This is a genomic window from Mycobacterium sp. 236(2023), assembly GCF_029623955.1.
Taxonomy (GTDB): domain Bacteria; phylum Actinomycetota; class Actinomycetes; order Mycobacteriales; family Mycobacteriaceae; genus Mycobacterium.
In genome coordinates this window covers 519045-576715 of sequence record NZ_JARSBP010000004.1, presented here as the reverse complement: position 1 = coordinate 576715, position 57671 = coordinate 519045, and the positions used below count along the sequence as shown (strand labels likewise).

General features: G+C 65.3%; 41 protein-coding genes (3 of these 41 running past the window's edge). 22 read left to right on the top strand and 19 right to left on the bottom strand.

Annotated features, from left to right (window positions below):
- A protein-coding gene (locus tag P9A17_RS19620) for a nuclear transport factor 2 family protein (protein WP_278040365.1) crosses the window boundary here: on the bottom strand, positions 1 to 9 show its start. It extends 462 nt beyond the left edge of the window; 9 of the gene's 471 nt are visible here — the first part of the coding sequence; the start codon lies at positions 7 to 9; the stop codon falls past the left edge of the window.
- A protein-coding gene (locus tag P9A17_RS19615; protein ID WP_278040364.1) for an amidohydrolase family protein crosses the window boundary here: on the bottom strand, positions 1 to 1798 show its 5' portion. It extends 2 nt beyond the left edge of the window; only the first 1798 of its 1800 coding nucleotides appear in the window; the start codon lies at positions 1796 to 1798; its stop codon straddles the left edge of the window (only 1 of its three bases is visible, at position 1). Before P9A17_RS19615 ends, P9A17_RS19620 begins: the two co-directional genes overlap by 11 nt.
- Positions 1799 to 1895: 97 nt before the next feature.
- Here P9A17_RS19615 and P9A17_RS19610 point away from each other — a divergent pair, with 97 nt between their 5' ends.
- The 4 genes from P9A17_RS19610 (at position 1896) to P9A17_RS19595 (ending at position 5009) form a co-directional block, all read left to right on the top strand.
- Positions 1896 to 2798 (top strand): dienelactone hydrolase family protein, encoded by a 903-nt coding sequence (locus P9A17_RS19610; protein WP_278040363.1) that lies wholly within the window; start codon positions 1896 to 1898, stop codon positions 2796 to 2798.
- Between the two features lie 83 nt (positions 2799 to 2881).
- The gene (locus P9A17_RS19605) at positions 2882 to 3988 is read left to right on the top strand and encodes a glycosyltransferase (protein WP_278040362.1); all 1107 of its coding nucleotides are present in this window, start codon (positions 2882 to 2884) and stop codon (positions 3986 to 3988) included.
- 57 nt (positions 3989 to 4045) lie between these two features.
- Positions 4046 to 4444 carry a hypothetical protein gene (locus P9A17_RS19600; RefSeq protein WP_278040361.1) on the top strand — a complete coding sequence of 133 codons (399 nt, stop codon included), beginning with the start codon at positions 4046 to 4048 and terminating at the stop codon, positions 4442 to 4444.
- 103 nt (positions 4445 to 4547) lie between these two features.
- A complete protein-coding gene (locus P9A17_RS19595; protein ID WP_278040360.1) occupies positions 4548 to 5009 on the top strand; it encodes a hypothetical protein in 462 nt (153 codons plus the stop codon).
- On the opposite strand, the gene P9A17_RS19590 is transcribed toward P9A17_RS19595, so the two are convergent.
- The 4 genes from P9A17_RS19590 to P9A17_RS19575 are packed head-to-tail and all read right to left on the bottom strand — an operon-like array spanning position 5006 to position 8440.
- A complete protein-coding gene (locus tag P9A17_RS19590; protein ID WP_278040359.1) occupies positions 5006 to 6319 on the bottom strand; it encodes a cytochrome P450 in 1314 nt (437 codons plus the stop codon). The two genes, P9A17_RS19595 and P9A17_RS19590, sit on opposite strands and share 4 nt — an antisense overlap.
- Before the next feature lie 18 nt (positions 6320 to 6337).
- Positions 6338 to 6733 (bottom strand): hypothetical protein, encoded by a 396-nt coding sequence (locus P9A17_RS19585; protein ID WP_278040358.1) that lies wholly within the window; start codon positions 6731 to 6733, stop codon positions 6338 to 6340.
- Entirely contained in the window at positions 6730 to 7191 is a 462-nt protein-coding gene (locus P9A17_RS19580) for an SRPBCC family protein (RefSeq protein ID WP_278040592.1), read from the bottom strand. Before P9A17_RS19580 ends, P9A17_RS19585 begins: the two co-directional genes overlap by 4 nt.
- A gap of 37 nt (positions 7192 to 7228) precedes the next feature.
- Complete coding sequence (locus P9A17_RS19575) at positions 7229 to 8440, bottom strand: serine hydrolase domain-containing protein (protein ID WP_278040357.1); 1212 nt, start codon at positions 8438 to 8440, stop codon at positions 7229 to 7231.
- Positions 8441 to 8665: 225 nt separating this feature from the next.
- On the opposite strand from P9A17_RS19575, the gene P9A17_RS19570 reads away from it, so the two are divergent.
- On the top strand, positions 8666 to 9547 hold the full coding sequence (locus P9A17_RS19570) for a cyclopropane mycolic acid synthase family methyltransferase (protein WP_278040356.1): 882 nt from the start codon (positions 8666 to 8668) through the stop codon (positions 9545 to 9547).
- Here P9A17_RS19570 and speB read toward each other — a convergent pair.
- The gene (speB, locus tag P9A17_RS19565; RefSeq protein WP_278040355.1) at positions 9540 to 10595 is read right to left on the bottom strand and encodes an agmatinase; all 1056 of its coding nucleotides are present in this window, start codon (positions 10593 to 10595) and stop codon (positions 9540 to 9542) included. The two genes, P9A17_RS19570 and speB, sit on opposite strands and share 8 nt — an antisense overlap.
- An 18-nt stretch (positions 10596 to 10613) precedes the next feature.
- Positions 10614 to 11048, bottom strand: a complete 435-nt coding sequence (locus tag P9A17_RS19560) for a thioesterase family protein (RefSeq protein ID WP_278040354.1) — start codon at positions 11046 to 11048, stop codon at positions 10614 to 10616.
- A gap of 62 nt (positions 11049 to 11110) precedes the next feature.
- Here P9A17_RS19560 and P9A17_RS19555 point away from each other — a divergent pair, with 62 nt between their 5' ends.
- The 4 genes from P9A17_RS19555 to P9A17_RS19540 all read left to right on the top strand — a co-directional run bounded on the left by P9A17_RS19555 (position 11111) and on the right by P9A17_RS19540 (position 14993).
- Positions 11111 to 12058, top strand: a complete 948-nt coding sequence (locus P9A17_RS19555; RefSeq protein WP_278040353.1) for a threonine/serine dehydratase — start codon at positions 11111 to 11113, stop codon at positions 12056 to 12058.
- A gap of 97 nt (positions 12059 to 12155) precedes the next feature.
- Positions 12156 to 13448: a hypothetical protein gene (locus P9A17_RS19550; protein ID WP_278040352.1), complete on the top strand. Its 1293-nt coding sequence runs from the start codon at positions 12156 to 12158 to the stop codon at positions 13446 to 13448.
- Positions 13449 to 13500: 52 nt separating this feature from the next.
- The gene (locus P9A17_RS19545) at positions 13501 to 14124 is read left to right on the top strand and encodes a Pr6Pr family membrane protein (protein WP_278040351.1); all 624 of its coding nucleotides are present in this window, start codon (positions 13501 to 13503) and stop codon (positions 14122 to 14124) included.
- A gap of 104 nt (positions 14125 to 14228) precedes the next feature.
- Positions 14229 to 14993, top strand: a complete 765-nt coding sequence (locus P9A17_RS19540) for a L,D-transpeptidase (protein ID WP_278040350.1) — start codon at positions 14229 to 14231, stop codon at positions 14991 to 14993.
- 3 nt (positions 14994 to 14996) lie between these two features.
- Here the strand turns inward: P9A17_RS19540 and P9A17_RS19535 are convergent, their stop codons facing one another.
- Genes P9A17_RS19535 through P9A17_RS19520 form a run of 4 tightly spaced genes read right to left on the bottom strand, consistent with a single transcriptional unit; the run spans position 14997 to position 19988 of the window.
- Positions 14997 to 16439, bottom strand: a complete 1443-nt coding sequence (locus P9A17_RS19535; RefSeq protein WP_278040349.1) for a bifunctional dTDP-4-dehydrorhamnose 3,5-epimerase family protein/NAD(P)-dependent oxidoreductase — start codon at positions 16437 to 16439, stop codon at positions 14997 to 14999.
- A 16-nt stretch (positions 16440 to 16455) separates the two neighbouring features.
- Positions 16456 to 17454 (bottom strand): dTDP-glucose 4,6-dehydratase, encoded by a 999-nt coding sequence (rfbB, locus tag P9A17_RS19530; protein ID WP_278040348.1) that lies wholly within the window; start codon positions 17452 to 17454, stop codon positions 16456 to 16458.
- Positions 17451 to 18323, bottom strand: a complete 873-nt coding sequence (gene rfbA, locus P9A17_RS19525) for a glucose-1-phosphate thymidylyltransferase RfbA (RefSeq protein ID WP_278040347.1) — start codon at positions 18321 to 18323, stop codon at positions 17451 to 17453. The genes rfbB and rfbA overlap by 4 nt, the downstream gene beginning before the upstream one ends.
- Positions 18324 to 18341: 18 nt before the next feature.
- A complete protein-coding gene (locus tag P9A17_RS19520; protein WP_278040346.1) occupies positions 18342 to 19988 on the bottom strand; it encodes a hypothetical protein in 1647 nt (548 codons plus the stop codon).
- A gap of 277 nt (positions 19989 to 20265) precedes the next feature.
- Between P9A17_RS19520 and P9A17_RS19515 the strand changes: the two genes are divergently transcribed.
- The 4 genes from P9A17_RS19515 to P9A17_RS19500 all read left to right on the top strand — a co-directional run bounded on the left by P9A17_RS19515 (position 20266) and on the right by P9A17_RS19500 (position 35728).
- A complete protein-coding gene (locus P9A17_RS19515) occupies positions 20266 to 20625 on the top strand; it encodes a hemophore-related protein (protein ID WP_278040345.1) in 360 nt (119 codons plus the stop codon).
- A 346-nt stretch (positions 20626 to 20971) separates the two neighbouring features.
- Entirely contained in the window at positions 20972 to 22582 is a 1611-nt protein-coding gene (locus tag P9A17_RS19510; protein WP_278040344.1) for a PfaD family polyunsaturated fatty acid/polyketide biosynthesis protein, read from the top strand.
- 34 nt (positions 22583 to 22616) lie between these two features.
- Positions 22617 to 29324, top strand: coding sequence for a type I polyketide synthase (locus tag P9A17_RS19505; protein ID WP_278040343.1), 6708 nt, complete (start codon positions 22617 to 22619; stop codon positions 29322 to 29324).
- Positions 29321 to 35728 carry a beta-ketoacyl synthase N-terminal-like domain-containing protein gene (locus tag P9A17_RS19500; RefSeq protein ID WP_278040342.1) on the top strand — a complete coding sequence of 2136 codons (6408 nt, stop codon included), beginning with the start codon at positions 29321 to 29323 and terminating at the stop codon, positions 35726 to 35728. The genes P9A17_RS19505 and P9A17_RS19500 overlap by 4 nt, the downstream gene beginning before the upstream one ends.
- A 4-nt stretch (positions 35729 to 35732) precedes the next feature.
- On the opposite strand, the gene P9A17_RS19495 is transcribed toward P9A17_RS19500, so the two are convergent.
- On the bottom strand, positions 35733 to 36308 hold the full coding sequence (locus P9A17_RS19495; RefSeq protein WP_278040341.1) for a TetR/AcrR family transcriptional regulator: 576 nt from the start codon (positions 36306 to 36308) through the stop codon (positions 35733 to 35735).
- Between the two features lie 111 nt (positions 36309 to 36419).
- Here P9A17_RS19495 and P9A17_RS19490 point away from each other — a divergent pair, with 111 nt between their 5' ends.
- A complete protein-coding gene (locus P9A17_RS19490; RefSeq protein WP_278040340.1) occupies positions 36420 to 36800 on the top strand; it encodes a DUF4267 domain-containing protein in 381 nt (126 codons plus the stop codon).
- Between the two features lie 14 nt (positions 36801 to 36814).
- Here P9A17_RS19490 and P9A17_RS19485 read toward each other — a convergent pair whose 3' ends face one another.
- Genes P9A17_RS19485 through P9A17_RS19475 form a run of 3 tightly spaced genes read right to left on the bottom strand, consistent with a single transcriptional unit; the run spans position 36815 to position 43046 of the window.
- Positions 36815 to 39754, bottom strand: a complete 2940-nt coding sequence (locus P9A17_RS19485; RefSeq protein ID WP_278040339.1) for an RND family transporter — start codon at positions 39752 to 39754, stop codon at positions 36815 to 36817.
- A complete protein-coding gene (locus tag P9A17_RS19480) occupies positions 39754 to 42651 on the bottom strand; it encodes an RND family transporter (protein ID WP_278040338.1) in 2898 nt (965 codons plus the stop codon). Before P9A17_RS19480 ends, P9A17_RS19485 begins: the two co-directional genes overlap by 1 nt.
- A complete protein-coding gene (locus P9A17_RS19475; protein ID WP_278040337.1) occupies positions 42648 to 43046 on the bottom strand; it encodes an MmpS family transport accessory protein in 399 nt (132 codons plus the stop codon). The genes P9A17_RS19480 and P9A17_RS19475 overlap by 4 nt, the downstream gene beginning before the upstream one ends.
- Before the next feature lie 769 nt (positions 43047 to 43815).
- On the opposite strand from P9A17_RS19475, the gene P9A17_RS19470 reads away from it, so the two are divergent.
- Positions 43816 to 45351: an MFS transporter gene (locus tag P9A17_RS19470; protein WP_278040336.1), complete on the top strand. Its 1536-nt coding sequence runs from the start codon at positions 43816 to 43818 to the stop codon at positions 45349 to 45351.
- Between the two features lie 6 nt (positions 45352 to 45357).
- On the opposite strand, the gene P9A17_RS19465 is transcribed toward P9A17_RS19470, so the two are convergent.
- Positions 45358 to 46767, bottom strand: coding sequence for a hypothetical protein (locus P9A17_RS19465; RefSeq protein WP_278040335.1), 1410 nt, complete (start codon positions 46765 to 46767; stop codon positions 45358 to 45360).
- A gap of 318 nt (positions 46768 to 47085) precedes the next feature.
- Here P9A17_RS19465 and P9A17_RS19460 point away from each other — a divergent pair, with 318 nt between their 5' ends.
- The 5 genes from P9A17_RS19460 (at position 47086) to P9A17_RS19440 (ending at position 52615) form a co-directional block, all read left to right on the top strand.
- A complete protein-coding gene (locus P9A17_RS19460) occupies positions 47086 to 48081 on the top strand; it encodes a sulfotransferase family protein (RefSeq protein WP_278040334.1) in 996 nt (331 codons plus the stop codon).
- A gap of 29 nt (positions 48082 to 48110) precedes the next feature.
- Positions 48111 to 49397, top strand: coding sequence for a glycosyltransferase (locus P9A17_RS19455; protein WP_278040333.1), 1287 nt, complete (start codon positions 48111 to 48113; stop codon positions 49395 to 49397).
- A gap of 229 nt (positions 49398 to 49626) precedes the next feature.
- Complete coding sequence (locus P9A17_RS19450) at positions 49627 to 50439, top strand: TylF/MycF/NovP-related O-methyltransferase (protein ID WP_278040332.1); 813 nt, start codon at positions 49627 to 49629, stop codon at positions 50437 to 50439.
- Between the two features lie 33 nt (positions 50440 to 50472).
- Positions 50473 to 51471: a Gfo/Idh/MocA family oxidoreductase gene (locus P9A17_RS19445; RefSeq protein WP_278040331.1), complete on the top strand. Its 999-nt coding sequence runs from the start codon at positions 50473 to 50475 to the stop codon at positions 51469 to 51471.
- A 145-nt stretch (positions 51472 to 51616) separates the two neighbouring features.
- Positions 51617 to 52615: a Gfo/Idh/MocA family oxidoreductase gene (locus P9A17_RS19440; protein WP_278040330.1), complete on the top strand. Its 999-nt coding sequence runs from the start codon at positions 51617 to 51619 to the stop codon at positions 52613 to 52615.
- Positions 52616 to 52649: 34 nt separating this feature from the next.
- Here the strand turns inward: P9A17_RS19440 and P9A17_RS19435 are convergent, their stop codons facing one another.
- Positions 52650 to 54290, bottom strand: coding sequence for a GMC family oxidoreductase (locus P9A17_RS19435; RefSeq protein ID WP_278040329.1), 1641 nt, complete (start codon positions 54288 to 54290; stop codon positions 52650 to 52652).
- A gap of 170 nt (positions 54291 to 54460) precedes the next feature.
- Between P9A17_RS19435 and P9A17_RS19430 the strand changes: the two genes are divergently transcribed.
- The gene (locus tag P9A17_RS19430) at positions 54461 to 55741 is read left to right on the top strand and encodes a glycosyltransferase (RefSeq protein WP_278040328.1); all 1281 of its coding nucleotides are present in this window, start codon (positions 54461 to 54463) and stop codon (positions 55739 to 55741) included.
- Positions 55742 to 55898: 157 nt separating this feature from the next.
- Positions 55899 to 56759, top strand: a complete 861-nt coding sequence (locus tag P9A17_RS19425) for a rhamnosyl O-methyltransferase (RefSeq protein WP_347403848.1) — start codon at positions 55899 to 55901, stop codon at positions 56757 to 56759.
- A gap of 243 nt (positions 56760 to 57002) precedes the next feature.
- On the opposite strand, the gene P9A17_RS19420 is transcribed toward P9A17_RS19425, so the two are convergent.
- On the bottom strand, positions 57003 to 57671 hold the 3' portion of the coding sequence (locus tag P9A17_RS19420) for a rhamnosyl O-methyltransferase (RefSeq protein WP_278040590.1). Its footprint extends 33 nt past the window's final position; 669 of the gene's 702 nt are visible here — the last part of the coding sequence; its start codon lies beyond the right edge, outside the window; the stop codon is at positions 57003 to 57005.

Below are 57671 nucleotides of genomic sequence, written 5' to 3'. Positions count from 1 at the left end.
AACCGACATGCGCCAGCACCGCCTTCTCGTTTTTCTGGGCCGCCAACGCGGGGGCCTTGTGCGCGGCGCGCAGGAAGCGCCCGGTGCGCTGCGCACCGACGACCGGTGTGGGCTGGCCGTCGAGGAACGCCGCCTCGCCGCCGACGAACACCGCGGTCACGGTGTCGTCGTTGCGGTTGACCATCCGGGACAGCCCGCCGTACTGGTCGACGCGCTCCTCGGCGTAGTCCTCCAGCGTTGCGTCGAGGCGCTCCGGGTCGAGGACGACGATGTCGGCGCGATCCCCGACACGCAGATGGCCGGCGTCGATGCGGTACCAGTCGGCGAGCTCACCGGTGAGCCGGTGCACGGCCTGCTCGACGGTCATGAACGGACGGCCGGACTTGCCTGCGTCGCGGACGTGGCGCAGCAGCCGCAGACCCATGTTGTAGAAGGCCATGTTGCGCAGGTGCGCGCCGGCGTCCGAGAAGCCCATCTGAACCCCGGGATCACCGGCAAGCTTCTTGAGGACGTCGGGACGGTGGTTGGAAATCGTGGTGCGCCAGCGTAATTGGGTGCCGTGTTCGAGCACCAGGTCGAGGAACGCGTCGACGGGATGCACTCCGCCTCGGCCGCGGCCCACCTCGCCGAACGACTTCCCGACCACCGAGCTGTCGGGGCAGGCGACGATCGTGGCGTCGAAGAAGTCGCGATGCCAGACCCGCATCCCGAACTTCGCGTCGTAGTCCTTGCGGAACGTGCGACGGTAGGACTCGTCCCGCAGCAGCTGGTTGCGTTCGACCTCGTCCTTGAGATGCAGTGCGGCCGCACCCGATCCGAACTCCTCGAAGATGACCAGGTCGATGCCGTCGGCGTACACCTCGAACGGGACCGGTAGATGCTGCCAGCGGAAGTCGCCGCCGAGACGGTTCACCAGGCGCGCAAGGGGACCCATGATCTTGACCGCGACCGGGTTCGATTTGACGTCGGCCGCCGACAGCAGGCTCGTCTTGAGCGGGTTGCGGATGAATCCCAGGGACTGGAATGCCTGCGACCCGACGTCGAGAGGATTCTCGATGTTGGGCCCGGACTGCAGGATTCGTCCCGAACGCCGCAGCAACGATTTCAGCCGGCGCAGCTCGCGCGGCTTGGCATAGGTGGACGGCAGTGTGCGCGAGCGGCAGATTTCGCCGTCGAGCTTGTCGAAAAGTAGCTGTTGCGAGGACATTCCGACGAACCCAGCACGCAGCGCCTCGGTGAGCATCCGCTCCATCTGCGCCTGCTCGCGCTTCGTCGGCCGCTCGTCCTTGCGGGTGGCCCGGTCCAGACCCATGGTGGCCGCCCGCATGTCGGAGTGGCCGAGGAACGCCGCGACGTTCGGGCCGAGCGGACGGGCCTCGAGAGCGTCGATGTACTCCTCGCCGTTGGTCCACGTCTTGTGCTGATCCACCGCGGCGATGACGTGCTCGCGGGGTATGGCCTCCACGCGGCCGAAGATGTCGCCCGCATCCTGGCCGTCGACGTACACCGTCGACAGCGAACACGACCCCAGCATGACCGTTGTCACGCCGTGGCGCAGCGACTCCGACAGCGACGGCCCGCCGAGCACCTCGACGTCGTAATGGGTGTGGATGTCGAGCATGCCGGGCAGCACCCACTTGTCCTGAGCGTCGATCACCTGCGGGCAATCGGTCTCGTCGAGGTCGCCGTCGACGATGGTGGCTACGTGGCCGTCGCGGATGCCGATGGTGCGCACCGCCGACGGGGCGCCGGTGCCGTCGAACCAACGGCCGTTGCGGATGATCGTGTCGTACGTCACTTTGTCATCGAACAGCGCCCGAACCCACAAGTCAACGAAATCAGTGAACAGAATTTCGTGTCTGTCTACTGGTTGCGCTGCGAGCGATAATGGCCCTGTGACGCCGCTGCAGCGCTACATCGCAGAAGAGATCGCCACCGACCACGCCGACGGGCTGATGTCCCGGCGGGAAGCGCTGCGCCGGCTCGCCCTGCTGGGCGTCGGCACCGCCGCCGCCACGGCGTTGATCGCCGCGTGTGGACAGGACAGCCAGCAGGCCGAGAGCCCGAGTACGACGTCGCCGCCGACGGATCCGCCGCCCGGGATGGACGCTGCGCTGCCCACCTCGCCCATCACATGGGCAGGACCGAAAGGCGAACTCCAGGGCGCCTGGGCTTCGGCGGCGGGCGAGCCCAGAGGCGCAACCCTGGTGATCCACGAGAACAAGGGCCTCAACGACTGGGTCCGGACGGTGGCCGGCCGGCTCGCCGGAGCCGGATATTCGAGCCTGGCCATCGATCTGCTCTCCGAACAGGGCGGCACCGCGACGTTCACCGATCCGGCCGAGGCGACCGCGGCGCTCGGCAACCGCGCCCCCGACGACATGGTGGCCGACCTGCGATCCGGCATCGCCGAGGTGGCCGCCCGAACACCCGGCGCAAAGGTGGCCGCGATCGGGTTCTGCATGGGTGGGGGCCTGGTGTGGCGCCTGCTGGCCGCAGGGACGCCAGAGTTGGCCGCCGCGTTCCCGTTCTACGGCCCGACCCCCGACAACCCGGATTTCGCCGGGTCCAACAACGTCGCGGTACTCGGTTTCTACGGTGAGCTCGACCAACGGGTCAACGCCACCGAACCGACGGCCGCGGCCGCCCTGGAAAAGGCCGGGCTCGTGCACGAGCTCGTCACCGAACCGGGCGCCAACCACGCCTTCTTCAACGACACCGGCGACCGCTACGACCCAGCCGCAGCCGCCGACGCGTGGTCACGAACACTGAACTGGCTCGCCACCCACGTCGGCTGATCGCACGGGCCTGAAACCTTCTGTTCGGCGACTTGCCCCCTTGCCGTTGCGCTTCGAACACACCGGCACGCTGTGATGCAGCCATGCGGGTCGTCCAGGTTGCGAACTTCTACGGCCCGCGCTCGGGCGGGCTGCGCACCGCGGTCGACCGGCTCGGAGCCGAGTATTGCGCCGCGGGCCATACGGTGTTTCTGGTCGTGCCGGGACCGCACCGCGAATGGACGACGCTGCCGACGGGCGTGATCCGGATCAGCCTGCCGGCACGCCTGATTCCGTTCACCGGGGGATACCGGGCCGTGCATCCACGGCCCGTGACCGGACTGCTCGAACAGCTGCGGCCCGACGCGCTCGAGGTGTCCGATCGGCTCACGCTGAGATCGCTGGGACCCTGGGGCCGCAAGCACGGCGTGTCCACGGTGATGATTTCCCACGAACGCCTGGATCGCCTTGCCGGACAGCTACTTCCGATGCCGATGGCGCGGGCGGTCGCCGACGTCGCCAACCGGCGCACGGCGAGCAACTACGACGCCGTCGTGTGCACCACGGCATTTGCGCGCGAGGAATTCGACAGGATCGGCGCGACGAATCTGATGACGGTGCCCCTGGGGGTCGACCTCGACCAATTCCACCCACGCTGGCGGTCCGCCGCGGTCCGGGAGCAGTGGGCCGGCGCGGACCAGCTGCTGCTGGTGCACTGCGGACGGCTGTCCGTCGAAAAGCACCCCCACCGCAGCATCGATGCAGTTGGGGCACTTCGTGATTCAGGTGTGGACGCGCGGCTCGTCGTCGTCGGGGAAGGTCCGCTGCGCGCACGACTTGAACGGCAGGCGGGGCGGCTTCCCGTCGACTTCACCGGTTACATCGGCTGCCGCGACACCGTCGCAGGCATCCTCGCCAGCGCCGACATCGCGCTGGCACCCGGGCCCCACGAGACCTTCGGCCTGGCCGCACTGGAAGCGCTGGCCTGCGGCACGCCTGCCGTGGTGTCACGCACCTCGGCGCTCGCAGAGATTCTCACCAGCGACAGCGGCGCCACCGCGGACAACGATCCGCGGGCCATCGCCCACGCCGTCACCACGGTGCTGAACCGGCCGGAGCCGGCGCGACGGCGTTCCGCGCGGCGCCGTGCCGAACAATTCACCTGGCCGCGATCCGCCGCGGGGATGCTCAGCGCCATGCAGGTCCAGTAGCCGCCGATTAATACTCATCGCCGGTGAGCAGCACCGACGGTGCTCTACGATCCAGGGATGCTCCGGACGTTCGCCGTGCTGGCCGCCACCGCATCACTGCTGGGATCCACCGCCGCGGTGGCCGCGGCGCAGCCGGCCGAGCCCACTGCGTGCACGTACCGACTGTCAGCCCCCTCCGTCGTGAACGTCTCGGGTGTCGACATGGTCACCGCCACCGTGTCCACCGGAGAGTGCGACGGTGCCGTCACCTTCCGGACGACCGCCTGTATCCAGATGCAGGGAGCCACGGGACCCGGCCAGTGCGTACAGGGCAGAGGAATTCTGCCCGCCCAGATCTTCTTCCAGCCCTACCGCCCCGGTGCCACCTACACCGCGACCGGTCGCGGTTGCGCCACCAAAGGAAACCCGCCGCAGACTTTCTGCAACGAGAACGGCCCGGTCACAGCCACGCTGTGACTCCTGCGGCGACTGCGCCGGTTTAGCTCGATCCAAGCACGGGCATCCGTCGAATCAACGGGGTCGTCAACCGTGGCCGGCCCCCGCGAGCGAAGGAATCGGCATGGATACCAACAACATCGTGTGGATCGTGGTGGCTGCGGTCGTCGCGATCATCGTCATCGCCGCGGTCGTCATCGCGGGTCGTCGCACCCGCAACCGCCGCCGCGCCGAGGAAGCCGACCGCATCCGGGAAGAGGTCCACCACGACAGCCAGCGCGTCGAGCGCCAGGCCGCACTCGTCGAGGAAACCGAGGCGAAAGCGCGTGCCGCACAAGCCGAAGCCGAGGCCAAGGCAGCAGAGGCCGCCCGCCTCGCCGACACCGCCGCCGGCCGCCGCGATGCACTCACCAGCTCGCAGGAACATCTCGCCGAGCGTCGCGAGCATGCCGACAAGCTCGACCCGCGGGTCGGCCGCGACGATGCCAACGGACAGAAGGACATCCGGCAGGACGGCCACAACGAGGACCTCACTCGCCGCGACGCCGACGCCGAACGGATGCAGCCCGACGTTCGCAGCCGCTAGCGCGGCGGCGTCCAGACCACGGGCAACCGCTTGATGCCGTGGATGAACGCCGAATGCAGCAGATCCGGCTCCGCGCTCGCCCGGATATCAGGCACCATCGCTTGGAGCTCCTCGAACGCCACGGTGATCTCGCGACGCGCGAGGTTGGCTCCGAGGCAGAAATGTGCGCCGCCGCCACCGAACCCCACGTGCGGGTTGGGGTGGCGGCCGACGTCGAAACGCCACGGGTCGTCGAACTTCGACTCGTCCCGATTGGCGGAGCCGTACCACAGTGAGACCTTGTCTCCCGCTGCGATTGTGACACCGTTGAGCTCGACGTCCTGGGTGGCTGTCCGCCGCATGTAGGCCACAGGAGAAGCCCACCGCACCACTTCTTCGACGGCGGTGGGCGCCATCTCCGAGTAGTTCGACCACCAACGCTGTCGCTCCTCCGGGAAACGGCTCAGCGCGAGCACACCGTGGCTGATCGCATTGCGGGTCGTCTCGTTGCCCGCGACCACCAGCAGGATGAAGAACGACGCCACCTCCGCCGACGTGAGCCTCTCGCCATCGAGTTCGGCCTGGACCAGGGCGGTGGTCAGATCCTCGCCCGCGTTGACCCGGCGATCGTCGGCGAGCTCCGTCGCGTACGCGCCGATTCCCATGGCGACAGAGACGAATTCGTCGAAGTCGGTGGCGATGTCGGGGTCGCCGAACCCGAGGATCACGTTCGTCCAGTGGAAGATCTTCTGGTGGTCCTGCTCGGGAATGCCCATCATGTCGCAGATGATCTGCAGGGGCAGGGGACCGGCCAGCTCCGCAACGATCTCACCGTGCCCGTCCGGGTGAGCGGCAACCATGTCCCGAACCAGGCTGCGGGCCCGCTGCCGTACCGAATCTTCGATCAGCGCAAGCACTCTCGGCGTGAAAGCGCTGCGGACGATGTTGCGCAGCCGGGTGTGACGCGGATCGTCCATTGCGATCATCGACCCGAAATACTCAGCGAGCTCCGGGGTTTGATCGCCCACCGTGATGCCCAGCGCCGAACTGAACAACTCAGGATGCCTACTCGCGTAGAACACGTCGTCGTAGCGCGTCAGCGCCCAATGGCCCGCCACCTCGGAGTCGGGGTCGGCGACATAGGACTGGTGGAACGAGATCGGGGCGTCTCGGCGAAGCGTCGCGAATGCTCCGTCACGGGCGTCGTCGTCGAGACCCCAGAAGTCCCACGAACCGAGGTCGACCTCGGACAGCGGCACGTCTGGCGGAGCGATGCCATTGGTTCGAACGATGCCGTTGGTTCTGACGGTGCCGCCCAGTTCCAGGCTCATGCCACCCCAGCGTAGGCCTCACGGATGGGCCTCATGCCCCTTTCTGCCGTGTGTCCGCCGCTGTTCTTTCATCCGCTCTTCGTGCAGGTGCCGGGCCCCGCCGACCAGCTCGTCGCGGACCTGCCGCTCGTGCTCGCGGAACACCGACCAGTAGGTGTCGTCGAACTCCTCGACAACCTGGAACGTCCACCGACCCTGCACCACATTGCGGCCCACCAGATCGGTCTCCAGCCGCTCGGCGACCGGATCCTGACCTGCCTCGCGCAGCGCCGCGCAGGCCTCACCGAGCAGAAGGTCGGCGTGTCCCATCAACTGGTGAAACGAGTACAGATGCCCCCGCGCCCGCTCCACGAACTCCAAGGCTTCGGTCACCTTGCCGACAGCGTCGACCGTCTCGTCGCTCGCGTCCGTCACGGATTACCACCTTCGACTACCGCTCTGATTCGTTCCAGCGTCTTCTTCATATCCCTCAGATTCCGCCGCCGCCGCAGCTGGCCCCCGAAGATCGAGTACACCGCCATCAGCGGGTTCATGTTCAACCGGAACGACTCGGTCACGTCGGTGCCCGCACCCGCCGGAGCCAGCCGGTAATGCCAGTTGTTGACCGCCCGGTGGCCCACCATCACTTCGAAACCGAACTCGCGGCCGGGTTCGCACGCCGTCACCCGGCACGTCGTCCAATAGACGGGACCGATCTCGTTGCGCCGCACGTGACCACGGAACCGCGCACCCAGGGCAGGGCCGGTCGCACCGTCGAGCCATTCGGCCTCGAACGTCTCCGGCGAGAACTTGCCGGTATTGCGGACATCGGCGATCAGATCCCAGATCTCTTCCGGGGAAGCCGCCATCGATACCGTGACCGAACCCTCCATACCCTGCATCCACTGCATCCTTGCAGCTCCTTCGCGCTCAGCCGAGCTGATAGACGTGCTCTGGTGTCAGCTCCTTCGTGACCGCCGCCGCCAGCAGGGTGCCCGGATCCGCACCGTCGAACGGGATGTCGGTGTTGACGAAGATGACCACCGCAGTCTGCCGGTCCGGCAGGTATACCGACACCGTCTGGTAGCCGGGGAGGCTGCCGTTGTGTCCGATCCAGCCGTTGGCGCTGAACACGCCGAGGCCGTAGCCGTTCGGTGCCGGCTCGCCGTCGCGATCCACGAACTGCAGACGCTCCTGCTGCATCTGCCCGGTCAACATCGGCCCGGTCGCCAGCGCGGGGGCCCAGATCCGCATGTCGTGCAACGTCGAGATCATCGCGCCCGAGGCCCACGCCCACGACGGATTCCAGTCCGTCGCCGTCGTCTCTCCGCCGTCGAGCGTCTGCTTCGTGTAACCGGTGGCGTGCGGTTTGGGGAACGCGTTGTCCGATGGGAAGCCGGTGTCATCCATGTGCAGCGGACCGGTGATGTGGTCGCGCACGTAGTCGCCCAGCGACTGACTGCTCACCTTCTCCACGACCAGGCCCAGCAACAGGGTGTTGGTGTTCGAGTACTCGAACCCGCCGCCAGGGCCGAACGACGCCGGCTGGGCGTAGGCGAACCCGAGCAACTGGGCGGGCGTGAACTCCCGCCGCGGATCATCAAGCAGCTGGCGCACGAACGCCGGGTTCTGCGTGTAGTTCGGCAGGCCGCTCTGCATGCGGGCGAGCTGGCGGAGCGTGATCTCGGCCCCGCGCGGCACTCCGTCGACGTAGCGGGCGATCGGGTTGTCGAGGCCCACCTTGCCCTGATCAGCCAGCAGCAGCGCCGCGGTGACGGTGAAGGTCTTCGTCTGACTCCCTATCCGGCTGTAGAGGTCCGGCTTCATCGGGGCCCGGGTCTTCGTGTCCGCGACGCCGAACGCCCGCACGTATTCGCCGTCGGGAGCCCAGATGCCGACGATGGCGCCGGGGATCGCAGAATCGGCGATCACCCGTTCGATGGCTCCGTCCAGCCGATTCGTCTGCTCCACGCTCATCGTCGCCGACGTGGTGGTCGTCCTCGCGTTCGTCGCACGTTCGGTACCTACCCGCTCGACCGCCGGAGCGCCGCATCCCGCACAGGCCATGACCACCACGAAGGCCATCATCATCACGAAGGCCTTCGCCGCGACGACCGCAACCGGCCCCAAGCGAGTACACATCAAGTTCACAGTATTCGCCGCCATCGCGAGACCGGGCCCTATCCATCGTCACGTAATAGCGACGTCCCTGTTTCGTCATCACCCGTCGTTGCTGGGCTCGCCGAGCGAGTGATTCACTGGTTCCCGTACCACTCGGGTACGCTGCGCGAACAGCGGAAGTGGCCCTTCAAGCCGGGTGGGGCACCGCCAACCGACCAGCATCGATGAATCTCAAAGGCCTGTACTTTGTCAGAAACCCCCAGCGGCTCCCCGGATCTGCAACCTCATTTCGAGGACGTTCAGTCGCATTACGACCTGTCAGACGACTTTTACCGGTTGTTTCTCGACCCGACGCAGACCTACAGCTGTGCCTACTTCGAGCGTGACGACATGTCCCTCGAAGAGGCCCAGCGCGCCAAGATCGACCTGTCGCTGGGCAAACTGGGACTCGAACCCGGGATGACGCTGCTCGACATCGGCTGCGGCTGGGGCGCGACTTTGCTGCGTGCCATCGAGAAGTACGACGTCAACGTCATCGGTCTCACGCTGAGCCGGAACCAGCAGGCCCACGTCCAGAAGGTGCTCGACGCCAACGACAGCCCACGCAGCAAGCAGGTGCTGCTGCAGGGGTGGGAGCAGTTCGACCAGCCAGTCGACCGCATCGTGTCGATCGGCGCGTTCGAGCACTTCGGCAGCGACCGTTACGACGAATTCTTCAAACGGGCCTACTCGGTATTGCCCGACAACGGAATCATGCTGCTGCACACCATCGTCAAGCCCAGCGACGAGGAGTTCGCGGAGCGCAATCTGCCGCTGACGATGACGAAGCTGAAGTTCTTCAAATTCATCATGGACGAGATCTTCCCCGGCGGGATGCTCCCCAAGGTCGATGACGTGCAGGACCACGCGACGAAAGCGTCGTTCAAGGTCGAGCGGGTGCAGCCGCTGCGCCTGCACTACGCCCGGACACTGCAGATCTGGGCGGCGGCGCTGGAGTCCCGCAGGGACGAGGCCATCGCCATCCAGTCGCAAGAGGTCTTCGACCGCTACATGCGCTACCTGACCGGCTGCGCGGACCTCTTCACCGAGGGCTACACCGACGTGTGCCAGTTCACGCTCGCTAAGTAGCTTTCTTGTCCCGATAGGACTTGGCCGGCTGCCCCGGTTCGGCGTTGGCGGCGTCGCGGCGCCGCGCGGCCATTCCGGCGAGCGCTTCGAACGCCACCCGGTGGGCGGCGTTGACCGTCAGCTCGGCGTGGTCGTACGCGGGCGACACCTCGACGATGTCGACGCCTGCGACGTCGTGTTCGTGGCAGAGCTGGCGGACCATCCGGAGCAGATCGGCGCTCGTGATGCCGCCCGGCTCCGGGGTGCCCGTGCCCGGCGCGTGTGCCGGGTCGAGCACGTCGATGTCGACGGAGACGTAGAGCTTGTCGGCCTTGGCCAGCGCCTCGCTGACCGCGTCGGCCATCACCGCCTTGAAGCCACGCTCCCAGATCTCCTGCATCGTGTGCCAGGTCATCTTCTGCTCGAGCATCCACTCGAACGTGTCCTGCGGAGGCCAATAGCCGCGCAGCCCGACCTGCACGAAGTGCGAACCGGGGACGGCCCCTGATTCGATCAGCCGACGCATCGGCGTGCCGTGGCTGGCCAGGTTGCCCTCGATCTCGTCGGCGGTGTCGGCGTGGGCGTCGAAGTGGACGATGCCGACATTGCCGTAACCGTGGTGATCCGCGACGGCGGTGGCCGCGGGCCATGTGATCGAATGGTCGCCGCCGAGAATCACCGGGACGATTCCGCGCGAGGCGATGGTGTGCACGCGCTGGCGAATGTTGTTGTGCGACACCTCCGTCTGGCCGTGCGGACAATAGGCGTCGCCGAAATCGACGACCTCGAGCCAATCGAAGATCTCCAGGCCGAGGTCCATGTGGTACGTGCCCGGCTCGTAGGCGGTGGCGCGGATCGCACGGGGTCCGAACCGTGCTCCGGGACGGTTGGTGGTCGCGATGTCGAAGGGTGCACCGACGATCGCGACGTCGGGTTTCCACGAGTCCAACTGCTCCGCCTCTGTCAGGAACGGGCGGTGGCCGAACGATGCGACGCCGGCGTAGGCGAGCTCCAGTTGTTCGAGCATTCCCGGCGGGAGATCCCGCTGGTGACCGTGATCGTGACCCATACGCACGACCCTATTCGCTCAGCCGTTCCCCGGTCCCGCCAATGCGGCGCGCAACATGTCGGGGACCGGACGCTTGCGCCAATCCTCGGTCGACACCACGACATACACGTTGTTTCCACGGACCGCGGCATGCTCGTCGACCCCCTCGCGCCGGGTCAGCACGGCGAACCCGAGGCTGAAGCTCGTCGACCCGACGCGCACGCATTCGGCGGTCACGCGCACGGTGTCGCGCCAGCGCACAGGCGACGCGAAATCGATCTCGCTGTGTACGACCTGAAAGTCGTAGCCGCCGGCCATCAGGTCCGGGTAAGCGACGCCGAGCGCGTCGAGCAAACCGGTGCACGCCTCGTCGAACCAGGTGAGGTAGTGGCCGTTGAACACCACGCCCTGCTGGTCCACCTCGGCGTACCGAGGGACGATCGGCAGTGAGAAACGTCCCGAGAACTGGCCCACCCGCAACACCCTAGACATCTGCCATCGCCAGTAGTCGCCGGCGGTGCACCACACTGGCAGTCATGGAACTCGTGACGATCGACGATGTCCAGTCGGCAGCGCAGCGCATCCGCCCCCATGTCGTGCGCACACCGCTGCTGCGCGCTCGGTGGGGCGACGACGACCGGCCGCTGTGGATCAAGCCGGAGAACCTGCAGCCCATCGGCGCGTTCAAGGTGCGTGGGGCCTTCAACGCCGTCGGTTCCGTCAAAGATGACACGACCGATGTAGTGGCCTATTCCAGCGGCAACCACGCACAGGCGGTCGCGTACGCAGCAGCGGAGTTCGGGCTCCGGGCCCACATCGTGATGCCGAAAGAGACACCGAACGTCAAGATCCAGGCCACCCGCGACCTCGGCGCCCGGGTCGTGCTGAGCGAGGCGGGGCAGCGGGAAGCCGTCGCCGAGCAGGTTCTCGACGAGACCGGTGGCATCCTGATTCCCCCGTTCGACCATCCCGACGTCATCGCCGGCCAGGGCACGATCGGCATCGAGATCGCCGAAGACCTTGCATCGGTCCGCAACGTCCTCATCCCAGTGAGCGGTGGAGGGCTGGCATCGGGGATCGGCACCGCGATTCGCGCTTTGTGCCCCGAGGCCGCGATCTTCGGTGTGGAACCCGAACTCGCAGCCGACGCCGCACAGAGTTTGAGCGAGGGCCACCGGGTCGACTGGCCCATCGAGGACCGCAACCGCACCATTGCCGACGGCCTCCGATCGCAGCCGTCGGAGCTGACGTTCGCCCATCTCCGCAACGTCCTGGACGGAATGATCACCGTCAGCGAAGCCGAGATCCGCTCGGCCGTCCGCGAACTCGTCTACCGCGCCCGCCTGGTCGCCGAGCCGAGCGGGGCCGTGACGCTGGCCGCCTACCGCAAAGGCGTGACGCCGCCGGGCGAGACGGTCGTGATCCTGTCCGGCGGCAACGTCGAACCGCGCATGCTCCGGCAGATCCTCGCCGAATCCGATTAGCTGAGGGCCAGGTTGGCTGCGCGGCCCGCATTTGACAGGTGTGCAATTCCCGCCGGACTGCGGGTAGGGTCACCCGAGATTCCCAAGGAGTGTTTTTGTGGACGCAGTTCTCGGCTTGTCGGTGACACCGTCCGCCGTCGGGGTCGTCCTCGTGGAAGGGCAGGATCCCGCCACGTCGAGAAATGACGGGCTGACCCTCGACGGCGAGACATTCGAAGTGCGCAGGCGCGGCCGGTCCAACGCGGTGGAGACCTCAGCGCAGGCTGCAGCCGCGGTGCTGCGGTCCGAGGCCGTCGCCGCCGATCTCGGCCGCCGCGTCCACTCCATCGGCGTGACCTGGAGCGACGACGCGCACACCGAGGCCTCGCTGCTCCTCAAATCGCTCAGCGACTCCGGTTTCGACAACATCGTGCCGGTTCGGCTGTCCGAGGCCACCGATGCGCTGGCCCGACGGATCGCCCAGGTGCTCGGCTACCAGACGACCGCAGTGTGCGTCATCGAACCCGAGCAGCTGATCGCGCTGGTCGTCTCCTCCGGCGACGACGCCGACGGTTCCACCGACGCGGTGCAGACCGCCGTCAACCACACCGTCGTCACCGAGGATGACCTCGTCGGCTGGCTCAGTACAGTCTTCGCGCGCGCCGACTGGGAACCGGAGGCGCTGGTGCTCGTCGGCTCCGCAGAGGACCTCGACGGACTCTTGCCCGTCCTCGAGGACGCCCTCGCCGTACCGGTGTTCTCACCCGACGAAGCCCAGCTGGCACTGGCGCGCGGTGCAGCCCTGGCGTGCGCGCAGCCCGCCGAGTTCGGCAGCTGGGACATCGGTGAGACCCGCCCCGCGAAACAGCCGGTGGCGAAACGGTTCGCGCGAACGGGCCCCGCCGCACTGCTCGCCGCGGGCGCGGTGGCCTTCGTGGTGTCCGTATCGGCGGCGGTAGCCCTGCAGCTGGCGCCCGAACCCGCAGCTCCCCAGCCGAGTCCCGCCGCCGAAACGGCACCTCGATCACCTGCGGCCGCGCCGCGCCCTGTTGCGCCCGCGCCGGCTGCCCCGGTGATCGATCCGGCATTCACCGCTCCGGAGGCGCCCGCCCCGGTTATCGACGAGGTGCCTGCCGAGGCCCCGCCGGTTGCCGAGGAAGCGCCGATCGTCGAGGCCGCCCTGCCCGATGCCGGGCTGCCGGCGGCTCTGCCTCCCGACGCGGCGCTCCCGCCTGCGGCCGCACCCCCGGTGGTACCGCCGGCCGTGGCCCCGCCGCCGGTTCCCGAACAGCGCCCCGGCATTCTGCAGCGGATCCGGGATCGGCTGTCGGGCATCGGCAACGACGACGCTGCCAACATGGCACCGCCGCCCCCGGTCGTCGCACCCCCGCCTCCGCCCCCGCTGCCCTGACCGGGGATCGCCTTCCCGGCACCACCGCTCGACTCCGCATATTCTCGATTCGGTGAGCCCGACTGCCGCCCCGTCTCCGTCGACATTTCTTCGGACCGGCCTGCGCGTCGCGATCATCGTGTCCGTCGCCGCGGCGCTGCTGCTCGTCGAGTTGACCTCGAGCCGCGGCGTGGGCTGGCGGCTGATCACCTTCACCTACCAGGCCAACCTGCTGGCCGCCGCGTACTACCTGTGGACCCTCGTCTCTCCGCGCGCCGACGCACGGATCGGGATTCGCGGGGCCGTCGTGCTCTACGTCGTGATGGCGGGCGTCGTATGGAATCTGTTCCTCACCGAGCACAGCATGGGATACACCCCGGCAAACTTCCTTCTGCACGTCGTCGTCCCGGTGCTCGCTCTGACCGACTGGCTGCTCGTGGGCCGCGGCGTCACGCCGGTCTCGTGGTGGCAGCCGGTGGCATGGCTGTCGTATCCGGCGGCGTATCTGGTGCTCGCGCTGCTCGTCCTCAACAACGCCGGCCGTCGCGCGCCCTACTACTTTCTCGACCCCGGCAGTGTCGGTGCCGCGACGGTGGCGCTCAATGTCAGCGCGATGGCGGCGTGCGTCCTGGCCCTCGGCTATGCGTTGCTGGCAGTCAACCGCGGCGCGACGGCCGTGCGCGCAGACCTCCCGTGAAACGTTCCGACGTGGCGCACCGATAGACGATCGAGGGAATCACAGGATTTGCCGCAGCGCGCGAATGCGCGTCGCCGGGGGATACGACGAATTAGGATGGCACCATGCTGAGACGACGTCTGCAGCACATCGCTAGCGTCATCGGCTGCGCCGCGCTGATGACGGGCCTGACGGTGGCCGGGCCGGTGCCCGTCACCTCCGCGGCGATCGGCTCGACCGTCGCCACCGTGTCCCCGGGTGCGGGGCAGACCGTCGGTGTAGCCGCACCCGTCACCGTCACGTTCGCCGAAGCGGTGCGCGACAGGACGGCAGCCGAAGGTGCCATCGCGGTCCTGCCCGCAGGTGCGCACGCGCCGACGCCCGGCACGTTCACCTGGCTCGACGACCGCAGCGTGCAGTGGCAGCCTGCCGAGTTCTACCCGGCCCACACCCCGATCAATGTGTCGGTGGGCGGATTCGCGACCAGCTTCGAGACCGGTTCGTCGGTCGTCGGCGTCGCAGACCTGAGTTCGTACTCGTTCACGGTGAGCATCGACGGGGAAGTCGCCCGGCAGATGCCCGCCTCGATGGGCAAGTCGAAGTTCCCGACCCCGATCGGGCAGTTCACCGCCCTCGAGAAGCAACGCAACGTCACCTTCGACTCCCGCACCATCGGGATTCCGCTCGACGACGACGAGGGCTATCTCATCAAAGGGGAGTACGGCGTCCGGGTGACGTGGGGCGGCGTTTACGTGCACTCCGCGCCGTGGTCGGTGGGATCGCAGGGGTACGCGAACGTCAGCCACGGCTGCATCAACCTGAGCCCCGAGAACGCGGCCTGGTACTTCGACACGGTGCGGGTGGGCGACCCGATCATCGTCCAGTCGTAGCCGTCACGGCGACACCGACCCGATGGTGGCGAAGGTCTCGGCCCGGACAAACTTCACGAGGCTTTCCTCGGCGTCGACGGGGGTGAACCCGGTGGACTCGATCTTGGTGAGATCCAGCGCGCTGCGCGTCGGGCGGGGCGCGATCGGGCCCGTCGCCTTCGCGAAATAGGCCGCGGTCGATACGCCACTGACCCGGCCGGGGTCGTACCCGGCCAACGCGAAGGTGCGACGTGCGACGTCCGCCCACGAACAGATTCGTCCGGCGCCGGTGACGTTGTAGGTCCCGTAGGGCGCGGCCGTCTCGGTGAGATGCCGGATCGCCCGCGCCAATTCCTCGGTGAACGTCAGACGACCCCACTGATCGTCGACGACGGAAGGGTCAACGCCGTTGGCGGCCAACGACATCATGGTCCGGACGAAGTTGCGTCCGTTGCCGATCACCCAGGACGTGCGCACGATGTAATGCCGCGGCACCGTGGACACGATCTGATCGCCTGCGGCTTTCGTCTGCCCGTACACACCGAGCGGCGCCATCGCGTGGTCCTCGCCGTATGGCTGGGTCGCGCTGCCGTCGAACACATAGTCGCTGGAGACATGCACGAGCGTGAGGCCGTGCGCGACAGCGACTTTCGCGAGGGCGGCAACACCGGTCACATTGGCGGCCCACGCGTCGACACGACCTTGGGCCGTCTCTGCGGCATCGACCGCGGTGTAGGCCGCGGCGTTGATGATCGTGTCGTACTCGTTCCAGCGACGTACCGACTCAAGGTCACCGGCTGTCAGGTCGAAGTCGGGGAGATCGACGAATTCGACGTGGGGCGCGCCCTCATATGATTCACGCAACGCGTGGCCCAGTTGCCCGCCGGCGCCGATCACCAACGTCTTTCGCGGTGCGACGGGGGCAACCTCGGCCAACGTGCCCTGCGCCAGGTCCTTGACCGACAGCTCGGCCTTGTCCAACGGAATCGGCCATTTGATGGCGAGGGTTTCGTCACCGGGATGCACCGACGGATAGTGGGCGTCGGGAGAGTAGTGGTCGTTGACCAGGTAGGTGTAGACGGTTCTCGGCTCCAGCGTCTGGAACGCGTTGCCCACCCCGCGCGGCACGAAGACTGCCCGCGACGGATCGAGTTCGGCGGTGAACACCGTCCCGAACGTTGCCCCGTAGCGCAAATCGACCCAGGCGCCGAAGATCCGTCCGAAACCGACCGAGATGTACTTGTCCCAGGGTTCGGCGTGAATTCCGCGCGTCGTGCCAGCGGTGTCGTTGAACGAGATGTTGTGTTGCACCGGACCGAAATCCGGCATTCCGGCGGCGACCATCTTGGCGCGTTGCCAGTTCTCCTTGAACCACCCTCGGTTGTCACCGTGGACGGGCATCTCCCAGAGGGTGAGCCCGGGGATCGGCGTGGGGATTGCGCGCAATGTCTTGCCGTGTTCGGTCATCTCTCCCGCTCGTCGGTCATTGCCCGAGTCGGGCGTAGAACGCTTCCGTGGCTTCTTTGGCGGGCGCCCACCAGCTCTCGTGCTCGCGGTACCACTCGATGGTTGCCGCGAGGCCGTGTTCGAAATCGCGATACCGTGGGCGCCAGCCGAGTTCGTCGCGCAGCTTCGTCGGGTCGATGGCGTAGCGCAGGTCGTGGCCGACGCGATCCGGAACATGCTCGTACGCATCGGCGTCCTGACCCATCAACGTCAGGATCAGTTCTACGACGGTTTTGTTGTCCCGTTCGCCGTTCGCGCCGATCAGATATGTCTCACCGATACGGCCTTCGTCCAGGATTTTCAGGACGGCCGACGAATGATCGTCGGCGTGGATCCAGTCGCGCACGTTGCGACCCTCGCCGTAGAGCTTGGGGCGGATGTCCCACAGGATGTTCGTGATCTGGCGCGGAATGAACTTCTCGACATGCTGGTAGGGCCCGTAGTTGTTCGAGCAGTTCGAGATCGTCGCAGCGACGCCGAACGACCGACTCCAGGCGCGCACCAGCATGTCGCTGCCCGCCTTGGTCGAGGAGTAGGGCGACGACGGGTTGTACGGGCTGGACTCGGTGAACCGCGCCGGATCCTCCAGAGCGAGATCACCGTAGACCTCGTCGGTAGAAACGTGGTGAAACCGCTTGCCGCGCCTGCGGATAGCTTCGAGCAGCGTAAAGGTGCCGACCACGTTGGAATGCAGGAACGGATCCGGATGGTCGAGCGAATTGTCGTTGTGCGACTCGGCGGCATAGTGGACCACCGCGTCGGATGCAGCCACCAGATCGTCGACCAGCTCGGCGTCGGCGACATCCCCGTGGACGAACTCCAGCCGATGCTCCGGCAGGTCCGTGAGGGATGCACGGTTGCCGGCATAGGTGAGCTTGTCGAGGACGGTGACGTGATGGTCGGTATGTGCGATGACGTGATGGACGAAGTTGGATCCGATGAAGCCGGCACCGCCGGTGACGAGCAGCCGTGTCACTCGCGGCCCCTGCCGAGCAGATCCAGCAGGTACCGGCCGTACCCCGACTTCACCAGTCGGGTTGCCCGGTCGCAGAGCTCGTCATCGGTGAGAAAGCCTTGGCGCCAGCCGATTTCCTCGGGAACACCGATCTTGAGCCCGGTGCGGCGCTCCATCGTGCGGACGAAGTCCGCCGCATCGGTCATCTGGTCGAACGTACCGGTGTCCAGCCAGGCGGTGCCGCGGGGGAGCACCTGCACCCGCAACCGGCCCTGCTCCAGGTAGGCCCGGTTGACGTCGGTGATCTCGTACTCGCCACGGTCACTCGGCGCGAGATCCCGAGCGATTGCCACGACGTCGTTGTCGTAGAAATACAGCCCGGGCACGGCGTAATTGCTCTTGGGCCGTTTCGGCTTCTCCTCCAACGACACCACCATGCCGGAGGTGTCGAACTCCACCACACCGTAGGCGGCGGGTTCGGCCACCCAGTAGGCGAAGATCGCACCGCCGTCGATGTCGGCGAACCGCTTGAGTTGCGTTCCGAGCCCGGGCCCGTACAGCAGATTGTCACCGAGCACGAGGGCGACTCTGTCGTTCCCGATGAAGTCCTCGCCGATCGTGAACGCCTGCGCCAGACCGTCCGGTGACGGCTGCTGGGCGAACGTGATCGACACTCCGAACCGTGATCCGTCACCGAGCAGTCGCTCGAAACTCGCGGCGTCGTGCGGTGTCGTGATGACCAGGATGTCCCGGATGCCGGCCAGCATCAGCGTCGACAGCGGGTAGTACACCATCGGCTTGTCGTACACGGGAATCAGCTGTTTCGAGACACCGAAGGTGATCGGATGCAGGCGCGACCCTGAGCCGCCCGCCAGAATGATTCCCTTCACAGCGCTGTGATGCTCCGGCTACTTGGTCGCGTGCCGAGGGCTGTCGGCGCGGTGCTTGCCGCGCCGCTCAGAAGACGAGCCGTCACCGGAGTCGTCACTGTCACCCGAGGCGCCGCTTCCGGAATCTGCCGCGCCGGATGAGGGCGGGTCAGGGGCGTCGCTCTCGTCAGCCTCGGCGGAATCCTCTGTGTCGAAATCGGTTTCAGTGCCGGACTCGTCTGATTCCTCGTCGATGTCCTCATCCACGTCGGTGTCGACGTCATCGACCACGTCGTCAACCGCGCCCGCGTCGTCGGTGCCGTCGGCGATGTCCCCGGATGCGGAGTCCGGCGCACTGCGGGATTCCTCCGGTGCCGTTGATGCGTCGTCGGCGTCGGGCACGGCCGACGTCACCGACGCCGAGGCGTCATCGCTGTCCGAATCCGGCTCTGCAGCATGGATGTTGGCGAGCGCCGTGGCGATGGCCGACGGAATGCCGACCAGGAACTGATAGAGCGGGCCACCGTTGTGACACTGGGTCGTGCAGTCGGGATCCCTGGAAGACAACAAACCCGGCACCGGGGCAGCGGGGCCGGCGCCGTCGACGTCATAGCCGAACAGGAACGCGTTCAGCATCGTCCGGGGGAGCGAGGACAGCGCGGAGACCGCACTCGTCATGTCGCCGCCCACAGCCGCGGTCCAGGCGTCGCTCAGCGTCTGCGACGCCACGTGTGTCGCGCCGTCGACCGGCGCCGAGATGTCCTCGATGGCCGCCTGCAACGCTTGGCCGACCATCATCCCGTTCTGGAAGATCGCCCCCTGGAACGAGAGCGGACCCGGACCGGCCGTCACGGTGACGTCATTGCTCAACAGACCGAAGGCGACGCTGAGCAACGCACCCGGAAGCACACTGACGGTGTTGCCGTTGCCGAGGATGTTCAGGGCGGTTGCGAAGATCCCTGCCATTTGCGCGCTGCTGGTGCCGAAGAGGTTGACCGCGCCGCCGAAGGCGCCCTGCGTCGTGGCGCTGCCGTTGCCGAGAATATTGAGCGCGACGGTGCCGAGCAGACCGGCGACCGTGGTCTGCGCGCCGCTGCCCCATGGCGACGCCCCGATCGCGAGGTTGAGGCCGCCGATCGCCTGCGTGCTGCCCGGACCCAGTTGCATGACGATGTTGCCCAAGCCGGTGACCCCGACGTTGTGCGGCTTGCTGGTGCCCGAGTAGCCGAGGACCAGGTTGGTGCCGCCGAGGGCGGCCGCGGTGCCCGGGCCGATGTGCGCGACGATGTTGAAGCCGCCGATGATGTTCGTCTGTTGCGTGCCTTGGCCGTTCGAGATTCCGAGGGCGAGGTTGGGGCCGCCGATCACCGCGGTGGAGCCCTGGCCGACCTGCCCGAGGAGCGAGAAGAGCGAGAACATCGCCGAGGACGTCGCGTTGTTGCCGAGCGCATTGGCCAGCGTGAACGCCGTCCAGGCGGTCTGGGCGCGGGAGTTGGCGCCGAACGCGAAGGCGCCGCCGAAGAAGCCCGTGGATGCATCGGCCACCGCGCCTTCGCCGATCGCGATCGCGAAGCTCGTCGGATTGCTGGTGCAGCCGTTGCCGTTGCCGATGCCGAACATGGAGAAGCACGTCGCGTCTGCGGGCGGAGCTGCGTTCAGAGTCGCGGTCGCGAGTGCGCTGGACACCAACGCGGCCGTTAGCCCGCCGCGTCTGACCCGAACCAAATCCATTGACTTCCCTGTCCGCCCCAGGCTGTTTTGCCGTGTCACCGATGGCGCATGTTACGCCGCAACCACACGTAAGTGATCGATTCTGGCAAAAATTAACGTCTGCGTCTATCCCGCCGGACGCGGGCCCGTTACTCTGCGAAAAGGGCGGCGCATGCGCCGCGTCGGACCGCGACGGCCCGATTGCCCGGATCCCTTCTGCACACGAATTACTGACAGGAAAGGGCGACTGCCCATGACATCTCCACGGTGGTTGCGGGCCGGCGTCGTTATCGGCGCATTGGCGGCGGCGTGTTTGCCGGCATTTGCGGCACCGGCATCGGCGGACCCGATATCGGAAGCGCTGGCCACGACGACATGCAACTACGCGCAGGTGACGGCAGCCATGAACGCCCACACCCCGGAGTTGGCAGCCCAGCTTGCGATGCGGCCGGACATGCAGGCCAACCTCCAGTCGTTCCTGGCCATGCCGGTGGACCAGCGCAGGCAGCAGATCGCGCAGCAACAGATGGCCAACCCGCAGCTAGAGCAGATGCTCACGGCAATGATCGGCCCTCAGGTGTCACAGGTCGCCAGTTCCTGCAACAGCTTCTGACGACGTCGATCACGCTGGAGTCGATCGTGCGTGAGATGTGCAGTCCATCGTCAAACAACCGGGATCGCGGGCCATCCGAGGGTGCGATCCGGCATTCAGGCAACGCCGCGCGTAGCCGCCAAAACGGTCGATGGCGGCGGGCACACGCGAGCATCGCGATCATGATCAGCGCGTTCGCGGTGAACAAGTGGAGTGGGCAGTCGCTGTATTCCATTTGCTGCAAGCCTCTGCTCCAGACGTCGACCCTTGGCTCCGGGCGAGATCGCGCCCTTACATTTGTTGCTCGTTTTGTCGTACTCGGCCAAAATCAGCCCTACCGTCAATTAAACAGTTAGAGTCCCTGACCGTGCGAGGAGCGCTGACTGATATCGAGCATGCGAACATCGCCTCGACGGAATTGCTGAATAGTTCTGACGTCTCAGAGGCGCTCGCAGCAATCCGCAGGCCGGTGGCGGTCGTGGGGTCCGCTCATGGGCCCCGCGCGATACTGCTCGACGACGCCAGGCAACTCACGCCGGAGATCGTTGGTCAGGATCTGCTGGCCGTTCTGCCGGCGATCTATCCCGAGTGGCTGGGCGAACGCAGTTTCACCGCGGCCCACGGAGTGCGATTCCCCTACGTCGTCGGCGAGATGGCGCGCGGCATCGCCACCCCCCGCATGACCATCGAAGCGGTGCGGGCCGGGGCGATGGGCTTCTACGGCAGCGCGGGTCTCGATCTCGCGACGGTGGAAGCCGGTGTGCGCGAGATCCAGGAGTCACTAGGTCGGGATTCCGCCGGGTGGGGCGCCAACCTGATTCACAACGTCCAGGACGACCGCATCGAGATGGCGACCATCGACCTCTTCCACCGGCTCGGCGTCCGGTGTGTGTCGGCCTCGGCGTTCATGAAACTGACCCCGGCGATCGTGCTCTACGCCGCCAAGGGTTTACGCCGCGGTCCCGACGGACAGGTCATCAGGTACGGACGGATCTTTGCGAAGGTGTCCCGCGAAGAGGTCGCACGGCTTTTCCTGTCCCCGGCGCCGGAGCCGATGTTGCGTGCGCTGGTCGCCGACGGTCGGCTCACCGCAGAGGAGGCCGAACTCGCCGGCCGTATCCCGATCGCCGAAGACATCACCGCTGAAGCCGATTCGGGCGGCCACACCGACAACCGTGCACTCACCGTGCTGATTCCCCGCCTGATCGCCCTGCGGGACGAGCTCTCTGCCACCCACGGTTACGAGGTCTGGCCCCGAGTGGGGGCGGCAGGCGGACTCGGCACACCAGCCGCAGTCGCGGCCGCCTTCGCCATCGGTGCGGCATACGTCCTGACCGGCTCGGTCAATCAGTCCGCGATAGAGAGCGGACTTTCCGAGGATGCGCGTGGGCTCCTCGCGCTGGCGCAATCCACCGACGTGGCGATGGCACCCGCCGCCGACATGTTCGAAATGGGCGTGACGGTCCAGGTTCTCAAGCGCGGCACGATGTTCGCCCAGCGCGGCCAACGGCTCGCCGACTTCTACCGCCGCTACTCGTCGTTGGACGAAGCCCCCGCCGATGTCCTGGAGAACCTCGAGAAGGCCGTGTTGGGGCGCAGCGTCGACGACGTGTGGGCCGAGACGGAAGACTTTTTCGCGACGAGAGATCCACGCCAGGTGGAACGAGCCGCCGAGGATCCCAAACACCGGATGGCGCTGATCTTTCGCTGGTACCTGTTCAACGGCGCGCAGTGGGCCCGCGACGGGGATACGAAACGGCGTGGCGATTACCAGATCTGGTGCGGCCCGGCGATGGGCGCCTTCAACGAATGGGTTCGCGGCAGCTTCCTCGAACCCGTTCCGGCCCGCACCGTCCGGCAGATCGCCCTCAATCTGCTCGAAGGCGCCGCGACGGTGACACGCGCCGGGCAACTTCGTGCCGCCGGCGTCGCAATGCCCGCCTCCGCCTTCGATTTCCGTCCCCGCCCCCTCGGCTAGTTCGTCCCCGTCGTCCCGGATAGATAAAGGTGCAATGAGCCAAGAGATGCAGCGCCCCGGCAATACTCAGGTCACCCCTGTCGCGGTTGTCGGTATCACCGCCATTTACCCGGGGGAGCCTGGGCTCGAAGGGTATTGGCGGACCATCACCGGTGGACGAGACGCCATCAGCGAGGTGCCGCCGTCACACTGGCTGATCGAGGACTATTACGACCCCGATCCCAAGACTCCGGACCGGACCTACTGCAAACGCGGTGGTTTCATCGACCCGGTGCTCTTCGATCCCATGCGGTTCGGCCTGCCGCCGAACGCCCTGCCCGCCACCGACTCCGCGCAGATCCTGGCGCTCATCGCCGCCAGGAAGGTGCTCGACGAGGCGATGCGCGCGGGGGTGGAAGTCGACCTCGACCGCGTGGACGTGGTGCTCGGCGTCGCGTCGACGACCGAGCTCGTCGTGCAGATGGGGTCGCGGATGCAGCGCCCCATCTGGCGAAAGGCGATGCTGGAAAACGGATTGTCCGAGGACGAGGCCGACGAGATCTGCAGTGACATCGCCGACCACTACCCGGGCTGGCAGGAAAGCACCTTCCCCGGCCTGCTCGGCAACGTCGTCGCCGGGCGCGTCGCCAACCGCCTCGATCTCGGCGGCAGCAATTTCGTCGTCGACGCGGCGTGTGCGAGTTCGCTGTCGGCACTTCAGACCGCGCTGCACCGGTTGTATCTGCGGGAGTCCGACCTGGTGCTGACGGGCGGGGTCGACGCGCTCAACGACGTCATGATGTACATGTGCTTCTCCAAGACGCCGGCGTTCTCGCAGAGCGGTGATTGCAGGCCGTTCTCGGATGCGGCCGACGGCACCATCATCGGTGAGGGCGTCGGCATGCTCGCCCTCAAACGTCTCGACGACGCCGAGCGTGACGGAGACCCGATCCACGCGGTCATCCGGGGCCTCGGCTCGTCCTCGGACGGGCGCGCGTCGAGCGTCTACGCTCCGCGGTCCGAAGGGCAGGCGAAAGCTCTGCGCCGCGCCTACGAACACGCCGGATACGCACCTGGCACAGTCGAACTCGTCGAGGCGCACGGAACCGCCACCAAGGCGGGCGACGTCGCCGAGTTCGCCGGGCTCAAGTCGGTGTTCACCGACGACTCGGCACGCATCGCACTCGGCTCGGTGAAGTCCCAGATCGGCCACACCAAGGCCGCCGCGGGTGCCGCCGGACTCATCAAAGCTGTTCTTGCTCTTCAGCATTCGACACTTCCCGGCACGATGAAGGTGGACCGGCCGAACCCGGCCCTGGGTCTGGAGGAGACGCCGTTCTACGTCAACGCGCAGACCCGCCCATGGGTGCGCACAGGCGATCAGCCGCGGCGCGCCGGGGTCAGCTCGTTCGGATTCGGCGGCAGCAACTTCCATGTGACGCTCGAGGAGTACCGCGGCCGCCAGCGCGCCAAGCGGCTGCGGACGCTGCCCACCGAACTCGTGGTGCTCAGCGCGTCGTCAGAGGCCGCGTTGCAACAGCGGGCCGCCGACGTCATCGCCGCGGTGCGGGGCGGCGAGGGCCTCGCCCGCATCGCGTTCGAATCCGCGCGTGAATTCGACGCGTCGCAGCCGGCTCGCGCAGGCCTGGTGGCCACCGACGCCGCGTCGCTCGAAGCGCTGGCCGACACGCTTCGCACAGCGCTCGCCGACGGCACCGTATCGAAGATCAAGGACCCCAACATCGTCGTCGGGTTCGGGCCTGCCCGCGACGGAAAAACCGCATTCCTGTTTCCCGGCCAGGGCAGCCAGTACATCGGCATGGGCGCCGACCTCGCGCTGGCCTTCCCCGGCGCGCTCGCCGCGTGGGACGGACTCACCGGCGACCTCGCCGATCTGCACCGAATCGTGTTCCCGGAGCCCGCATTCGATGCGCCCTCCGTCGACGGTCAGAAGGCCGAACTGACCGCGATGCAGAACGCCCAGCCGGCGATCGCGGCGACCAGTCTCGCGCAACTCGCACTGCTCGACGTGTTGGGGGTGACGGCTGACGCCGCCGCGGGCCACAGCTTCGGAGAGGTCACCGCCCTCGCCGCGGCAGGTGTCCTGCCGACCGATCGGCTCGTCGAGACGGCGCGGACCCGCGGCGTGTTGATGGCGCAGGCGGGGCACGGCCAGGACGGTGCGATGCTCGCGATCACCGCAGGCGCCGACGACGTGCGGGCTCTTCTCGACACGCGACCCCCGTCGGAGGGAACGCTGGTCATCGCGAACGACAACGCTCCCAATCAGGTGGTGCTTGCCGGACATGTCTCCGAGATCACCTGGGCCCAGACTGCCGCGAAGGCTGCGGGTTTCACGTCGGTGCGGCTCCCCGTGGCCTCGGCATTCCATTCGGCGATCGTGGCCTCGAGCTCGGCCCCGCTGACCGACTATCTGAAGACTCTGAGCCTGGGGACCCCTGACTTCCCGGTCTACGCGAACGCCACGGCAGAGCCGTACGGCGACGGTGTGGCCGATCAACTCGGGGATCAGGTCCGCCAGTCCGTTCGGTTCCGCGAGATGATCGAGGCGATGGCGCGCGACGGGGTGACCCGCTTCATCGAGGTCGGGCCAGGTCGGGTGCTGACGAAACTCGTCCCGCAGATCCTGGACCAGACGCCGCATGTCGCTGTGGCGCTCGATGATCCCAAGTCGGGCGGGCTGCGCGGTTGGCATCGCGGTCTTGCGCACCTGGCCGCCGATGGCGTGGCACTGAATCTTGCTGCGCTCTATGACAACTACGACGAGCCGGAAGCCCACGTCCCTGCTCCGACGCACGCCGTCATGGTGGGAGGGGCGAACTTCGGCAAGCCCTACCCGCCCGTGGACGGGAACGTGACGATCGCCCCGAAGCGTGTCCGTGCGAAGGCGCCGGACACGCCGCCCCCTGCTTCGGAAGGTTTGCAATTGACCACGGTCATCCAGCCCACGGAAGCCCCGGTTCGTCAGCATGCTCCTGCGCCTGCGGTTCACCTGGCCGCAGCGCAAGCGCCTGCCCCAGCACCGGAGGTTCACGTGCCTGCTCCGGTGGTCCAGGCGCCGTTGGCAGACCTGTCCGTGGATGCATGGAGTGTCATCGACCGTATCCAGCGTGAGACCGCGGAACAGCATCAGCGCTACCTGGACGTGGTGACCCAGAGCCACCAGTCGTTCCTGGAGATGTCGACCCACATGATGGCCGAGATCGTCGGCGAACGTGCCGTCGCGCCGGTGCATCACCCGGCGCACAACGGTGTGGTGCCGGCACGCAACGGGGCAGTCCCCGTGCTGACGTCGGTGCCCGCTGCCGTTGTGCCGGTGGTGAGTATGCCTGCGCCGCCGCCGCAGTCGGCGCCAGAACCGGTTGCCGTCGCCACACCGATTCCGGTGCCTGCGCCCGTCACCGGTCCGGCGCCGTTGCCTGCGGGTGATGTCGTGTTGGCGATCGTGTCGGAGAAGACCGGCTATCCCGCCGACATGCTGGGCCTGGACATGGAAATGGAAGCCGAACTGGGCATCGACTCCATCAAACAGGTCGAGATCCTGGCCGCCCTGCAAGCCAAATTCCCTGGCGCACCGGAGATTCCCGCATCAGAGCTCTCCAGTCTGCGCACCCTCCAAGACGTCGTCGACACCGTCGCCGGCTTCACCACTGCGTCGGCGCCGGCACCGGCAGCCGCACAGTCGGCATCCGCGGTGCCCGCTGATCAGGTCGTGCTCGTCATCGTCTCGGAAAAGACCGGCTATCCCGCCGACATGCTGGGCCTGGACATGGAAATGGAAGCCGAACTCGGCATCGACTCCATCAAACAGGTCGAAATCCTGGCCGCCCTACAAGCCAAATTCCCCGGTGCACCGGAGATCCCCGCATCCGAACTGTCCAACCTGCGCACCCTCCAAGACGTCGTCAACACCGTCGCCGGATTCAGCACCCCGTCGACACCAGCGCCTGCAGCACCGTCGGCACCCGCGGTACCTGCCGATCAGGTCGTGTTGGCGATCGTGTCAGAGAAGACCGGCTACCCCGCCGACATGCTCGGACTCGACATGGAAATGGAAGCCGAACTCGGCATCGACTCCATCAAACAGGTCGAAATCCTCGCCGCGCTCCAAGCCAAATTCCCCGGTGCACCGGAGATTCCCGCATCAGAACTCTCTAACCTGCGCACGCTCCAAGACGTCGTCGACACCGTCGCCGGCTTCACCACTGCGTCGGCGCCGGCACCGGCAGCCGCACAGTCGGCATCCGCGGTGCCCGCTGATCAGGTCGTGCTCGCCATCGTCTCGGAAAAGACCGGCTATCCCGCCGACATGCTGGGCCTGGATATGGAAATGGAAGCCGAACTCGGCATCGACTCCATCAAACAAGTCGAAATCCTGGCAGCCCTACAAGCCAAATTCCCCGGCGCACCCGAAATCCCGGCATCAGAACTGTCCAACCTGCGCACGCTGCAAGACGTCGTCGACACCGTCGCCGGCTTCGCCACCCCACCGGCTCCGTCATCCGCTGGAGACGCCGGGGGAGCGCTCGCCGGATCGCCGTCGACCACACCGGCGGGTGGCCTGTCGTGCACGGAAGCCGATGTTCGTCCCGTACCGCCGAGCGGGTTCGCGATGGCGGGCCTGCGCGACGGCGAGGTGTTCATCACCCGTGAGGATCCCGCGTTCGCGGACGCGTTGGAACGCGCGCTGACCGTGCGGGGTGTCAAGGCCAGGTCCGTCGACGACGTCCCCGACGACGCGGGTGCGGTGATCTGCCTGGCTGCACTGGCACAGGCTGATTCGCCTCACGATTGTGTGGACGTCCACGTGCGGGCCTTCCACGCTGCGCGCAGCGTCGCGAAGAGCGAATCGCGGTCGCGGCTGTTCGTGACCGTCGAGTCGACCGACTCGCGCGTGCCGGTCGGCGTGGCGAGCCTGGTGAAGACCGCAACGTGGGAGTGGCCCAATGCCTCGGTCCGCTCGGTCGTCATGGAAACCCTTGACGCGGAACGGTTGACGGCCGAGCTGCTCGACGGCGGAAGTGGTGTCGAGGTCACGTTGCGTGCCGACGGCACCCGCCTGGTCGTGGTCGGCGATGTCGAATCGACACCCCCGGCCGACACGATCGCCGTCGTCCCCGGCGGTGTCGTCGTGGTCACCGGTGGTGCGCGCGGAGTGACCGCGTCCTCGGCGCTGGCCCTTGCCAAACGCCACGGTCTCGCCCTCGCGCTGCTCGGTCGCACCCCGCTGCGGGAGATGTCCACCGACGAACCGACCGGTACCACCGTCACCGAGATCGCGACGGCACTGGCGGCCGCAGCACGTGCCCGCGGCGAACAGTTGAGCCTGCCGCAGGCCCGCTTTCACGCCGAGAACCTGATGGCGGAGAGGGAAGTTCGCGCCACGCTGGCGACCGCCGAACGGCAGGGCACCCCGGCCCGGTACTTCGCGGCCAGCATCACCGACACACCTGCGCTGCACGGTGTCCTCGACGAGGTGCGCAGGCACCTGGGTCCGATCGTCGGGGTCGTCCACGGCGCCGGCGTTCTCGCTGACAAGCGGCTGGAGGATCTCGAGGACGACCAGTTCGTCAAGGTGTTCAGCACGAAACTGGTTGGTGCCGAGGCACTCCTCGCGGCGACGTCGGCCGACGATCTGCGGTTCATCTCATTGTTCTCGTCGATCGCGGCTCGCGCGGGCAATCCCGGCCAGTCCGCGTATGCCGCGGCCAACGCGGCGCTGGAAGCGATCGCGGCGCGTGAGTCGGCACGCCGCGGCGACGCGTGCGTGGTTCGGGCATTCGGCTGGGGGCCGTGGGACGGCGGCATGGTGGACGCGACACTGCGGAGCCGATTCCTCGACGCCGGGGTCGGCCTGATCCCGATCGACGAAGGGGCACAGTTCTTTGCCGAGCATGCTCTCGGTCGGTCCCCGGCGACGGCGGTCGTGGTCGCGGCACCCGCCGAGGCCCGGCATCGTGCGACACGACTCGACTGGGACGTGTCGGCCGAGAATCTCCCGGTGCTCGAAGACCACCAGGTTCGCGGCAGGGTGGTGATGCCCGTCGTGATCGTGCTCGACGCCATGTTGCGAGCGGCACGGGGACTCGTCGCCGAAGCGAACGTCGTGGTCCGCGACTTCCAGGTGCTCTCGGGAGTCACCTTCGCAGCCTGCGAACAGCAGGCTCTCACCGTCGAGTTCGAACCGACAGGGCAGTCGTACACGGTGACCGTCCACGACTGCGAAGGCCGAGCCCGGTACCGCGCCCTGCTGGACGCGGAAACCGATGCAGCACCGAGTGTCTCGGTCCCCGAGATCTCCGGGTCGGCCTGGCCGTTGAGCGTCGACGACGCGTACACCGGGCCGCTGTTCCACGGTCCGCGGTTCGCCGTGATCGATCATCTCGATGCGTTCGGGTCCGCCGGTGGCACAGCACGTCTCAAAGGTCAGGCCGCACTCGGCTGGCCGGGCGAGGACTGGGCGATCGACGCCGCCAGTATCGACGGCGGACTGCAGCTGGGCATCGTCTGGGCCAGTGCCCACGGCCATCCGCTGGTGCTCCCTGTGCGCATCGGTCGCGTGGCGCTGCACCGCCCGTTCGGCGATTCCGGCGCGGTGCGCTGCCGCGTGGCCGCGCACCCCGTCAATGACAAGCGCGTCGATTTCGACATCGCGCTGGAGACCCCGGACGGCAGCCTGGTCGCCGAACTCTCGGGCGTCGAGTTCTATGTCGCCGGCAGCGGGGGAGATACGTCGGCGTGAGTGGGTTCGACCCCGTCGCGATCGTCGGGCGCAGCTGCGTCCTGCCGGGCGCGACCAGCCCCGAGTCGCTCTTCGAAGCCACCCTGGACGGACGCTCACTGTTGTCTGCCACTCCGCGTGATCACTGGCGCGGCGTCGACCCGGCCTTGCTGAAAGCCAGCGACAAACCCGGGTTACGGGTGGCCTCGACCATGGGCGGCTACATCGACGCGTCGTTCGCCGACGCGCAGAACTCCTTGGGTATCGAGGATTTCGAGCGGCTCGATCCGATCGTCCACTGGCTTGCACGGTGTGCGCGGTTGGCGCTGGCCACGCCGGTCGCGCCGCCTCGGACCGGCATCATCGTGGGCAACCTGTCCTACCCGTCGACACTGGGCACAGCGTTCGTCGAAAGCGTCTGGACGAATGGTGCATCCGGCGAGGTCGACCCGCGCAACCGCTTCTCGTCGGGGTTGCCGGTACACCTGGTCGCCGACGCGATGCAGATCGCCGGACCCGCCTTTGCCCTCGACGCGGCCTGTGCGTCTTCCCTGTACGCGATCAAACTCGCCTGCGACGTGCTGGCGGACGGCGACGCGGACGTGATGCTCGCCGGCGGCGTCAACGGCGCCGACGACCTGTTCCTGCATCTCGGATTCACTGCGCTGCAAGCACTGAGCCCGTCGGGCCGGTCGCGACCGTTCCACGCCGACGCCGACGGTCTGGTGCCCTCGACGGGCGCCGCGATGGTTGCGCTGAAACGCCTTGAGGATGCCGAGCGGTCCGGCGATCGGATCCTCGGGGTGATCACCGGCGTCGGGCTCTCCAACGACGGTCGTCAGAGCGGGCTGCTGGCTCCCGCAGTGTCGGGTCAGGCGCGAGCGATGGCGGCGGCCCTGGAACAGGCCGGCGTGGGCCCCTCGGACATCGATTTCGTCGACTGCCACGCGACGGGCACCACACTCGGCGATGCGACAGAGCTGGAAAGCCTCGCTACCGCCTATGGCGACGTCCCGCTGAAGCTCGGTGCGCTCAAGGGCAATCTCGGCCACACGATCACCGTGTCCGGTGCGGCCAGCCTGATCAACGTGCTGTCCGCGATGCACGCATCGGTGATTCCGCCGACGCTGTGCGACAAGCCGACCGAGGCGCTCGGGCAGACACCGTTCACGCTGTCGACCTCAGTCACACCGTGGACCGGAGCCACGAAGCGCGCCGCGGTCAGCAACTTCGGTTTCGGCGGGAACAACGCACACCTGATCGTCGAGAACTACTGCGGACCAACCCGTTCGGTGTCGCCACGACCGCGACCCGCCGGCGACATCGTCATCTGCGGGATGGGCGCGGTGACCGGCGACGCTCCCGACATCGGCGCGTTCCGTCGGCGTGCGCTGGGTCCACCCGCGTCGCCCACACCGTTGAATACGGTCGAACTCGACTTCGCGGGTTTGGGCTTTCCGCCGAGCGAGCTCAAGTCCAGCCTCGGCCAGCAGACGGCGATGCTGGCGGCCGCGGCCCAGGCGCTGGGAGACGTGAGTACCGACCCGGACCGCACCGGGGTCGTCGTCGGCATGGGATGCGATGCCACGACCGCCCGCCACCGGTTGCGGGTGCAGCACACCGACGACGAAGCATGGCTGGCCGCCAACGAGGAGGCCGCGCCACGCCTGACCGCCGACGGAGCGGTCGGGGCGATGCCGAACATCCCTGCCAACCGCATCCACGCTCAACGCGACTTCCGTGGGTTCGGGTTCACCGTGTCCAGCGAGGAACTGTCCGGCATCGCTGCGCTGCAGATCGCCATCCGCGCGCTCCGGCGGGGAGAGCTCGACACCGTCGTCGCCGGTGCCGTCGACATGTGCTGCGAACCCGCCCACGCGCACGCAGCGGACGCCGTCGCCGCGGACAACACAGTGCCGCAGGGTGATTCGGCTGTGGCATTCGTTCTCAAACGCCGCGCGGACGCCGAAGCCGCCGGTGACGACATCATCGCGCAGATCGACACCGCCGATGGTTTCGGATCCGCCGTCGGACTCGCCGCTGCGGCACGGTTCGGCCGTACCCATGCGGCGAGCGCCGCGACCGAAGTCGCCGCACAGGCTGCGGCGCTGGGCGCTCGGGCCCGGGTCGATCAGAATGGGGCGCAGCCGGCACCGGGCGCGACCACCGCGGTGGTGGCGCTGGAGTCGATGTCGGGTCGCACCGACGGCGTGACGCTCTCGGTGGCCGGCGGGTCGGTCGCACCGCTGGCCCTCGGCGTCGTTCCCGTCACGGAACGCTATGCGGGGGACAGCAGAGCAGATCTGCTGAGCAGGATGACGCGCGGTGAGACGGGCGGAACCGGGTCCGTGCGTTGCGCTTTGGTGAGTGATTCCGAGGCCACGCTGGACGGTCTCCGTCGCGCGACCGTGGACCGCCTCACTCGCGGCGAGACGCCCGCGGGAATCGGTGTGTCGTTCAGCGACGCCCCGGTCACCGGCGAGCTCGCCTTCATGTTCACCGGTGCCGCAGCGGCATATCCGGGTGCCGGACGCGATCTGTTGCTGGCCTGGCCGGAACTCGGCGACGCCCTCGCCGCACGGTTTTCCGGGGTCGGCGATCTGGCGCGCGCCCTCTACGGTGCCGGTATCACCACGCTGGATCCGCGTACCCAGCTGACCGGCTGCGCGCTGGTCTGCCAGGCGCAGGCGGAGTTCTCACGCACCGTTCTGGGCCTCACACCCGCGGCCGCGATCGGTCTGTCGTCCGGAGAAACCAATGCGCTCATGGCTTTCGGCGTGTGGCGCGATCTCGAACCGATGCTCGACGAGATCGAGGCATCGGGCATGTACGGCGACGAACTGACCGGTGCCTGCCGGGTGGCCGCCGCCGACTGGGGCATGGCCGATCAGCGGGCACCATGGGAGTGCTGGCGTGTCACGGCACCCAGAGCAGCGGTCGAGGCGGCGCTGGCCGCCGAACCTCGCGCCTATATGACCATCGTGCAGGCGCCCGACGACTGCGTGATCGGTGGTGATCCCGCGGCATGCCGGCGCGTGATCGATGCCATCGACGGTGCCCGTGCGATGCCACTCGGTCTGGACATGGTGATCCACTGCAGCGCCATGGCGCCCTTCGCCGACGTGTGGCGCAGCATCCACACTCGCGAGACCTACGAAGTGCCGGACGTGCGGTTCTACAGCAACGCCGTCAACCGCGCCTACACGCCGACGAGGGAAGCGGCCGCCGAGGCGATCACCACGCAGGCTCTCGAGCCGATCGACTTTCCCGCGACGGTGTTGCAGGCGTGGGAGGACGGTGTCCGTGTCTTCGTCGAGCACGGCCCCCGCGCCATCCTGACCGGGGCGATCCCGAAGATCCTCGGTGAGCGACCGCATTTCGTGGTGGCGCTCGACTCCCAGGAACGGCGAGGGCTCCGCGCGCTCGCCGAGAGCGTGTCCAAGATGTGGGTGCACGGGTTACCGGTCCGCACCGACGCTTTCGATGCGCGCATGCAGCAGCTGCGCGCACACCACGTCCCGCCGTCGTCGACCGGTGCTCGGAAGCTGACGATGGCCGCACACCGGCCGGACATCGTGTCAGTGCCCGACATCGTGTCAGTAAATGGGAGCTCTCCGATGCCAGAAGCCGACCTCAGCGATCTTCAGCACATGCCGCCGGCGCCGTCGTATCCGGCACCGCTGGTCCTCACCGAAAGCGTGGCCACCCACACCGAGGTGAGCCGCGTCGCCGCCCAACCGATGCCGGTCGTCGTCAGAGAGGCGGCAACCGCGGCTGTCAGCGACAAGACCAGTGCCGCAGTGAGTCTCATCGCGGCCGTCGGCGAGACGCATACGACGTTCGTCGAGCGGCAGGCGCAGGCGCACGCGTCGTTCCTGCAGTCACGCGGCGAACTGTTCCGGTTGGCAGCCGGTGGACGGGCGTCCGCACCCGTCGCACCACCTGCGCCGGTTGCGAGCGCCACCATGGCGCCTCCGGTGATCGAGCGACCGCAACCGGTTGCCGTGCCGCCGGCACCCGTCGCGAAGCCTGCCCCACCGGCTGCCCCGCCGCCGCCTGTCGCGCCCGCGCCTGCGCCTGTCCTAAAGCCGAAGCCGAGCCAGCCGTTGTGGACCCGCGCTCAGCTCGAAACCCTTGCCGGCGGGAATATCTCCGAGGTTCTCGGCCCCGTGTTCGCGGAGTTGGATCAGTACGAGCGGCTGGTGCGGATGCCGGAACCGCCGCTGCTGCTGGCCGATCGCGTCATGAGCATCGAGGGCGAGCCCGCCACGATGGGCACAGGGACGATCGTCACCGAAACAGACGTCGACCCCGACGCGTGGTACATGCACAACGGGCGGATGTCGCCCGGCGTGGTGATCGAGTCCGGGCAGGCTGACCTGCTGCTCGCATCATGGTTGGGTGCCGACTTCACCAATCGCAGCGAGCGGGTCTACCGTCTACTCGGTTGCGATCTGACGTTCATGGGCGGACTGCCGCAGGCCGGCGACACCTTGCATTACGAGATCCATATCGACGGCCACGCGAAAACCGGTGCGACACGGCTGTTCTTCTTCCACTACGACTGCTACATCGGTGATCGCCTGGCCATTTCGGTGCGCAACGGTCAGGCCGGGTTCTTCTCCGACGAAGAACTCGCCAACTCCGACGGGGTGCTGTGGGACGCGGCCGACGACGTGCCACGCGCGGGGTCCCGACGCGATCAACCGCCTCGGGTATCGCAGAAGCGCTCCTTCGATCGCGGCGATGTCGAAGCGTTCACCGAAGGAAATGCGTTCTCATGCTTCGGTGTCGGCTTTGAGATGGCCGCGGCACATTCGCGGACTCCCACGCTGCCGTCCGGCAAGCTGCGGCTGTTCGACGAAGTCGCAGAATTCGATCCCGAGGGCGGACCGTGGGGCCGCGGTTATCTGCGTGCCACGGCGGCGGTGCCCACCGACGCGTGGTTCTATGACGGACATTTCAAGAACGATCCCTGCATGCCGGGGACGCTGATGGCCGACGCTGCCACCCAGGCGCTGTCGTTCGCGATGGCCGCCTATGGCTTCACCATCGACCGCGACGGCTGGCGGTTCGAACCGGTACCCGACGAGGTGGCACGCTTCGTGTGCCGGGGTCAGGTCACGCCGAACCGCGACCACATGCTCGATTACGAGGTCTTCATCGAGGAGATCATCGACGGGCCGACGCCGATGGTGATCGCCGCGCTGCTGTGCAGCAGCGACGGATTCAAGGTGTTCCACTGCCGCCGGTTCGGGATGCGGCTGGTGCCCGATTGGCCGATGCCGCCGGGCGCTCCGGGTCCGGTGCGGATCCTGGAAGGCACCAAGGACGTCCGCGGCGACCAGGGTGCGCTGTTGGCGTGCGGGCGCGGGATGCCCTCGGATGCGTTCGGAGCACTGTACGCACCGTTCGACGGCACCCGCCGGGCGCCGAGACTGCCCGACGAGCCGTACCACTTCATGTCGCGCATCATCAGTGTCGACAGCCCGCCCGGAGTTCCGACCAAGGACGGCGTCGTCGTCGCGGAGTACGACGTCCCGGCGGACGCATGGTATTTCGAGGATGCGCACTCGTCGGCCGTGCCGATGTCGGTGCTGATCGAGATCCTGCTGCAGCCATGCGGCTGGCTGTCGTCGTACAACGGGTTCGCCGCCAATCGCGCCGACGATGTGGTCTTCCGCAATCTCGACGGTGGCGAGGTCGTCCTGCACAAGCCCGCGCGAGTGGGCACCTTGCGAGTCACGTCGCGGCTGGAACGCTTCGCCGAAGGCGGTGGTTCGACGATCGTGTTCTTCGACGTCATCTGCACCCAGGGCGACGACATCGTCATGACGATGAAGACGGCGTTCGGGTTCTTCAGCCCGGAGGCACTCAAGAACCAGGTCGGTTTGAAGACCAAACCTGGAGCGCTGGAGGCACTTTCAGAACCGGCGCCGGTGTCGCTGGCCTACCGGTCCGATGAACTGACCGGGACACCGTGGCTCACGCAGGGCCGGCTTCAGGTGATCGACCGGGTGAACTTCTGGCCCGGCGGGGGAGAGAAGGGTCTCGGCCGATTGGTGGCCGAATTCGACGTCCGCCCCGAAGCCTGGTTCTTCAAGGCGCACTTCTTCCAGGATCCGGTGCAACCCGGTTCGCTGGGGTTGGAGGCCATGCAGCAGGCGGCGCGTGCAGCGACGCTGTTGTCGGGGCTGGCCGATGACGGATCCGAGTTCGAGTCCGTCGCCGTGGGTCAGGAGTTCAGCTGGAAGTTCCGGGGCCAGGTGATCCCGACCAACACCCGAACCCGCTCCGAAATCGAGATCACCTCCGTCACAAGAGAAGACGACGGGGTGCTGGTCGTGTTCGACGGCGCGTTCTGGGTCGACGACCTGTGCATCTACTCGACGAACGGGATGGGTGTGCGGGTGAAGCGGGGTTGAGCCGCTAGCTCCCGACGAACTGAGCCACGAGCAGCTTGACACGCTCGCGCTCATGGCTCTGCCGTAGCCGGCCGGTACGTCCGAGGGTGACCAGGCCATGGAGCGCGGACCAGAACACTTCGGTGAGACTGCCGGAATCCTGTTCACCGGCAACGAGGTCGACCGCCAGGCGCAGTTCGGTGAACGCGGATTCCAGCTGTGGCGGAGTATCGGTGTCCGCGAAGCGCAGCGAGGTGACACGGGTGAACATCGCGTCGTACACCGCGGGGTTCGCCGTGGCAAAGGTGAGATAGGCGCGGGCAACTCGACTCAGGGCGCCGGCGGCCCCACCGGAGCCAGCGCGCGCTCGACGGATTGCCTCGGCGAGCTCGCCGAACGCCTCGACAGCGATGGCGTCCGTGATTTGTTCCATCCCGCTGAAGTGCTTGTACAGAACCGGCTGGCTGTACTCGATCTCGGCGGACAGGCGCCTGGTGGTCACGGCGTCCCAGCCCTCGGCTTCGGCGACACGGCGCGCCGTCGCGATGATCAGCTTCCGACGCGCTGCCCGCTCACGTTCGCGACGATCGTCGAAGGCCATGCCCGAAAGTATCACAGCTAGAAATGCTAGCGCTGCTATTGCAGACGCACCTCCGAAGGGTTAGCGTTGCTAGCGGTTCGACCCGAACCGCGACTACCGGGAGTAATTCATATGTCCGCCACAACCATCGGCACCATCCTCGCCGGACTGATCGGCGCGGCCATCGTTGTCGTCGGTGCGCGATTCCTTCTCGCACCACGCGTCGCCGCTGCCGGCTACGGCGTCCAGCCGGACCTCAGTCAACCGTCCACCGGCGCCTATCTGAGCGTCAAAGGCATTCGCGACATCGCTTCGGGACTGTTCCTGTTCATCCTGATCGCCGCGGGTGCCCATCAACTGCTGGGCTGGCTCATCCTGGCCGCCACCATCATTCCGATTGCCGATGCCGTCATCGTGCTCAGCAACGGCGGCGCCAGATTAATCGCCCTGGGCATCCACGGGGGCACCGCCGTCGTCATGCTCATCACCGCTGCTCTGCTGCTGTTCACATAGCGGTCCCGCCGTCGTCAGACGTACGGCCTCGCGAAAGGAACGGTGACCGCGTCATCGCGGTCATCCAGCGGGACCTCGCGCACCTCCGCGCTCGGCAGAGTCGGCCGGACCGGCGGGCGGGGGGGACTGGCCTGGAACAGCCGCGGCGCCGGACGGGGTCGCACGATCAGCGGCCACCAGAACCAGCGTCCGAGAAGCGCGGCGATCGACGGCGTCAGGAAGGCGCGCACGACCAAGGTGTCGAAAAGGAGTCCGATGCCGATGGTGGTGCCGACCTGACCGATGACCTGAAGATCACTGAAAACCATTGCGGCCATGGTGAATGCGAACACCAAACCGGCATTCGTCACGACCTTGCCGGTACCGCCCATCGCCCGGATGATGCCGGTGTTGATGCCTGCGCCGAGCTCTTCCTTCATGCGGGACACCAGCAGGAGGTTGTAGTCGGAGCCCACGCCGAGCAACACGATCACCGCCATCGGCAGCACCATCCAGTGCAGGTCGATGCCGAAGATGTACTGCCAGATCAGCACCGACAACCCGAACGACGCGCCCAGCGACAGCGCCACCGTTCCCACGATCACCAGCGAGGCGATGAAACCGCGGGTGATGAGGAGCATGATCAGGAAGATCAGGCAGAGCGCACTCACCGCGGCGATCAACAAGTCGTACTTGGCGCCTTCCTGAAAGTCCTTGAACGTCGATGCCGTACCGGCCATGTAGATCTGCGCGCCGCGCAGTGGTGTGTTCTTGATCGACTCCTCGGCCGCCGCCCTGATCTGATCGATACTTGCGATGCCTTCGGCCGAACCGGGGTCGCTCTTGTGGGAGATGATGAATCGGGCGGCCTTGCCATCGGGGGACAGGAAGGAACTCATCGCACGCTGAAAGTCCGGATTGGCGAACACTTCCGGCGGCAGATAGAAGGTGTCGTCATTTCTGGCCGCGTCGAACGCCTGCCCCATCGCGGTCGCGTCCTGCCCCATCTCGTCCATGATGCTGAACGTGCCGTCCATGGTGGCGTGCATCGTCAGCATCATGTTGCGCATCGACTCCATGATCGCGATCGTCCGCGGCAACTGCGCAAGCAGCTCCGGGAGCACAGCCGCCAGATCGTCTAGATTTCCTTCGAGCTTATGGATTTTCTCGGCGAGTTGATCGATGCCGTCCAGTGCGTCGAAGATGTTCCGCACCGCGAAACAGACCGGGATGTTGTAGCAGTGCGGTTCCCAGTAGAGGTAATTGCGGATGGGCCTGAAGAAGTCATCGAAATTGGCGACGTTGTCGCGCATGTCGTCCATCACGACGGTCACTTCTTTGGTGATGGCGACCGAGTTGAGCGTCACATCGGTGATCTTGGCCTGGATGTCGTACATCCGTTTCGTCAACTCGATCTGCCGGGTCATTATGTCGGCCTGTGCACCCATATCGTCGATACGGCCTTGCATGTGCCTCATCATTTGTTGCTGACCGGCATTCTGCATGCTGATCAGGAACGGGATCGACGTCCGCTCGATCGGTGTTCCCTCTGGGCGGGTGATCCCTTGGACACGAGATACTCCGGGGACCGCGAAGATAGCTTTCGCGAGTTTGTGCAGGACGATGAAGTCACCAGGATTGCGCATGTCGCGATCGGATTCGATGATCAGGATGTCCGGCATCATCCGCGCCTGGGAAAAGTGTCGGTCGGCCGCCGCGTACCCCATGTTGGCGGGAACGTCGTCGGGGATGTAGCGCCGGTCGTCATAGCTCGTCTGGTAGCCAGGAAGCGCGATGAGGCCGACCAGCGTGATCGCCAGTGTCGCAATGAGAATGGGCCCGGGCCAGCGGACGATCGCCGTGCCGACCCGACGCCATCGCCGCATCCCGATGACGCGAGCGGGGTCGAACAGCCCGAATCGGCCCCCGGTGGCAATCATTGCCGGCACCAGCGTGAGCGCGACGACCACCGCAACGAGCATGCCGATGGCACAGGGTATTCCGACGGTTTGGAAGATTGACATGCGGGCGAAACTCAGGCACATCAATGCCCCGGCGATCGTCAGACCGGAACCCAGGACGACGGGCGCGACGCTGCGATAGGTGGTGTAGAACGCCATCTCTCGGTTCTCACCGGCCTGGCGCGCCTCCTGATATCGCCCGAAAAAGAAGATGCCGTAGTCGGTTCCGGCCGCCATCGCCAATGCCACCAGCATATTGATGGCGAAGGTCGACAGCAGGAAGAAGTCGTTGTGACCGAGGAACGCGACCACGCCGCGGGCGGCGAACAGCTCGATGCCGACGGTCACGAGCAGCAGGACCACGGTGATGACCGAGCGGTAGACGATCATCAACACCACGAAGATGATCACGGCGCCGATCAGCGTCATCTTCAGGATGGAACTCTCGCCGCTGTGCTGCATGTCGGCGAGCAGCGGCGCCGCGCCGGTGACGTACACGTCGAGGCCCGGCGGTGGGGGATTGTGGTCGACGATGCTGCGGACCGCCTCGACGGACTTGAGCCCCTCGGATGAGCCCTGGTCCCCGACCAGATTCAGTTGCACGTAGACGGCCATGCCGTCGGGGCTCTGCGCACCCGCCGCGGTGAGCCGATCGCCCCACAGGTCCTGCACGTGCTCGACGTGCTGCGGCTCGTTGCGCAGCTGCTGGACCAACCCCTCGTAATACTGCTGGGCGTCCTCGCCCAGAGGCTCCCGGCCTTCCAGCACGATCATCGCCGTGCTGTCCGAACTGGATTCGCCGAAGATCTGACCCATGTGGGACATCGCCTGCACCGACGGAGCGTCCTTGGGACTCATCGGCACGGACTGCTCTCGTCCGACCTGCTCCAGCGATGGCACCGCGAACGTGAGCATCAAAGTCAATGCCGCCCAGCCCAGGATGATCGCGGGGGCAAGCGCGCGGATCGACCGAGCGATCAGCGGCCGCTGGTTACGCAGCTGATGGTTGGCCACTACTGCGGCGGGCTCTGCAATAAGGCGCGAACCAGCGGACGTGGTCCCGTGGGCCGGAGCAGGGCGCTGGCAGGGCGAGGACGCACCTTCTGCGGCCACCAGAACCACCGTCCGAGGAGTGCGGCGATCGACGGTGTCATGAAGGCGCGCACGATCAGCGTGTCGAACAGCAGACCCATGCCGATCGTGGTGCCCATCTGACCGATACTGACAAGGTCACTTACCACCATCGACCCCATCGTGGCGGCGAACACCAGGCCGGCTGTTGTCACCACCTTGCCGGTGCCACCCATGGCACGGATGATCGCGGTGTTGATGCCGGCGTCCAGCTCATCCTTGATCCGCGCGACCAGCAGCAGGTTGTAGTCGGACCCCACGGCCAACAGCGTGATCACTGTCATGACCAACACGGCCCAGTGGATCTGGACGCCGACGACGTACTGCCAGACGAACACCGACACACCGAAGGCCGCACCCAGTGACACCAGGACGGTCCCGACGATGACGATCGCTGCCACAAGACTTCTCGTCATGATCAGCATGACGATGAAGATGAGACAGATGGTGGCCACCACGGCGATCATCAGGTCGTACTCGGAACCGATGACCATGTCCTGGGTGATCGCCGCGGTGCCCGTGAGGTAGATGTCGGAGCCCTCCAGTGGCGTCCCTTTGAGCGCCTCCTCCGCGGCACTCTTGATCGCTTCGACCCGCGAAATACCCTCGGAGGACGCAGGATCGCCCTTCTGGAGGATCAGGAGGCGGGTTGATCTGCCGTCCGGTGAGATGAAGATATCCATCACGCGTTTGAAATCTTCGTTGTTGAAGACGTCCGGCGGGATGAAGAACGAATCGTCGTTCTGGGCGGAGTCGAACGCCTTGCCCATGGCAGTTGGATTGTCGTTGGAGGTGTTCATCTGGCCGAAGACACCCTCCATGGTGCTGTGCATCGTCAGCATCATGGTCCGCATGCTCTGCATGATCGCGATCATCTCGGGGAACTGGGCGATGATCTGTGGCATCAGGATGTCGAGTTGATCGAGGTTCAGCACCAGTCGGTCGAGCTTCTCGCTGACCTGGTCCACCCCGTCGAGCACGTCGAAGACGCTTCGGACAGACCAGCACAGCGGGATGTTGTAGCAGTGCGGTTCCCAATAGAGGTAATTGCGGATCGGGCGGAAGAAGTCCTCGAAGTTCGCGATATTGTCGCGCAATTCCGCGGTGGTTTCCTGCATTTCGCGCGTGGTAGCCACCATCTCGTGCGTGGTGTTAACCATCTGCTGCATCAGGCCGTACATGCGCTGCATGATCGAGATCATCTCCGTGAGCATGTTCGCCTGCTGGAGAAGGTCTTCCATGCGCGTGTTCTGGAACTGCATGAACTGCTGCTGTCCGGCCTGCTGCATGCTGAGCATGTAAGGAATAGTCGCGCCGCGCAGCGGCGCCCCCTCGGGGCGGGTCACCGCTTGCACGTTGGAGATCCCGGGCACCGCCAGAATCGCCTTGGCCAACTTGTTGAGGATCAGAAAGTCGGACGGATTTCGTAGGTCGCGGTCGGTCTCGACCATCAGAATCTCGGGAGCCATCGTTGCGGACTCGGGAAAATGCCGCTCTGCCGCGGCTTTTCCCTCCATAGCGGGGATGGTCTGCGGCAGGTAATCCTGGTCGTTGTAGCTCGGCTTGAAGCCCGGCAGTGCCAGCAGCCCGAGCAGCGTAACCGCCAGCGTGGCAATCAGAATCGGCGCCGGCCAGCGCACGATCGCGGTGCCCATGCGCCGCCATCCACGGACCTGCAGGCTCCTCTTGGGGTCGAACAGACCGAAGCGGCCGCCGAGTGCGAGGACGGCCGGGTACAGCGTGAGCGCGACTGCGACAGCGGTCAGGATTCCGACGGCGGTCGGCAGCGCAAGAGCGTGGAAGAAGGGAAGTCTGGTGAAGCTCAGGCAGTAGAGCGCTCCGGCGATGGTCAGCCCGGACGCCAGGACCACTTTCGCGACGCCACGATAGGTCGTGAAAAAGGCCGCTTCCTTGTCTTCACCCGCCTGACGCGCCTCCTGGTAGCGGCCGATGAAAAAGATTCCGTAGTCGGTCCCTGCGGCGATACACAGTGCGACAAGCAGATTGACCCCGAAGGTGGTCAGCCCGAGCATCCCGTGATCGCCCAGCAGCGCGACGATTCCGCGGGCTGCCTGCAACTGGATACCAACAACCAGCAGAAGCAGGATCACGGTCACGATAGATCGATAGACGAACAGCAGCATCACCAGGATCACACCGACACTCACCAGCGTGACGAGGATGACCGTCTCGTTACCACTCTTACCGACGTCCGCGACGAGCGCCGAGGGGCCGGTGACGAACGCCTGAACGCCTGGGGGAGTGGGAGTCTCCGCGACGATCTGTCGCACCGCGGCGACCGAGTCGTTCGCGACGGACTGGTCGGGACTTTCGGTGCCAGGACTGTTACCGACGATACCCACCTGCACATAGGCAGCCTTGCCATCGGCGCTCTGCGCGGCGCCTCTGGTCAAAGGGTCGCCCCAGAAATCCTGAATGTGCTGGACATGCTCTTTGTCGTCACGCAGTTTGCGAAGCAGTTCGTCGTAGTACTGGTGCGCCACATCGGCGAGCGGTTCCTGGCCCTCCAGCACGATCATCACTGTGCCGCCGGTCTCCGGCGATTCGAACGCGTCGGCCATCCGGTCGGATGCCACCAACGACGGTGCACCGATAGGGTTCAGCGACACCGAACGCTCCCGTTCGACCTGCTCCAAAGACGGAACGGCAACGCTCAGAGCGACGATGATCACCAGCCACGCAAGGATGACGAGAGGTGCAAAGCGATAGATCGTCCTGGCGATCAACGGCCGAGAGTTGACCAGCTGGTGGTTGCTCATGCGGCCTTCAACATGCAGGACGTGAAGGTACTCGCCTCATGCTCAGCGATCTTCTCGTCTTTGACCACACCGTCGACGAGGATTCGGCAGCCGAGAGTGTCGCTGTCGCCCTGCGCCGCAATGCTTCCAATACCAGCCGCACCTGAGATGGGGAATTCCAGCGACCAGGGAAGCGGTACCGCCTCGAGGAATTGAGGGTCTCCGTTCTCGTTGAAGAAGCTGATCTGCGCGACGGTTCCGGGCGGGCCGAAGATCTCGTACCTCAGGTATTTCGGGTTGACGGGTGCGCCCTCGTCGTCCGCGGTATCGCCATACGGGACGGAATAGTCGGAGCCGAAGATCCCGTGAAGTCGCGACACCGTGAACCCGCCTGCACCCACCACAATCAGAATCACCAACGGAATCCACAGCTTTCGCAGGAGCCTGAACAGCGCAGCGGCGGGCCTGCGGCTCCGCCTGCGAGGCGCGCTCTGCGCTGTCGGAGCAGCCGGGTGGTAGTCGGCCCGCCGGCGATCCGACGTTTCGTTATCTGACGGCGCTGGCTCTAAACCGGGCAAGCTGCCGTCGACCACCGGACCCACCTTCCACCTTTCCAGCGGCTTCCACACCTGGCGCGTTACCAGGCGGTCGGACACACATGCCGCAGGCAGCGACCGCGGCCTCTCGAACTACAGCGAGAGTCTGAGCGTGCCGCGCACGGCAACAATCCCAGAGAGCGCGCACCCGTCATTGACGCCAGAGTAAATCATGGGAGTGGGCGCCGTAGGAAGGTTTTCGCAAACCCTCAGGCGTTTCGCATGCCGGGTGCGATTTCGCTGCGCGCCATGCCCGCGCACGAGAACCTGCTGAGTCTGTCGCACGATGGGGGAGATTCCTGTCACCTGCGAGTTTGCGCGCAAGTCGCTCGAATGCTCGAGCGTGTCGCACGTCCATCAGCCGGGCGTGTCGGCGTCAGGGCCGACGCGGCGTCTCGCCTTCGGGGACAGCCAGGCGAACTCTATGGCAATGAAGCCTATCTACTTGCTGTGAACAACAGAGCAAGCCAAAACGCGCCTGAACTGTAAATATGCATAAGCGTCATATTTCTGCCCGACTCGCCACCGTCGTACTGCTACAGTCGTCCGCTACAGCAGGACGTTTTCAACGCAGAGCGGGGCACTACCGATGGCGGCCAGACCGACCGCGTCGAATGCGACGAGGAAGAACTTCCCCTCATTGTTTCGATCTCGCGAGTTCCTGGGACCGATCGCGGCGATCGGCGGCGTGCAGCTGGTGGCAGCGATGGACGGGCCCGTGGCGGTTTTCGCACTTCCCAGAATCCAGAATGAGCTCGGCCTGTCGGACGCGATGCGCGCCTGGGTGATCACCGCCTACCTACTGACATTTGGCGGCCTGATCTTGCTCGGGGGCCGACTCGGTGACGCCTTCGGCCGTAAACGCGTCTTTATCGCCGGCGTGGCCCTGTTCACCTTCGCCTCCGCCCTGTGCGGTATCGCGTGGAACGGGGAATCGCTGGTGGTGGCCCGCCTGCTCCACGGTGTCGCCGCGGCGGTCGTCACTCCGACGTGTACGGCCTTGCTGGCTACGACTTTCCCGAAAGGACCGGCGCGTAACGCTGCAATGGCAGTGTTCGGCGCCTTGGCCAGTTTGGGAGCGGTGTTGGGATTGGTCATGGGCGGGGTGCTCACCGAAGTGTCTTGGCGGTTGGCGTTTCTGATCAATGTCCCCATCGGACTCTTGGTGATTTGCGTGGCCCGCAGCATTCTCAACGAGTCCCAAAAAGAGCGGCTCAAGCTCGACACTGCGGGAGCGGTGTTGGCCACGCTGGCGGTCACCGCGGCAGTGTTCAGTCTGTCGACGGGCCCGGAAAAGGGATGGCAATCGCCGACCACACTCATTCTCGGACTTTCCGCGTTGGTCACCGTAGTGGCCTTTGTCTTCGTGGAGCGCAGCGCTGAGAACCCCATCGTGCCGTTCAGTCTGTTTCGTGATCGCGACCGACTGGCCTGTTTCGTCGCGGTATTCCTCACCACTGGCGTGAGTTTCACATTGACGGTGCTCGTTGCCTTTTACGTGCAGAACCTCATGGGTTACAGCCCCGCGCAGGCGGGAGTCGGGTTCATACCGATAGCAATCGCCATGGCTTTGGGGACGGGCTTTTCCTCGCGGTTGGTGATTTCGCTTCCGCCGCGGATCATCGTGATGGCCGGATGCTCGCTCGTGCTTTTCGCGATGGTGTTCGTCGGTTTGACGTCCGACAGCGCGATGCCGTACTTCCCAGACCTGGTTGTACCCATAGTTATTGGCGCTCTTGGCATCGGCATCATCAACGTCCCGTTGGGTTTGTCGTTGATCGCCAGTGTCGGTCCCGACCGCGTAGGACCGATTGCAGCGATCATCGTGATGCTTCAGAGTGTCGGCGGCCCTGTTGTGCTGGTAGCCATCCAGGCCGTTATCACGCTTCGGACGATTCAGCTGGGTGGTATCACCGGCCCTGCAGTCGAGATGAATGCCGTGCAACTCGACGCGCTGGCGCACGGTTACACCTACGGGGTGCTGTGGTTGGGTGGGGCGGCCGTTCTACTCGGCGCAACAGCCCTGCTCATCCGTTACACAGCGCAGCAGGTAGCCCACGCGCGCCAGATCCAGCAAGTCCTCGATGAAGGCACAGAAAGGGAAGACGCCCAAATCGCCGAGTAGGGAGCGCTATTCGATTTCGCCGGATAGCCCGAACTCGACCAGCACTTGCGCAACGAGCTCGCGTAGTTCCGCTTTCGTTTCCACCCATCCGTGCCGGAAAGCACAGATGTACATGGTCACCAAGTTCATCTCTGTTGCTGTGCCGTAGTAGACGTGGGCCTGGCTGCCGATCCGTTCGAGCCAGCGCCGCGTAAAGTGTTGGCTTGCACCTCGTGCGAAGGCAGCATCGCAGAGTGTCCCGTCGAGCCGGATCGCCGCAGGACCGGTATCCCCAAGATTCGAACAGACCGCCGGCTGCTCAGGATCTGTGCGCGCATAGTCAGCGAGCTGGCGCCAGGCCCGCACCGGCGTGAACGGCGTCAGGGGAACAAGGTCCGCCGTGCCGTCCCGGCTGTCTTGCGCAGCCTTCATCGCGTCTTTTATCGCCGCGCGCGCGTCGCGGAGATCCGCGGATAGTGCCGTCGGATCGAGATAGGCGCGCACAAAGGAGACTGCGATCGCGCGCGCATCGTCGGCCGTGGTGCGCTCATTGACGGTGAGCAGCACTGGTACGCCGTCGACACCTCCATGTTCCCGTCCCATCTGCCGGTCAAGCAAGGCGGTGAATCCTGCGGCCAGCGTGCTGTGGGTGCCGCCGAGCGCCTCCGCCCGCGCGTTCCACTCGTCCTGTCGGATCCGAATCCAGATGCTCGGCGCGATAACAGGTTCGTCAGTGCCGGACTTCATCTCTGCGCCGTCGCGCAACGGCGACGATCGGCTCTCCTCATCCCGGCGCCGTCGGTTCTCCCTCACCGCCGCCACGAGAGCACGGGCAACCGCAGGCGTCTCTCGGGCCGTCTCACCGGCGTCTTGGATCAACGCCTGGAGTCGTGTGCGCGATCCCTGCGGGGGATAACCGAGTTGGCGCGACCTGCCCCAGATCGCTTCGGTTACCGCGACGGCGGCACCGATTCCGTCGATTACGTAGTGAGACAGCACCAGGCTGACGGCGGTGGACCCATCGGTAACGGGAACCACGTTGATTCGCCAGCCGGGTCCGGATTCGGGGTCGACAGGAAGTTGTGTGCACTCGTCGAACCAATCACCGAGTTCGGTGCGAGGACGAGTTCGATCATCGATGTCGATACCCGACGAGAATGCGGCGGCGACCCAGCGATGCCGACCGAACGGTAGCGGCGAACGTTCGATCAGCCTCCCCAGCAACCCTTTTGAAAGCTCGTCGTGAAACCGCTGAAGCTGGTCGACCTCGATGGCACGCTCATACACCCACCCGACCTGCATGACTTCTTGCTGTCCGACCGCTCGATGGCCTTCGTAGAAGGCTTGGTCCAGCAGCGCGAGCCGATTATCCGATCGCCCATCGCCCCCGGACTTTCCACCAAAGGGTGAACGTGCAGAAGGGATCCGGACTGCCACTACCAAGCCTCCGATAAGCATGAGGGTTAGATGCGCGGTTGTGCACCTAACCACCAGGGAACGACGCCCGCAGCTGGTGCGTGGCGAGCGACCTTTTACTCGTGAGCGTAACCGACCGCGCTCGGCCTCCGCGTAATAATTTGCGATACCGTCAAACTGCCGTGCGACAAGGGCATTGAGGCGAGTGCTGCGCACTTGTCCATTAGCTTGCCGAAGACGTTCGGGTGTCCCTATCCTGTCGCCGTGTACAGGAGCCAACCTATCGGCGCAGGACGCATCGATTTCGTCCCTTACAGTCTCGAAGCGGGTCGCTGACCGATGCCCGATCTGCGCCCCGACGCGCAACGCATCCCCGAGGGTCGCCCCGTCGTGCTGTTCATTCTCGGATTCGGACGGTCCGGAACGTCGGCATTGACCCGGGTGCTGTCGTTGTGCGGGGCGACACTGCCTTCGAAGCTCTTGGGCGCGACGATGGATAACCCGCGGGGCTGCTGGGAACCTCGGGCGGCGATCTATCTCAACGAAGCGATACTGCGCAGCCGGGGCAGCTCTGCCTACGACCTGCCATTGCGCGCGCCCGCCGATACTCACTCGGCCGACCGAGACGAGGTCTGGATCGCCAAGATTCGAGATTATTTCGCCACGCTGCCCACGGCGCCACTTGTCGTCGTGAAGGAGCCGAAGATCACGGCGTCGAGCAATCTGTGGTTCGAGGGGGCACGTCTCGCGGGCTTCGATGTCGCCGCCGTGATCGCACTGCGACACCCGACCGAGGCGATCGCGTCGATAGCGAATCGCGCCGGAAGGCAGTATTACGTGGGTTCCTCGGCCGAGCTCGGCAGCGCATGGTGGCTGAAATACACTCTGCTGGCCGAAAGAGACACCCGGGAGGTACCCCGTGTCGTCATCGACTACGCAAATCTTCTCGACGATTGGCGTCGCGAAGTGCAACGGATCAACACAGCCCTCGCAACCGACCTCCTCCGCAGCGAGCAACACTCCGCGATCGATGAGTTCCTCTCGCCCGGCTTGCGCCACCACCGGCAATGCGGCCCCATCGTGGAGCCCTTCGGTACAGACTGGGTGAGGTCGACCTATGAGGCGTTGAGCGCCGCCGCACGGGACAAACCCTGGGATCAAACCGCTATCGATTGTGTTATCGAGCAGTACCAGTCGGCAGAGCAGGGATTCCGCGTCGCCGCAGAGGGCGCCCGACGCTATCGCAACCTCAATCGCCTGGCCCCGGCCCTTGCGGTCAAGGTGGGCCTAGAAGTCCTTGCACTGGCACACCGGCGCCGGGGTACGTGGGCCTAGTTTCAGCAGATGCGGACAGGCGGATAACGATGAAATGCGTTTTGGCTTTTTATGGAACCCGCGGCGATGTCGAACCGGGCATCGCCCTCGGGCGCGAACTCCGACGCCGACAGCACGACGTATACATGGCTGTACCACCCGATCTCATCGGGTTCGCCGAAGCCGCGGGGCTGAACGCAGTCGCGTACGGCCCTGACAACCAAGCGTGGCTGGCGTCGACACGAAACCTCTGGGCTCGGGTCTTCCGGAACTTCTGGCGGGTCGGTGAGATTCGGCGATTGCTACGCGAAGCGCGTGAGCCGGGCCTACTCGCCTGGGCCGAGATGAGCAGGTCGCTGACGTCACTGACGGAGGGCGCGGATTTGGTGGTGACCGGCATGAGCTATCAAGAACTCGCCCTCAATGTCGCGGACTTCCACGGCATTCCGCTGGCTACCGTGCTGTGGTTTCCGAACCGGGTCAACGGCCACCTCCTTCCGAACCTGCCGGCGTCAGTCATCCGGTCTGTGATGAAGGTCTACGAACGGCTGGTCTGGCTCGGCGTGAAAAAGTGCGAAGACGCGCAGCGCCGCGAACTGGGTTTACCGAAGTCGTCACGTCCCGCACCGAGTCGCCTCGCGGCACGGCAAGCGCTTGAGATCCAGGCCTACGACGACGTTTGCTTTCCTGGCCTGCGCGCGGAATGGGCACGGTGGGGCGGGCAACGGCCGTTCGTCGGCACCCTGACCCTGGAATCGGCGACCGAAGCCGACGACGAGGTCATGGCCTGGATCGAGGCGGGTACGCCGCCAATATTTTTCGGCTTCGGCAGCATCCCGGTCGAGTCACCCACCGACACCGTCACGTTAATTGCCGCCGCCTGTGCACAGCTGGGGCACAGGGCTTTGGTGGGTGCGGGTTGGAGCGAGTTCACCGGCGTCCCTGCAATGGACAACGTCAAAGTGGTTGGTGCGGTGAACTTCGCATCGATCTTCCCGGCCTGCCGCGCCGTGGTCCACCACGGCGGCGCCGGCACGACGGCAGCGGGTCTGCGCGCCGGCGTCCCCACGTTGGTCCTGTGGATGGCCGACGTTCAGGCGATGTGGGGGGCGGCGGTCAAGCGGCTCGAGATTGGCACCTCCCGACGCTTTTCGGCCACTACGGAAGAGAGCCTCGTGGCCGACCTGCGCACCATCCTCGCTCCGGCTTACCGAGAGCGCGCCCGCGATATCGCCAGCCTCATGACGAGACCTGCAGCCAGCGTCGCGGCGGCCGCCGATCTTGTCGAGAGATTCGCGTGCGCCCCGTATGGATCAGAGCACCACGTGCGGCGGTAGTGGTCGACTATGGGCACCAGGCAGAGCAAACGCCCAACTTTAATGACTTCTTCGTTAATTTGCTCAGGAGATCCCTTCGCCGACGTGAACTGCAGATTATATGCTGTGAGTTCACATGTTCGTTTGCTATCAAGCACTGCATTCGACGAGTTTTTGAGAATCCTGCAACAAGCCGAGCAACGATGCCTACACTCTGCGCGGAAGCCAAGCATGCAAGATAGGGGCAGCTTTGACCGTCACCGGCTACGACGTCCGATCGCTGTACCTGGACCTACTTCGCCGTAACCTCACGCGACAAGGAATGCACGAGCGCATGCCGTCACAGTGGCCACTGCGACGGCGCCTGATGCTGAAGGTCGTCAACGCCGTCAGTCCGCTTCGCCTCGGTATGAGCCCATTCAGTGAAAACAAGCGTGATTTCGGTTTGGACTGGCCCGCGGAAGCCGAAACCATGATCGGCATGCAGAGGCTCACAAACCTGCAGCAGTGCGTCGAAACGGTGGTGGATGAGGACATCCCAGGGGACCTCATCGAGTGTGGCGTTTGGCGCGGAGGGGCGTGCATCCTGATGCGCGCGGTCCTGGCAGCCTACGGAGACGACACCCGAAAGGTGTGGCTTGCCGACTCATTCCAGGGTGTGCCGCGATCAGATCCCGATAATTACAGTGCGGACAAGGGAATTCGGGCGGACTTTGCCGCCGGCATCCTTGGGGTGTCAGAGGCCGAAGTCAAGGCGAACTTCGAGCGGTACGGACTACTCGATGACCGGGTGTGCTTCCTGCCGGGTTGGTTCAAGGACACCCTCCACGACGCGCCCATCGAAGAGATCTCCGTGTTGAGACTCGACGGCGATCTGTACGAATCGACGATTCAGGCTCTCGATGCCCTGTACCCGCGGCTGTCTCCCGGCGGCTTCTGCATCGTCGACGATTACCGCGCCGTGAAGGCTTGCGAATTGGCCGTTACCGACTACCGCGCCAAACACGGGATAACCGCGGAAATCATCGACATCGATGGCACGGGTGTGTATTGGCGCAATTAGGCATGCCCGCCAAGACCTCGCGTCTTCGCGTCCGTGGCTGAGCGCGCCGCACCCATACGGGTCGGCGTCATCGGCGCAGCTCGCATCGCACCACAGTCAGTGATCCGACCGGCGCGCGAAGGTACCGACGTCGTGGTTGCAGCCGTATCGGCGCGCGAAAAACCGCGCGCCGAAGCCTTCGCCGCCAAGTACGACATCCCCCGGGTGCACGACAATTACGAGGCGCTGATCGGCGACCCGACGCTCGATGCGATCTACAACCCGCTGCCGAATTCGCTGCACGGCAGGTGGACTCGTGCAGCGCTCGGCGCTGGAAAACACGTACTGTGTGAAAAGCCGTTTACTGCCAACGCCATTGAAGCCCGGGAGGTCGCCGAACTCGCAACTGGGTCAGGCCGGGTGGTGATGGAAGCATTCCACTACCGGTACCACCCGTTGACGACGCGCGTTGAGCAGATCATCGCCTCGGGAGAACTCGGCGAGCTGCAGCGGGTGGAGACGGCCTTTTGCTTCCCGCTGCCGCGGTTCTCAGACATCCGATACAAATACCAGCTTGCTGGCGGTGCCACGATGGATGCCGGGTGCTATGCCGTCCACATGTTACGCACGTTCGGTGGATCGACACCGAAAGTTGTTTCAGCACAGGCGAAGCTGCACGGCACGGACGTGGATCGCGCCATGACCGCCACAGTGCGGTTCGCGGCCGGGCACACCGGCACGCTCCATTGCTCCATGTGGTCATCGAGCTTCCTGCGAGTGAGTGCCCGAGTAGTCGGCAGTCGCGGCAGTGTGAGCGTGCTCAATCCGGTACTGCCTCACCTGTTCCATCGGCTTACGGTCCGATCAGCTGCAGGAAAGCGAGTGGAGCGCTTCCCGCGACGCACTTCCTACGCGTATCAGCTCGACGCTTTCGCCGCAGCGGTGCTGCGCGGTGTACCCGTCAAGACGACGCCCCAGGATGCGGTCGAGAACATGACCGTCATCGACGAGATTTACCGCGCTGCAGGACTGCCGACGCGCGAGCCGGACTAGACGGTGTTTCGCGGCGGACTGCTTCAAAGGTTGTTGCGATCCCATTGACGCCGTTGGATTGAGTTGTGGCCCTTCGGTAATCACATGCCGCTGTCAAGTAACCAAAGCTAGCCTCGGGCCCACGTCGACTGCTAGCGTCGTGTCCATGCCCCACAGTACGGCCCCGATCCGGATCGGCCTTCTTGGTGCGTCCAACTTCGCAGAGACGACGCTCATCAACCCGGCTCGCGACAACACCGACGTTGTCATAGCGGCGGTGGGAGCACGTAATGACGAGAGCGCACAGACTTTTGCCGCCGAGCACGGCATCGCCCGTGCACACGGCAGTTACGACTCACTCGTCGACGATCCAGAGCTGGACGCCATCTACATCCTGGCGCCAACGAGCATGCACGGCAGATGGACTCGTGCAGCCCTCGCCGCGGGTAAGCATGTCCTATGCGAGAAACCTTTCACCGCAAACGGGGCCGAGGCCCGCGAGATCGCAGATCTAGCGGTTGGGTCGAACCGCGTTGTCATGGAAGCGATTCAGTTTCGACACCATCCGCTGACCCTGCGGGTCCAGGAGATCGTCGCCTCGGGGGAGTTGGGCGTGTTGGAGGTCGTGGACATCTCCCTGTGCGTCATGCTCCGACCTTTCTCAGCCAACTGCTACAACTACGCCCTCGCCGGTGGCGCGATGATGGATGCCGGAAGCTACGTGGCCAACATGGCACGCACTTTTGGCGGATCGACGCCGAAAGTTGTTTCTGCGCAGGCGAAACTGCGCGACGCCCGGGTGGATCGCGCAATGACGGCCGAGTTGCGTTACGCGGGCGGACACACCGGGCGGATCCGCTGCGCGCTGTGGTCGTCCAACCTGTTCCGGGCGACCGTCAAATTGAGCGGCGACCGTGGCGAACTGCGCATACTCAGTCCCGCCGCACCACACCTCTTTCCGCTACTTTTCGTCAAGTCGGCCAATGGGCGACGAGTTGAACGATTCCCGCGGCGTGCGACCTATGCCTATCAGCTCGACAACTTTGCGGCTGCAGTGCTGCGCGGAGAGCCGGTAAGGACTACGCCGGAGGACGCGGTGAAAAACATGACTCTCATCGATGAGGTCTATCGCGCTGCCGGCCTCCCCATTCGAGAGCCGAGCTGAAACTCACCCACCCGCCTGAGACGGCCGCTTTGGGTCAATGAGTGAAATGTTCCTGATGGATGTGTTCGGCCACCCGCAGTGAGTTGGCCGCCACCGTCAAACTTGGATTCAACCCGGCGCTGGACGGAAAGAACGAAGTGTCGACCACGTAGAGGTTGTCGAGTTCGTGAGCGCGATTCTGCGCATTCAACACACTGTTTTTCGGATCAGAGCCGAACCGGCAGGTGCCACAGACGTGGCCTAAGTTGGAGTTCTGCCGGCCGCTGCCCAGAACCCGCGTGCGAAAGGGCGCAAGCATTTCTTTGAACAGCCGCAGGAACTCCGCATGCCGTTCGATCTCGTTGTCATGCAACCGATACCGAATGCGCATCCGCTGACGACCGTCACGACTGGGTCGAGCACTGGGTAGTACTCGGTTGTCCAGGTAGGGGAGATCTTCCATCATCGCGGCAAGGACCAGGCCGCCGGTGAAGAACCGCTCGTATATCTGACGCACGATCGGACTGATCAGGCGGAGTGCTCTACCCTGCGGCCCGGGGCGATTGATCATCCATTCCATAGGCGGTATCGCTCCGAACGATTGCACCGTGCCGAACTTCTGCCCCTGGAAAAAGTAAAAGTCGTTGAGTCCGATTTCCTTGTTGGCCCCGGTGATCGCCGAATCTGTCCCCGGCCAAATCTCAATAGGGTCGAGCAGGTGCCGCATGAGGTTGCGCCCCACCTGATCCGAGCCATTAGCAACACCATTGGGCCAATCGCCGGATCGGGAATCGAGCAGCAACACCGGAGTAGCCAGCGCCCCGGCTGCCAGCACGACGACTTTTCCTGACAAGACAACCGTGCCCGAGTGGTGTTCACAGATCACCCGCCGCACCAACCTGGTGTCGGCATCAAGGCCGACGACGCGACACTGGGTGAGAAGGTGGGCTCCGTATTCGGCGATGGCTGGCTCTATGCAGGCGCGGGCCGCGTCGTTTTTGCAGGAGCGATCACACAGGTAGGTCTGACATGTCACGCAGTCGTCGGTGTACTCACACGCCATGGGCAGGTGATACGGGTGCATTCCACGTCGCGTGAGATAGTCGACCAACGGTTGGTTGTCAGCCGAAAACGGCGGTGCGGCAGGAAGATTAAGTCGACCTGCCTCAGGTCTCAGAGGGTCGGGCTGTCCACGGACACCAAGCAACTTCTCCGCTTCGGAATACCACGGCGCCATGTCGCGATAACTCACGGGCCACGCCTCGGGCACAGTTGACTCACCGGGGTCGGTGAAATTCTCCCTCGGCGTGAAGTCGCGGGCGAAGAATCGCTCGCACACCATGCCATACAAAGCCGAGGAACCCCCAGTCCCGCTGCCGATGAACGGTACGAAGCGCTTCGGGAAATGTCTGCTGACGTCTTCGACTTCGTCTGTCGACCGACCTGCCCGAGACAGTGCGTCGTAGTACGTCGCGGCCGAACGCGCCGCCGACGGCTCGGCAAGTTCGGGAACCGCGGCACGTATTGTCCCTGGCACACCGGGAAGGGTCGAACGCCCTTTCTCGACGAACAACACCTTCCGGCCGCCTTGCGCCAGTCGGTGGCCAAGCACCCCGCCGCCCATGCCTGCGCCCACGACGATCACGTCCCACGCGACGCGTTCGGCTTCGCTCGGTTCAAGCTCGGCACCAGCCACACTCGCTCCTCAACGTGATGATCCGAAAGGTGGCCTCATTCGGGCGATTCGGGATCGTATCAACGATGAAACCACGACCACCGCCGAAGTCTTACCTCGGCGTCAAAACCTCGCAATAATGACCCTGCTGCAGATGTTCAGCGCGCGGAGACCGGAAGGCCACACATTCGATGAAGATAGTGCTGTCAAGCTACGGGGGGCGGGGGGACATCGAGCCCGCCGTTGTCGTGGCCTGTGAGCTGCAGCGCCGCGGCCATGACGTACTCATCGCGGTCCCACCGAATTTGGTGAGCTTCGCCGAGGCTGCGGGAATCGCAGCAGTCGCCTACGGGTTGGAATCGCAGCCGATTCTGGACGCGCAGCGTGAATACTTCACGATCTACTCGCGCACACCATGGAAGGTCAAGGAGCTCCGAAGAATGGCGCGCGAAACCGAGCAGTTCGCTGCGGAGTGTTGGGCGGCAATGACGACGACGCTGGCATCGACGGTGCACGGGGCCGACCTTATGTTGACGGGCCTGATCTTCGAACAGCCCGCGGTCAATGTCGCGGAGTCTGCTGGAATCCCTTTAATCACACTGCAGTATTTCCCCGTACGCCCCCACGGCCAGCTGATGCCGATCCTGCCGGCGCCGTTGAGTCGGCTGGCGATGATGGCTAATGACTGGGCGGCCTGGCGCGGTACGCGAGAGGCGGAGGATGCACAGCGACGGAAATTGGGACTTCCAAAGGCTCGAGGAACCGCGGCCAAGAGGGTCTCGGCCATGGCCTCGATCGAGATCCAGGCGTACGACCAGGTGTGCTTCCCGGGTTTAGCAGCGGAATGGGAAACATGGAATGGGCAGACGCCCGCGAAGAGGCCTTTCGTCGGCGCGTTGGCGATGGCGTCCCCCACAGATGCCGACGACGAGGTTGCGTCGTGGATCGCCGCGGGGACGCCGCCTATCTTCTTTGGATTCGGCAGCGTACCGATCGGGTCTCCGGCCGACACCATTGCGATGATCTCCGCGGCATGCGCGGAGTTGGGTCAACGGGCGATCGTGGGCGCAGGAGGAAGCGATTTCAGCGACGTACCCTGCTCCGCTCAGGTCAAAGTAGTGGGTCAGGTGAATTACGCAACGATCTTCCCGATGTGCCGCGCCGTGGTGCATCACGGTGGCGCCGGAACCCTGGCGGCATCGTTGCGAGCCGGGGTTCCACAATTGATCCTCTGGACGTTGCCCGACCAACCGTTCTTCGCAGCTCAGCTTCGGCGCCTCAAAGTCGGTTCGGGACGACGCTTTTCGACAACCACCGAGAAGACGTTGACACGGGACCTGCACCGAATACTGGCGCCGGAGTACGAGGCTCGGGCACGCGAAGTCGCTATGAAGATGACAAGAGCCACCGATAGCGCCGCGGCAGCGGCCGATCTCGTCGAAGACTTCGCCCGCTTCACGCGGGTCATCTGACTTCGTATCGCCCGTCAGGTTCCGATGCGTCGGCATGCCGAATCCTCTGTGCAGTTCAAGATGGTTGCCAGACAAGCACATCCATACCCACACCCGCTCCCACCCAATAATTGACGTTTACGAAACAAACGCCAACGGGGCCTGTTACCCTGCCCCGGTGCAGATGGAAAGCCAAGGAAACGGCATGCCCGCGCCGACGCGTCCACAAACGACGGCAAGCATCGAAAAGAACGACAGTGTGATGGTTGTAGACAAGGGCCGGGTCGACAGCAACTCGTTCCTACGGATTGCCGCTGGACTGATCGAGCAACGGCCCACCCCGTCCGGACTGGGGAGGCGACTCGCCAGCGGCGTCCTCGCCCCATTTCTTTATCAGGAAACCGGTTCGGAGACCGACGAATACCACAAGTGGTACTACAACACCAACGTGTGGAAGCGGACGACGTGGCTGGGCATCGAAACGTGGAAGTCCGTCTCCGACATGTGGAACTATCAAGAAATTCTGGTCGGCTTGAAACCATCCTTGGTGATCGAGTTCGGCACGAACCAGGGTGGCTCGGCCCTCTATTTCGCCAGCGTCATGCGGCAGATCGGTGAACCGTTCAAGGTATTGTCCGTCGACATCACCCATATCCCGCTCAATCCGGCGGCCCGTCAGGACCCTGACGTCATGTTCGTCGAATCACGGTCGACGGTTCCCGCCATTGCCGAACAGATCAAACGCCTCAAGGCCGAATACCCCGGCAAGATCTTTGCCATCCTGGACAGCGATCACTCCAAAGACCACGTCCTCGCCGAGATGAAATTGCTGCGACCCCTGCTGTCACCCGGCGACTACCTCATCGTGGAGGACTCGATGCTCAACGGGCACCCGAATCTTCCCGGCTGGGGACCGGGACCGTACGAGGCGATTGAGGCCTACGAAGCCGAGTTCCCAGGCGACTACCTCCATGACGTGGAGCGTGAGCAAAAATTCGGCTTCACGTTTGCCCCGAATGGTTTTCTGATCCGAAAATGACCTAGGTCAAAGCTCGTAACATACCGCTCCGGCAGCGGCCAGCGTCCAACTGGCCGCTGTCGCGCTGCCCACGTTGCAGATTACCGCCAGTGACAGCCACTGAAAGTGTTGTGAGACATCATTTCTCATAGCCGCGATGGCAATGCCTCCAGGAGACCCGATACGGCCATGGCCGGGCACCGAAAATCTCCCGCTGATGCTTCCTCGCTTGCTTAACCCAGGAAGGGTAGCGGCCTGGCCGAATCAAGGTCGGTTGCGGATGAGAAAACCGTTGGGCGCGAAGGTGAAACCGAACTTCTGCTCACGCTCCACGTCATGGGTGTAGTCGTTCGGGAATTCTGCTTCGTAGGCTTCGATAGCCTCGTAGGGCCCTGGCCCCCAGCCGGGAAGCACAGGGTGTCCATTGACACACGAGTCTTCCACCAATAGGTAGTCACCTTCGGAGAGGAGGGGTCTGAGCAGTTTCATTTCGGCGACGACGTGGTCTTTGGAGTGATCGCTGTCCAGGATGGCAAAGATCTTGCCGGGGTATTCGGCCTTGAGGCGTTTGATCTGTTCGGCAATGGCGGGTGCCGTGGACGACGATTCGATGAAGGCAATGTCGGGGTCGGCTTTGACTGTAGGGTCCAACGGCGCGTGATTGACATCCACCGAAAGAACCTTGAACGGGCCACCAACTCGCTGCATGACGTGGGCGAAGAACTGCGCTGAGCCGCCCTTGTTCGATCCGAACTCAATAATCAGCGATGGTTTCAGCTCGAAGAGAATCTCTTGGTAGTTCCACATGTCGGCGACGGACTTCCATGTTTCGACGCCGAGCCACGTCGTCTTGTTCCAGACAAACGTGTTGTAGTACCACTTGTGGTACTCCTCAGCCTCCGTCCCCGTGGGCTGGTAGAGGAATAGGGCGAC

Coding starts and splice junctions, on each gene's coding strand:
- P9A17_RS19535 (WP_278040349.1), bottom strand. CDS start 16,439: ATGACCGAACACGGCAAGACATTGCGCGCAATCCCCACGCCGATCCCC.
- P9A17_RS19575 (WP_278040357.1), bottom strand. CDS start 8,440: ATGTGTACTCGCTTGGGGCCGGTTGCGGTCGTCGCGGCGAAGGCCTTC.
- P9A17_RS19480 (WP_278040338.1), bottom strand. CDS start 42,651: ATGAGCAACCACCAGCTGGTCAACTCTCGGCCGTTGATCGCCAGGACG.
- P9A17_RS19470 (WP_278040336.1), top strand. CDS start 43,816: ATGGCGGCCAGACCGACCGCGTCGAATGCGACGAGGAAGAACTTCCCC.
- P9A17_RS19460 (WP_278040334.1), top strand. CDS start 47,086: ATGCCCGATCTGCGCCCCGACGCGCAACGCATCCCCGAGGGTCGCCCC.
- P9A17_RS19595 (WP_278040360.1), top strand. CDS start 4,548: ATGGATACCAACAACATCGTGTGGATCGTGGTGGCTGCGGTCGTCGCG.
- P9A17_RS19505 (WP_278040343.1), top strand. CDS start 22,617: ATGAGCCAAGAGATGCAGCGCCCCGGCAATACTCAGGTCACCCCTGTC.
- P9A17_RS19455 (WP_278040333.1), top strand. CDS start 48,111: ATGAAATGCGTTTTGGCTTTTTATGGAACCCGCGGCGATGTCGAACCG.
- P9A17_RS19540 (WP_278040350.1), top strand. CDS start 14,229: ATGCTGAGACGACGTCTGCAGCACATCGCTAGCGTCATCGGCTGCGCC.
- P9A17_RS19495 (WP_278040341.1), bottom strand. CDS start 36,308: ATGGCCTTCGACGATCGTCGCGAACGTGAGCGGGCAGCGCGTCGGAAG.
- P9A17_RS19555 (WP_278040353.1), top strand. CDS start 11,111: ATGGAACTCGTGACGATCGACGATGTCCAGTCGGCAGCGCAGCGCATC.
- P9A17_RS19590 (WP_278040359.1), bottom strand. CDS start 6,319: ATGAGCCTGGAACTGGGCGGCACCGTCAGAACCAACGGCATCGTTCGA.
- P9A17_RS19490 (WP_278040340.1), top strand. CDS start 36,420: ATGTCCGCCACAACCATCGGCACCATCCTCGCCGGACTGATCGGCGCG.
- P9A17_RS19605 (WP_278040362.1), top strand. CDS start 2,882: ATGCGGGTCGTCCAGGTTGCGAACTTCTACGGCCCGCGCTCGGGCGGG.
- P9A17_RS19430 (WP_278040328.1), top strand. CDS start 54,461: ATGAAGATAGTGCTGTCAAGCTACGGGGGGCGGGGGGACATCGAGCCC.
- P9A17_RS19440 (WP_278040330.1), top strand. CDS start 51,617: ATGCCCCACAGTACGGCCCCGATCCGGATCGGCCTTCTTGGTGCGTCC.
- P9A17_RS19515 (WP_278040345.1), top strand. CDS start 20,266: ATGACATCTCCACGGTGGTTGCGGGCCGGCGTCGTTATCGGCGCATTG.
- P9A17_RS19600 (WP_278040361.1), top strand. CDS start 4,046: ATGCTCCGGACGTTCGCCGTGCTGGCCGCCACCGCATCACTGCTGGGA.
- speB (WP_278040355.1), bottom strand. CDS start 10,595: ATGGGTCACGATCACGGTCACCAGCGGGATCTCCCGCCGGGAATGCTC.
- P9A17_RS19580 (WP_278040592.1), bottom strand. CDS start 7,191: ATGGAGGGTTCGGTCACGGTATCGATGGCGGCTTCCCCGGAAGAGATC.